This window comes from Companilactobacillus sp. FL22-1 (genome assembly GCF_043951805.1).
In the GTDB taxonomy this organism is placed as follows: domain Bacteria; phylum Bacillota; class Bacilli; order Lactobacillales; family Lactobacillaceae; genus Companilactobacillus.
Genome location: NZ_JBINJY010000014.1, coordinates 1 through 46,152, shown reverse-complemented (window position 1 = coordinate 46,152; position 46,152 = coordinate 1). Strand labels below are relative to the sequence as shown.

The window sequence follows — 46,152 nt, the reverse complement described above, 5'->3', positions numbered from 1 at the left end:
TTACTACCATTGTAAGTGGTTGCTTTGGGCTTTTTAATTTCTGTTCGGATTAATTATAGAATTTGCCTGGCGAAAACGGGATTTAATTCAATTATTGATCCGCCAAGGCTTATTTGATCACATGAATGAAATTTGGTAGCAAAAAGCAATCCCCCGTTATCAACAGTTTGCGGCTCCCTGACATGTTCAGGGCACTCCTACCCAAGTGAATTATGTGATGGCTTTTCAACTAGGTGGTTTTACCAATATTCTACGTGTCTGGTTAGGCAAGATCAGCCTGAGTCACCAGAGCAAATTAAGGATTTAATGTTATTGGCTGCTCAGCAATTAGCTAATAGTTTGAATAACAACTAAACAGATTTAGGACACAAAACCTCTAATTAAGCTTGTTTCTATCCCCACTCATCGCTTTATCCTTTTGAATATCAACCATTACTACCTAACAATTGGCCATTTACTTATTTAAATCATTTCGGTGAGACCAGAAGCTACTAGAAAGACGGACATTAGCAAACATACACAACAAAGAAAAAAGATATAAAAAACATGCTGTGCTATATTCAGTCATTGCATAGCATATCATGCTATGATATGCTTTAACTGCAAACAAGGAGGCGCCCTATGAAAATAATTACTTTTTCTGCTATTAAGGGAGGGGTTGGCAAAACAACGTTAACTTTCAATTATAGTGAATGGCTGTCTAGCAAAGGCTATAACGTTTTGCTGATTGATAGCGACCACCAATGTAGTCTGACCCAAACCTATGATATTTATAAAGACCATGGCACCTTAGCTAACATTTTTACAAAAGATAGTGAAAAAGTAGAAATTATTGAATTGCACAAAAACTTATCAATTATTCCTGCTTCTATGAATTTAGATATGGTCAACAATGATCTTCAAACGAGAGCCAACAAAGAATTACTAATGTACATGTGGTTCTCAGACAATTATGACAAACTGAAAAAATTTGACTATGTATTAATCGACACACATCCGGATTTTTCGACAATCACGCAAAATATGATTGTAATTTCAGATTTAGTATTTAGTCCGATTGAACCAAGTGAATACGGTTTTATTTCCAAAAGTAATTTGGAATTAAGAATGGAACAATTAAAGCAAGAAGTAATTAATGTTGAAAGTCGTAAAAGCTTTATCACAGCAGAATTAAAATTTATTGGAAATAGAATAAAACATAATACTAAATCTTCACATGAATTTGTGGAACAAATGAAAAAAGATCCCAGAACCATTGCCTTAATTCCTGAAAGAGAAGTATTCAATAAAACAACTCTTAATCATGAACCACTGATCAACATGGAAAAAGGCAAAAGCTCAACTCCAAAAGCAAGGGAATTTTTTGAGAAAATTGACAAAATATTTGATACGTTTACTAAGCAATAAGCATATCATGCTATGACATAGCATGATATGCTATCGAAAGGATCAACATCATGGCATTTGAAGATAAAATGGACCAATTAAAAAACAGTATGAACAGCAATCCAATAACAAATGAACCTCCTACACCTAGAGTTTCAAAGTCTTATACTTTAAAACAAAACGTTGCTAATGAATTGGCCAGACGTGCCAAAGGAAAAGAGTTAACAGCTTCCAGATATTTAGAACAGCTATTGAAAAAAGAGTTCAATCTATAATTATGATCAGCTAGAAAATGCATAAGTACAACAGCAACTACAATAAATGTTACATTTTTTGGTTAATTTAATTAAAACATCGATTGAATAATATTTGCTAGTATATTCAATCGCTTGTTGGTTCCAAACTAAGAGCTGGTAAAGTATACAAGATCAAATAATGTTGCTGGAAGATAAGCGCTATGCTAGATTAAAACTAATTTAACAACCGAATAGAAGATAAAGCTAAACAGAAAAAGTCCCTGATTCACGGGGAATCAGGGACTTTTTCTGTTTAGCAAGTAGCTATCAGACAGCTACTTAGATTCAGTCGATTTTAACTTGGCGGTGAAAATCGACTGAATATGGTTCTTAATTTGTAGGCTAATTATACCACAAACCAGTCCTAGAGGACAAGTGAAGGATAGTTAAAAACAAATCAAAGCCAATGGACTAAGTAGCTAACCGAAGCTATTTAGTCCATTTTTTGTTGTTAGAAATTAAAAAAGTTGCCGAATGGGCAACCAAGAATAGACACATGCTGGTAAATTACAAAGCCCTCACGGCTAAATGAATGCTTTGTAATTTAGTTAAAGCATATCAGATTTGTATTTTAAAGCAAATCTAATGTTTTAGCAACTCTCTTTCGAGACAGTATGTGTCAGTTGAGAAGGGAAGTTTTATAATGAATCAAACTCATTTCAATTTTATTGAGTCGGAAAAAGCTTATGCAACTCGTTTTTTCCAATTCCCACAGGTTTTAATTTATGGATCTCAATATAAGACATTAAGTGATAGTGCAAAATTAGGATATATGATTTTACGCGATAGACTAGATTATTCATTGAAAAACAACTGGGTTGATGAAGATAACCGGGTTTATTTCATTTTTACAAATCAAGAACTAACAGATCTTATGGGCTGGTCAAAAAAGAAAGTGATTAGGGTAAAAAATGAACTTGAAAACCAAGGATTATTATTTCAGAAAACCATGCACTTTAATCCCAAAACTGGTAAAAATGAACCAAATAGATTGTATTTAGCAGATTTAGAAGTTACGGCAACAGACATTTATACAAAATCTCGGCAACAAGAGCCACGAACCCTTGGTACACGCGAAAGTGTCAAAACGGAACCTTCGCGGAAGTTCGTTAAAGATACACCACAAGCCCTTGATACACGCGAAAGTGTCAAAAAGAGTCACAATCTAGACTATACTAATAATTTAGATACTAATAGATATAATATAGATACTCAAAAGTTGGACTTTTCCACAGCCCAATTCTCACCAGCAGAACTAGAAAAGCAAAACCATGATCTCGTGAAACATGCTAAGGACTTCTTAACTGATGAAGACAGTGGGTTACCAGTTTTCTTAGAACCCGAAGCTGTGCAACTACTTAGCTTTTGGTGCCGAACCCCACAACAAATGCGTCGCTTCATCGGCATTATCTTAAATGCTAAGTACCGAGTTGAGAAGGATCATCAGGATATTGGGGTCCTAATCCCACTTGATGATGAGGAGCTGAAGCCTTTAATGACCAAAGCCTTGAGACGCTACTTTAACGCTCTTAGAAGCAATGAGAAGCACATTAAGAACGTTGAAAACTACCTGTACGGCACCATGCAAAACCTATTTGGGGTTTGGTGGAATAAACAAGCGGCTAGAAAATATGCGGCCAAACACCCCGAAGAGCAAAACGCTGACAATGAGTGCTTTTAGAATTAAACAGCATATAAGCTCATCTAAGCCATTTTGAGTGTTCGACACATAATTATATTAAAACTGGTTTAAAATCGTTTAGAAGCTAAAATAGGCGTCTTAAATAGCTGAATAGGCGATAATTAATCTAGAAAGATGGGAAAGGAGTTTTTTTAATGACCAAACCAAGCAAAGAAATCGAAAAAATAGAGCAATTGTTGGCTGACCCCTGGACAGTCAATATTCAAGACATTTGGGAGCAAGCAGCTCATAATCCAGATCCTGATAAACGCAAGCTGTTTGACGCGTTACACACTTACCTCTTAGATAAGCGCCAAGAGCAAATTATCAACGAAAAGCATTTCGTGATTTAACATGGACGAGTCAATGAATCAGTGGTTGGAATGAAAAGGAGGTACAAAATATGACTAAGACACAAGCATATATGGACAAGTATCAATTTACAGTTGCAGAAAACAAACGGTTTGCTCGAACAAATTTTACCAAGCTAGTGCACACTAATGCCCGCTTTGAAGGCGTAAATACCACTTTGCCGCAAACACAAACCATTATGGACGGCATGAGTGTGGCAGGCGTTCCTGTTGAAGATATTTTGACAATTGTTAACTTAAAGCGTGGGTGGCAATATATCACTGATCAAAATGCCCCTTTAACGTTAACCATGGAAAAACAAATTAACAAGATTGTGGCCGCAGAAGACGCCTTAGTACCAGGAGAATTACGGCAAGGAAAAGGAGGAGTTGATTTAGGCAGTGAAGACTTTTTTGAACCACCCTTAATTAACGAAAAACAAGAACAATCCTTTTTACAAAAAATTTTGGCTGATCCGCAAACAACGACCACTGATAAAGCATTGACTGTTATGTATCATAATATGCGCCAACAAATCTTTTGGGACGGGAACAAAAGGACGGCGACTTTAAGTGCTAATAAAATTATGATTGACGGTGGTGCAGGCTTAATCAATGTGCCGTTAGATAAGTGGGATCAATGGAACGAACTAATTGCCAATTATTATCGAACTAATGACATGGCTAAAATTAAACGGTGGACATATGACAATGGCATTCAAGGATTACAAATTAGAGCAAACTTAGAGCTTAAATCAGTTGAAGACGAAATTGGTAAAAGAATCCAAGAACAATTAAAAGATTTTGCGGATCAAAACCCAGAAATTAAGCCAAAAAATGATCCAGAAAATAAAAACGATCGGCCTAGTTATTAGGTTGATCGTTTTTGAGTTTATTCGGTTTATGGGCATTAATGTAATCGGCAAATATCTTTAAAAGCTCTTCGGTTTGTTCGACCGAGAGATTATCAGCTTGAAAGTATTTTTCGAGCAAAGCCCCTTTTTGAATTAATCGGCGAGAACGTGCTTTGCGGTCTTGTCGGCTTTCATAGTATTTAGATTGTCGTAATTTAAAATCTTCCCGATCAATTTTTTGTTTTAAACGCGCTTGCTGCTCGACTAGTTTTTCATATTGATTAGACATGGAATTTCCCCATCTCGTATGGCTAATGATCTACGGACTTTACCTTTAAAAATTCAGAAAATTGCTTAGCTAGAAGCTTAATCTGATCGTTAGACAAATTAGCATAATCTAAATTGGCTTGACTGATGATTTGTTTACCTAGCCGTTGTTCAATCTTATTTTTTTCGTCCTTAATTTTTTGATTAAGGGCTTTTAATTTAGCTTCTTGTTTTTCTAAGTTACTTTTAGACATAACGATCCCTCCAATCATATTAGAAATAATCACCGAAACAATATCATATAGGAAACGTTAAGTCAAAGTATAAAAGTTGAAATAGCGAAGAGGAAGGCATACACTAAAAGTAAATTCAGGAGAATCAGCAGACCGAGTTAAACGAGGTCAATGCGCACTTACACATAGAATAAATTCTATGTTGTGTTAACCCCATTAAAACCTGTATTAGAAGTCGCCGTTGGCGACAACAAAGTCAAACTCATAGAATCAAAGGAAGACGGTGATTAACATGGCAATTTTTCACATGAGTTTTCAAAATATTAGTGCTGGTAAAGGACGTAGTGCCATTGCTGGATCTGCTTATAGAAGTGGTGAAAAGTTATTCGATCAAAAAGAAGGACGAAGCTATTTTTATGCGCGTTCGGTTATGCCAGAAAGCTTTATTTTAACACCAAAGAATGCACCAAAATGGGCGAGTGATCGGGAGCAGTTATGGAATGAAGTTGAAAAGAAAGATCGTAAAGCAAACTCACGGTATGCAAAAGAGTTTAACGTAGCTTTACCAATTGAGTTAAGTACAGATGAACAAAAAGAATTATTAACTAAATACGTGCAAGAGAATTTTGTCGATCAAGGTATGGTAGCTGATGTCGCAATTCATCGTGATCACCCGGATAATCCGCATGCTCATGTGATGTTAACTAATCGGCCCTTTAACCCCGATGGTACTTGGGGATTAAAGGCAAAAACGCAGTACATTAAAGATGAAAATGGAAAGCAACTTCTAACTAAAAGTGGGTTCCCAAAACAAAGAAAAATTTGGTTAGTTGATTGGGATAAAAAGGAAAAAATTAATGAGTGGCGGCATAATTGGGCAACAAGTGTTAATCAGTCTTTAGCACAAAAAAATATTCCCGATCGAATTAGCGAAAAATCATTTGTCGATCAAGGAATAGATGATACACCAACTCAACATGAGGGAATTAATAGCAAGCGGTATGAAAGAAAAGAATTTAACCAACAAGTAAAAAACTATCGCAAGGCCAAAGCCAGTTATAAAAACAACCAAGAAAAAGTAATCAATAGAGGTCATTTAGATAGTCTAAGCAAACACTTCTCGTTTAATGAAAAACGGGTGGTCAATGAGTTAAGTCATGAACTGAAAACTTATATCAGTTTGGAGAGCCTAGATGATAAACGGCGCATGCTATTTAATTGGAAAAATAGCACCTTAATTAAACATGCAGTTGGTGAAGATGTGACTAAAGAATTATTGACAATTAACCAACAAGAAAGCTCATTAAAAAAGGCAGACGAACTCTTAAATAAAGTGGTCGATCGTACTACGAAAAAACTTTATCCAGAGCTTAATTTTGAACAGACCACACAAGCTGAAAGACAAGAATTAATTAAGGAAACCGAAAGCGAGCAAACAGTTTTCAAAGGCAGTGAATTAAACGAACGTTTAATGAATATTCGTGATGATTTATCGACCCAGCAATTATTGACCTTTACCAAGCGGCCATACGTTGGTTTTAAGTTATTAATGCAACAAGAAAAAGAGGCCAAAATCGATCTGAAATATACGCTAATGATCCACTCTGATAGCTTAGAAAGCCTAAAACACGTCGATAAAGGACTACTAGAAAAGTATTCACCAGCAGAACAGCAAAAGATTACGAGAGCAGTCAAAGACCTACGGACAATCATGGCAGTTAAGCAAGTCATTCAAACGCAATACCATGAGGTATTGAAAAGAGCCTTTCCTAATGGTGATTTAGATGATCTTTCACTAGTTAGACAAGAACAGGCTTATACAGCCGTGATGTACTATGATCCAACTTTAAAGCCATTAAAAGTCGAAACAATGGCACAATGGCAAGAAAACCCACCGAGGGTTTTCAGTACCCAAGAACATCAATTAGGGTTAGCTTATTTGTCGGGGCAGTTTAGCTTAGATCAGTTAGAAAATCATAACTTACAACGAGTTTTAAAGCATGACGGAACGAAACAAATTTTTCTTGGTGAGTGTAAAGCTGATCCAACTATTAAAACCAGCCAGATTGAAAAAATCCAAAAGCAGTTAAAAGAGCAACAAGATAAGGACGACCAGTACCGAAAAGCAAATATGGGGCATTATCAACCGTTAAATTATAAGCCAGTTAGTCCAAACTACTACTTAAAAACAGCCTTTAGTGACGCAATCATGACTGTTCTATATGCTCGTGATGAAGATTACCAACGACAAAGACAGGCGCAAGGTTTAAAAGAGACTGAGTGGGAAATGGCGAAAAAGCAACGGCAACACCAAACTCGAAATCGGCATGAAGATGGGGGCATGCACTTGTAATCGGATTAAATTTGCAATCTACCTAACGATGAAACAATCATCATATTTTTTTCCAAACAAAAAAGCCGGCCATCTTAATGATGAAACCGACTTATCCTACAAGGAATAGTAATCAACCAATCCTCATATATTTATCTAATTAATTTTTCCAAACATCATTTACTTCAATTGTTTGTTCTCTATCAGGACCAACTGAAACTGTAGCATATTCAACACCCAATTGATTTTTGATGAAGTCAAGATAATCTCTAGCTTGTTGTGGTAACTCATCCAAACTCTTGGCTTGAGTCATATCTTCTGTCCAGCCTTCAAAGGTCTTATAAACAGGCTTACATTTGGCCAAAACATTTAGGTTAGCTGGGTATTCATCAATAATCTTGCCATTAAGATCATAACCTGTGCAGACCTTAATTTCTTTTAGACCTGTTAAAACGTCTAAGCAGTTAAGTGATAGATGAGTAACACCAGAAACGTTACATGAGTGCTTTAGGACAACTAGGTCTAGCCAACCAACACGACGTGGACGATGAGTAACTGTTCCATATTCATGACCTGCTTCACGCAAGAAATCACCAGTATCATTTAGTTGTTCAGTTGGGAATGGACCCGCACCAACACGTGATGTATAAGCCTTAACTACGCCAATGACATTATCGATCAATGGAGCACCAACACCGGCACCAGTAGTTACGCCACCAGCTGGATTTGAAGAGGTTACATAAGGATAAGTACCATGGTCAATATCAAGCATGATCCCTTGTGCACCTTCAAATAGAACATTTTTACCATTCTTTAATTCTTTATTCAAATATGCAGATGTGTCAATGACACGATTCTTTAGGTCTTGACCAATTTGATAATACTTTTCAAAGATATCATCAAATTTCATTGGTTCAACACCATAAATCTTTGTAAATAGTTCATTCTTTTGTTTAAGATTTTCAGTTAATAATTCTTTGAACAATTCTTTATCAAGAATATCAGCCATTCTAATACCAACACGTGAAGCTTTGTCAGTATAAGCAGGTCCAATACCACGATTAGTTGTTCCAACTTTAGAATCGCCCTTAGCGGCTTCTTGAAGTTTATCTAATTGAATGTGGTAAGGAAGAATCAACTGTGCGCGGTTAGAAATCTTCAAGTTAGTTGTATCAACACCTTGCTCGTGAAGACGTCCCAATTCTTCTTGAAGTGACTCTAGGTTCAAAACGACACCATTTCCAATAACGCTCGTCTTATCTGAATACAAAATACCTGATGGAACAGATCTTAACTTGTAAACGTGATTATCGATATTTAAAGTGTGACCGGCATTATCTCCACCTTGGTAACGTGCAATAATGTTAGCTTCACCACTGAAATAATCGGTAATCTTACCTTTACCTTCATCGCCCCATTGGGTACCTACTACAACAACTGTTGTCATATCTCTTCTACACCTACACTATTTAATTTTCTGGAATATTCGCTATCGATGAAAACTTATTATAAGATTTCACGAACAATAACTTGGCCGTTCCACGAGGACCTGAACGGTTCTTACTGATAATTACTTCAACTTCACCTACATCAGGGTCTTCTGGTTCCTCTTGTGGTTCATTATTATTGTCACCATCGCCATCGCCATCCTCATCACGATAAAGGAAAGCAACGATATCAGCATCCTGTTCAATTGAACCAGATTCACGGATATCTGACAACATTGGTCTTTTATCCTGACGAGCTTCAACACCACGGGAAAGCTGTGATAATGCTATTATTGGTACATGTAATTCTTTTGCTAATTTTTTCAAATTACGAGAGATAACAGAAACTTCCTGTTGTCTATTTTCTTGACCAGTACCTTCAATCAACTGCAAATAATCAATAATAACCAAATCAAGTTGACCACTTTCTTTAAGAAGTCGACGACACTTTGATCTAATCTCAGCCATCTTGATACCAGGAGTATCGTCAATATACACATTGGTACGTGACAAACTTCCCATTGCTACAACCAGACTGTTCCATTGATTCTCGTCCAATTTTCCGGTTCTCAGAGCGTTAGCATCAATACTACCTTCAGAACATAGCATACGGTTAACTAAAGACTCAGCACCCATTTCTAGAGAAAATATCGCTACCGTTGCATTCGACTTAGTCGCAGCATTTTGCGCTAAATTCAAAGCAAAGGCAGTTTTACCAACACCCGGACGGGCAGCCAAAATAACTAATTCATCCTTATGCAAACCAGTAGTCATGGCATCAAGATCCTTATATCCAGTTGAAAGACCAGTAACATCGCTATCTTGATCATAAAGAGTAGATTGTAAAATTAAGATTAAATACAGATAATCTAGGGAAAGGAGAATTTTTTTGAAGGCAACGTTACAGAAAATCGGGACGGCACTCAATAAACGCATGGGGATCATCAAAGCATTATTTGTATTCTCTGTCCTGTTATTTGTGATTACGGAAGTCGGCAAAATTGCGAAGGAAGTCAGTGGCGCGCAGTTGGCGAATGCGCTTGCTTCGCAAAGCTGGTGGCATCTGTTGAGCATGGTCGTGATTGGTATTATCGCAGTGACACCAATGCTGACGTATGACGTCATGATTACAAAGTTTTTACCCAACCACTATTCACTTGGCTATATCTTAAAAGCTGGATGGATCACCAATACATTTACGAATATCGGTGGTTTTGGGGGCGTGCTGGGCGCCTCACTGCGTGCTAACTTTTATAATCGCGAAGCCACTAAAAAACAAATCGTGTTTGCCATTTCCAAGATCGCTTTGTTTTTAGTTTCGGGATTGTCATTATATTGTATGATCTCACTCGTGCTAGTCTATGGCTTTGGCATTGGGAACATGTATGGCAGTTACTGGATCTGGCTCGTCGGTGGTGCACTGTATTTTCCAGCTATCTTTATTTTTACACGGATCAACGATTCGGAATTCTTCGATGGCCTTACGCTCGGCAACGTCGTTCGGTTATTGAGTGGGTCGTTTGGTGAATGGACTGGCTGTGTGCTGTTCTTCTTATTAATTGGAAACTTTATGGGATTACCCATTGATTTTGCAGCAGTCGTGCCGTTATTCGTGATTGCTTCGGTTGTCGGTGAAGTGTCAATGGTACCCGGTGGTATTGGGTCATTCGACGTTTTCATGATTTTTGGTCTCAGTGCGGTCGGAGTTTCTCGACCAGACGCCGTCGTATGGCTCTTATTTTACCGGTTATTCTACTATATTATCCCGTTTGCCATCGGGATGGTCTTACTCATCCATGACACCGGCCATCGCTTAAACGTGTGCTTAGCGGGTATTCCTAAGCAGGCATTACAACGTGTTGCTCAGATGGTACTGACGGTTTTTCTCTACTTTTCTGGTTTTCTGATGTTGTTGATGTCAACGGTCCCTACCTTTGCATATAGCAATAAACTCTTCTTACAGTTTTATCCGTACACCTTTTTCTTTATTAATCAGGCCAGCAGTATTATTATGGCCTTCTTACTGATTGGGGTGGCGTTGGGAACTGCTGGCCGGGTCAAAAAAGCTTTTTGGCCAACGGTGATTGTCCTGCTGATTGCAATTTTGAATACGATTCGCTGGCTCGTCGTTTATGATGCAATTTCGATGAAATTTGTGATTTTCTTGATTGTGATTCTAGCGCTAGTGGCTTTGTCGCGGCATGCTTATTATCGTGATCGGTTGGCTTTTTCGTGGGGGCAAACGTTGTGGGTTAGCTGCGTGTATGTGGTGACCTTTATCTTGTATACGATTGTGGGGGTCTATAACGCGCCCCAAATTCATCATCGGCATGCGGTTCCTGAAGCGCTGTTCTTCCCATCACAAAAGCTCTGGTTATTTGGGGTGATTGGGTTAGTCTTAGCGGCAATGATTTTGATTATTATGTACCGCTACTTTGCGAGTGGCTATAACGCCCGATTGCGTCAAAAGATGGATGCGGCTCGGGTCAAACAAGTGATTGAAACTTATGGCGGCAATGAAATCTCACACTTGGCTTATTTGAATGATAAGTTAGCATATTACTATCAAGTCGATGGGGTCGATCAACTGATCTTCTTATACCAGCAGAAGGCTGATAAACTGATCATTATGGGAGAGCCATTCGGTAATCAAGCGGTATTACAAGCTGCCTTGGAACAGTTATTGGATGACGCAGATAGTGACGGTTGCTCGCTAGTCTTTTACGAAATTAGTGAGATGCTGACGATGCGCCTACACGAAATGGGCTTTGACTTTATCAAAACCGGTGAAGAAGGGCACGTCAAATTGGCAGACTTTAGTTTGGCTGGTAAACGGCTACGGGGTGAGCGGGCCCTAATGAATAAGTTTACCCGGGATCACTATGAGTTTGCCATCTTGCAGCCACCGTTCAGTGCCAACGTTATGGCTGAATTACGAGCTGTTTCGGATAGTTGGTTAGCAGGTGAGACGGAAAAAGGATTCTCGCTCGGATTTTTTGATGAGCAGTATCTCAATCAGGCACCCGTAGCGGTCGTTTATGATCCTGACCACCGAATTGTCGCGTTTGCGAATATTATGCCGCAGGGAAATCATCAGACGACTTCAATTGACTTAATGCGGTCAAGCAAATCGGCGCCATCCGGCATTATGGACACGGTCTTTGTGCACCTATTTGAACAGGCGCGTGACGATGGCTATGCTTATTTCAATATGGGAATGGCACCGTTATCCGGTGTGGGGGTTTCACGCTACAGTTTTATTCAAGAAAAAATTGCTCATTTAATTTACGAATATGGCTACCAGTTATATGGTTTTCAGGGATTACGGTCGTACAAAGAGAAGTATGTGACCGAGTGGGAACCGAAGTACATTGCGTACCGAAAACGTAATTCACTAATTTTCACCATTTTACAATTGCTACAAGTCGTTAATACCCGGGTGCACAAGTCTGAGCGGCACCGGCCAGTATGGTTGTTGAAACGATTGAAATAACTGAATCATGCACGTTGTTGATAAGATCGATCTGATCTAGTTGACGACGTGTATTTGTTTTATGATAAGACTAACTCTAGTTGGTGTAGAGTAGCGGGTGTTGTTTACTAATGATTTAGGCAGATGTATTTATTTTGCCGTAAATTGCAAGAACAAGTTAGCCAGTCGTTGAGGACAATCCCAGAACAGGCCGTTATCAAATAGAAGTTGTGGCGCTAGAGAGACTACTGGGCCATGCGGCGAACGCGCCGAGCTTCGGCCTCAAAGTTTTGCTGGGGTGTGCAGTAGCCCTGTTGTTTGCGAGGCAACTGATTCAAGCGGTCTTGCGTGGCCTGCACTTGACTAGGGCTAATGTCATCTAGGGACATGCCCTTAGGGAAGTCCTGGCGGATCATCCGGTTATGTGCCTCGTTGGTGCCACGGTCGCAGGACGTGTAAGGATGGGCGTAGAAGATCTCAGTTTCCGTCCCAGCAAAAGCAGTATTTAAGGCGGTGAACTCGGGTCCGTTGTCGGCTGTGATGGTCTTGATGCAAGCTCCCCATTCGCGCTTGATTCCACGCAATGCATAGCTCACAGAGTCTGCATCTCGTCCTTCTATCAAGCGGAGAAGTTGGCAACGGGTCTTGCGCTCAATCAGAGTCAAGATGACGCTCTCCTTGCCATTGCGTTTACCGACAATGGTATCCATCTCCCAGTGACCGAACTGCCTGCGTCGTTCAACGACCTTAGGCCGTTCCTCGATACTGCGGCCAGCCAGGCGCTTATCCTTGGTGTGGTGCTGGTGAGAGGTCTTCCGCTTAGTCTTCTCCAACAGGTCGATATTTCGAATCTCTAGGCGTTGGTCGTCAATGTACTGATACAAAGTCGAGGCACAAACAAGCTCTTCAGGAGTAAACAGCTTGTGTCGCTTGGCATAGCCGATTGAAGCATCCGGCGACCATTTGTCCTGCTTAGCTCGCTGTACGTACCAGGCTAAGAAGACCTGTACGCTGGCGAACTTGTCAGGACGATGGCAGCTCAAGCGTGCAGTCTCGTAACGTGCCTGAGCAGCCTCTGGTAGGTATTGTCGATGGTAGACGCGCTTGCCATTACTCTTCTTGACCTGATCTACTGTACCTCGCTTGATTTCATTATTAATGGTCTGCGGGCAGACGCCAATTTCAGCAGCAATCCAACGATTGGACTTCCCAGCTTGGCGGAATCCGGCCACTTTTCCGTGCTCGAGTGATGTTAAGTGCTGACCTTTTTGGCGGTGTGTGCTATCCTGTTTCTGCATCAAGACAATATCCTCTTCCATTGTTTGTGTAGGAACTTCAATGATACAGGATATCTGTTCTTGATGTTTTTTATTGTCCAAAAAATTTTGAGACAGTGGCTAACTTGATTCTAAAATGCGCGAAAACATTTGAATATTTATACGCTCTCTTAAAAGTTGTCTCAGGAATCAGCTTACATCCAACAAAAGATCAGCTCCTAAAAGATGGGTTTGTGGTAAACACCATTTTAAAGGAAGCTGATCTTTTTTGTCCGAACAGCGTTCGGATTAATTTTACAATCTACCATACCAACTTTAAAGTTCATGTAGTTTCTGAAAGTAAGCTCCAATTGTTCAAAGAAGCAATATATAAACTTGCTGATGGAATATGCCAGGAATCATTGAACTACTGGAGTGCTGAAAATCTCCAAAATTTATTTTGTGACACAAAACTATTAAAGCATTCGTTCATTTCCACCTACACAGTACCTGCCAAAAAAAATAATGATATAAGAAAGCTTTTATGTATGATTAGCCACTAGGGTATACCCTAATAGTCATTTGCGTTTTTATACTATACTAGGAGCTGTAGACGTGCATTAGGACTGTCAAAAAGGAAAACGTTGAGACTTGCTAAAATTGGTTACGCTCGTTTGAGTTCCCAAGAGCGACGGTTAGATTGGCAGTGAAATTCTTCGATAAACTGTTATGGATAGGTTAATAAACATAAGTTGGAAATATACTTATGAATGACAGTGGTTTAATTGTGTAGGCAGCAATCATTATCATAATAGTATAGAGCTAATAAAAGGTAGGAAAGAATGGCGTGTAATTCTCTCCTACCTTTTTTATTGTTGCTAGTCTGATTAACCATTGATTTGCTATCGGTCAAAATTTCTATTATGAGATTAGACAAATTAAATATATGCTTTTAACAAAATGTTAACATGAGATTTTAAATATTAACACCATTTTAACACCTTTTCATATATCATATCTTTGGTTGATTTGAATATGTTTTGGAGATGTTCAAAATGATTGATAATTATTATTACAAAGATTATTCGGACCAGTATAGTCGAGAAAAAGTAATTTGTTTAATTGATAATGATATTAAAAAAAAGATGGGGGGGCTACATTCAAAGTACTTCAGGAGACCTTTTCATAGCAGATGTTACAATTTTTCATTTTTTCGATACTGCTCAGCATCTTAAATTTGACTACGGATTCTCAGACAAAGTTCCTATTAGTGTTAGAAAATTTTGGGAACAACGCATTAACGTGTTGGAGCACCCTTGATTAAATAAAAAAAATAATTGGAAGTGAGACAAATGGTTTTGGTCTTAGGAACGATCTTAACAATCTTTTTATTAGCTTATCTAATTTATGTTCTAGTGAAAGGAGAATCATAGTATGCCAACATGGGCTCAATATTTACCATATATCATTGTTCCATTATTATTAGCCATTCCATTAGGCAAGTACATCAGCCATATTATTAATGATCAGAACAATTTTATGAGCAGAATTATCCGACCAATTGAAAACAAAATATATAAATTTTTTCGTGTGTCTAATCGCGAGATGAGTTGGAAAACTTATTTAATAAGTATTTTAATGTTTTCTTTAGTTAGTTTTTTAGTTTTGTTTAGTATTTTGAGATTCCAAAATTATTTACCTGGGAATCCAGAACATTTTTCGGGGCTTTCTTGGTCATTAGCGTTTAATACTGCTGTTAGTTTTGTAACCAACACTAATTGGCAATCATATTCTGGGGAAATGGCTCTTTCTAATTTTTCTCAGACGATTGGTTTAACTGTTCAAAACTTTTCCTCTGCGGCTGTTGGAATTGCGGTTCTTTTTGCATTAATTAGAGGTATCCAACGTACAGAAGCAAAAGCAATTGGAAACTTTTGGCGAGACTTGACCAGGATCTTTCTATATCTTTTAATCCCGCTTAGTTTGTTTATGTCTATTATGCTCATGGCAGGTGGTGTTCCTCAAACAACTGGTGGTTATAAAACTGCTACCTTGGTACAACCTGTTGCCGTTGATAAACATAACCAGGCGATTTATGGGGCTGAAATTAACGTCAAAAAAAATACAGTTAGGATTAAAAATCATAAAATTGATGGGGCAAAAATTATAACTAAAGAAACCTTACCGTTATTCCCACAAGCTTCCCAGGTATCAATTAAGTTATTGGGGACTAATGGTGGGGGGGTCTTAGGTGCTAACTCTGCCCATCCATATGAAAATCCAACACCTTTTACAAACCTTATTGAAACAACGGCAATGCTTCTTCTGCCCATGGCGCTATGTTTTAGCTTTGGTGAATCTTTAAAGCGGCGTAAGGAAGGTTGGGCAATCTTCTCAGCTATGGCAATTATGTTTGTAGTTGCGTTAATATTTGAAGGAATTGTTGAACAACATGGGACCACTTTAGCTCATATTGGTAATTTGGCTATGGAAGGCAAAGAAACTAGAATTGGTATTCCTGGATCAGCTGTCTGGAGTATTGCTACTACTGCAACATCTACAGGCGCAACGAATGCAACATTAGATAGTTTTAGTTCTCTGGGCGGATTAATGCCCATGGCTTTAATGCAATTAGGCGAGGTTGTTTTTGGTGGTGTAGGATCTGGATTGTACGGCATGCTTGGATTTATCATCCTAACAGTTTTTATTGCTGGGCTAATGGTAGGACGTACACCAGAATATTTAGGTAAAAAAATTGGGCCTTACGAAATGCGTATGGCTGTTATCGCTTGCCTATCAACGCCAATTGCAATTTTAACTTGCAGCGCTATTCCAGCAATGTTAAAGAGTACTTTAACTAGTCTTAGCAATAGTGGAGCACATGGATTCTCTGAATTTTTATATGCTTTTTCATCAGCAGGGGCAAATAATGGTTCCAGCTTTGGAGGGTTCAATGGTAATACCATTATTTTCAATGTTTTATTAGCTGTTGCGATGATCATTTCTCGTTTTCTTCCTATTATCGCTATAATGGCGATTGCTGGTAAAATGGGACAGCATAAAATTGTTGCTAGTAGTTCGGGAACATTATCAACTACAAGTCCAACCTTTGTTTTTATGTTAATAATCGTTGTATTAATCATTGGCGTGCTTAGTTTCTTTCCAGCACTATCATTAGGACCAATAGCGGACTTTTTGACACATTAATATGATTTTACATTATGCGTTTCTAAAATTAGTAAGGTGGGTCTGACTATGAACGAAAAAATAGAGAAAAATCAAATGTTTAACCGAAAAATGTTAGGAGAGGCACTTAAAGAAACTTTTCTTAAGTTAAAGCCTAACCTACAAATTAAAAATCCAGTGATGTTTCTAGTTTATGTATCAGCAATTGCAACAACTATCTTATTTATTTTATCGCTTTTTGGCATCTCAGACAGAATTGTAAGTAGTGGTTTTATCTTTACAGTAGCTGTAATTCTTTGGATTACTTGCCTGTTTGCGAACTTTTCAGAGGCTGTCGCTGAAGGGCGCGGTAAAGCTCAAGCGGCAGAGTTGAGAAAATCAAAACGTTCAGTAATGGCAAAAAGGTTAAATAAAGTTGGCGATTTATCAAATATTGAAAAAGTTAGTGGAGAAAACTTAAATAAAGGTGATCTATTCCTTGCTGAAGCTGGGGACACCATTGCAGCAGATGGTGAAGTTGTCGAAGGAGCTGCTTCTGTTGACGAGAGTGCAATTACCGGTGAATCTGCGCCGGTAATACGAGAAGCTGGCGGAGATCGCTCTGCTGTTACCGGTGGTACTACTGTTTTATCAGATCATTTGGTCATCAAGGTAACACAAGAACAAGGTGCTAGTTTTTTGGACAAAATGATTGGAATGGTAGAAGGTGCTAACCGTAAAAAAACGCCTAATGAAATTGCACTAGAAATTTTTTTAGTTGCATTGTCTATCATATTTGTGTTGGTAGTGGCGGCATTATACACGTATTCTCAGTTATCATCTCAGATACTTGATATGAGAAATCCAATGTCTATTGTATGGTTAATTGCATTACTGGTTTGTTTAGCCCCGACAACCATTGGAGCACTTCTTTCAGCTATCGGTATTGCTGGCATGAGTAGATTGAATCAAGCTAATGTTTTAGCAACGAGTGGTCGGGCCATTGAGGCTGCTGGCGATACCGATGTATTACTCCTGGACAAAACTGGGACAATAACATTAGGCAATCGACGTGCCTCAGCATTTATTCCAGTCGATGGCCATTCAGAAAAAGAATTAGCAATTGCGGCACAGCTTTCATCCTTAGCTGATGAGACGCCGGAAGGAAGATCAATTGTTGTATTAGCAAAAGAAAAGTATGGCCTTAGAGAACAGAACTTAGAAGCAAATCAGGCTAAGTTTATTCCATTTTCAGCACAAACTAAAATGAGTGGTGTTAATTTTGCTGGAGATGAAATTCGTAAAGGTGCTGCGGAGAATATCAAACAATATGTCCTGACAAAAAAAAATAAATACAGCGAAGAATGCCAAATAGCAGTTAAGAGAATTGCTGAACAGGGAGGGACACCTTTAGTAGTATGCAAGAATGGTGTTATACTTGGTGTTATCTACTTGAAAGATATCATAAAACCCGGCGTTAAGGAAAAATTTGCTGATCTAAGGAAGATGGGCATAAAGACAATCATGATTACTGGCGATAATCCAGTAACCGCTGCTGCCATTGCTGCTGAAGCTGGGGTTGATAGTTTTCTATCTCAGGCTACTCCAGAAAGTAAAATGAAAACCATTCGTGAATATCAAAATAAGGGACATTTAGTTGCCATGACTGGCGATGGAACTAATGACGCTCCTGCCTTGGCTCAAGCCGACGTTGCTGTAGCTATGAACACGGGTACACAGGCTGCAAAAGAGGCTGGTAATATGGTTGATCTAGATTCTTCACCAACTAAATTAATTAAAATTGTCCAAATTGGTAAACAATTATTAATGACTCGAGGAAGCTTAACCACTTTTTCAATTGCAAACGACATTGCTAAGTATTTTGCTATCATTCCGGCTATGTTTGTAGGATTATATCCCAAGTTAAATGTGCTTAACATTATGCATTTGTATAGCCCAACAAGTGCAATCCTGTCAGCATTGATTTTTAACGCACTAATTATTGTCGCCTTAATTCCCCTGGCACTCAAGGGAGTACGTTACCGAGAAGTTCCAGCTAGTCAGTTACTGCGGCATAATTTGCTAGTTTATGGGCTTGGTGGGATAGTTGCTCCATTCATTGGAATTAAGTTGATCGACTTGATCATTGCACTCATACTACAGATTCTATGAGAAGGGAGAAAGACAATAATGGTAGTTAAGACATTAGGTAAGTCAATTTTGGCAGTAATTGTCATAACGATTATTTGTGGTATCTATACCTTAATTGTTAGTGCAATTGGGCAAACCTTTTTTACCTCACAAGCAAATGGCAGTTTAGTTAGATCTGGTCAAACAGTAAAGGGATCAGCACTAATTGCACAACCATTCACAAGCAAAAAATACCTGTGGGGTAGACAGATGGATATTACTGTTGGCGATATAACTGGACAAAAAAACAATAAAAATATTATGTACTCTGTGGCCTCACAAATGAGCCCTAACGATAAAAGTTATCAAAAGGAGATTATTGATAAAGAAAAGACAATAAAAAGATTGAATCCTAATGCCACTTATCGACATGTTCCCATTGACCTAGTAACTAATTCAGGAAGTGGCTTAGATCCAGAAATATCACCAACTGCTGCTAAATATCAGGTTAAGAGAATTGCTAAGGCTCGGCATGTCAGTGTTCAAAAAATTCAACGAGTGATTGACCAAAATACCAAAACTCGCACTCTGGGAATTCTTGGTGAACCTCGGGTTAACGTGCTAGAAACTAATCTGGCCTTGGATAAACTATCAAAATAACTTTTGAAGCTTAGCTGAGATAAGTCGCGGGTTAAGCCCCTAAATGATTACCATATGTGATAATCATTTAGGGTTTTTTTGTCATATGTAATAGAGCCTATAAAGATCTTGATTTGAAGATTATAAAAGATAAGACTTTATTTTTGGGTAAATTTAGTTAGAACGATAGTATACTTACCAAGGATATTCTTGTATTCTATTTGGAGGGATAACTAGATGAATCAAAATGAACGTGCAAGTAGGTACTTAAAAGATGCAAATCTTGAAACTTCAGGCCGGGGGAAATTAAAGATTTTCTTTGGTTATGCCGCTGGTGTTGGCAAAACTTATTCTATGCTAGCAGAAGCACAGAACTTGAAGCAGGAGGGCCAGGATGTCATTATTGGATACCTTGAGGATCATGGCAGGGCAGATACACGCAATCTTGCTAGGGGGTTAGAATCAATCCCTGTAAAAAAAGAATCCTATAAGGGAATGTATCTTCAAGAATTCAATCTCGATGGTGCACTGGAACGACATCCACAGACAATTTTAGTTGATGAGTTAGCACATACAAATACGAAAAAAAGTCGCCATTTGAAACGTTATCAAGACATTCAGGAATTACTTACTGCTGGTATCAATGTTTATACAACGCTAAATGTTCAACATCTAGAAAGCCTGCACGATATAATTTTTGAACAATTAAACGTTGATATTCAAGAACGAGTACCAGATTATATATTTGATATGGCAAATCAGGTCAAGTTAATTGATATCGAACCCAATGATCTGATCAATAGACTTAAAATTGGAAAAATATATTCTAGAAATCATATAAAACAAGCATTAGCTAATTTTTTTAAATCTGAAAATCTTACTACGTTAAGAGAACTTGCATTGAGGAAAATGACTTTAAGATTGGCTACTCACTCAAAGGTAGATACTGATCGGCTACTAGTCTGTTTATCCGGATCTAAGAGTAATGAACGTGTCATTCGTTCTGCTGCACAAATGGCTCAAGCTTTTAATAGTGACTTCATTGCGGTTTATGTTAAGAACAATCAGTTTAATAAATGGGAGGAAAACTTAAATAATAACATTAGCCTTGCCCATCAACTAGGTGCAAAGATTATTAAATTGCAGGGTGAGAACCCAGCTCTGCAAATTACAGAGTATGCCAAAGAAAGCGGCGTAACCAAAATTGTACTTGGGGCTAGTCCTTATAAAAAAATATGGCAAACACGATCTACACTTGTGGATCAAATAGGATATCTGTTACCAGAAGTTGATGAGTATGTAATTAATAGTGCTAAAACTAATTTGAATCAAGTCCAACATTTAAATGGTACATTTTTAACCCATTTTAAAGGTTCACTTAGTAAGTCTGGCTCTAAGCGCATGGCTAAAAATATGCTAATGATTTCAAGTATTATTTTGGGAAGCACAGTGGTTGGAGAACTATTAATATTTGCACAAGTACCATTGGTAAATGTCGTTTTGGTTTATATGTTAGGGATCATGCTCTGCGCAATTAACCTAAAAGATCAAGTATATGGATTCTTATCAGCTTTTTTAGCAGTAATTAGTTTCAATTTATTTTTTACCAAACCCTATTTTTCTCTTAGTAGTAGTCCAGTTTACTTGTTGACATTTTTTTTAATGCTACTAGTTTCAATAATCAGTAATTATTGGACACTAAAATTGAAGCACCAAGTTCAATATAACTCTAACCGTGTCTACCAAACAGAGGTGCTGTTGGAAACTATTCGTAAATTGCAACAAGCCAAATTATCAACCGATATTATTGACACGACTGTTCAACAACTACAAAAAATTTATAGTGCTACAATGGTCTTTTATGAATGCCAGGATTCTAAGTTACTGCAACCTAAAATTTATCTGTTAAACCAAAGCCAGAGCTCTTTTTATGAGTTTTCCAGTGATAACGAGAAAGCCATTGCAACCTGGGTATTCAAGAATGGTCAAGAAGCTGGATTAACTACTAATACTTTACCACAAGCAAAGTGTTTGTATTTACCTATTTTTGGAAATTCCCCTTCATCAGTTGTTGCGGTTATAGGCTTAGCAATAAATTCAAAACGATCTTTGGAAATATTTGATCGTAATTTAATTATTTCGATATTAGATGAATGTGGTCAAGCCTTATCAAGGATGAGAATCCTAAATGAAAAAAGAAAAGCTGAAATTAAATCGCATCAGGAAAAACTCAGGGCTAACTTGCTACGAGGAATCTCCCATGATTTACGAACACCGTTAACAAATATTTCTGGTAGTGCAGATATATTGAAACGAGAAGGAAATAAGCTTAGTGATGTTGAGAAGTATACATTATATGAATCAATATTTAATGACTCTTCATGGTTAATTAGTCTAGTGGAGAATCTATTGGCAATGACTCGTTTAGAGAGTAGTCTTCAAATACGTCATTCTCCAGAGTTAGTTGATGATATTATTCAAGAATCTTTGCAACATCTTAGCCCAGGATTTGAAGATCATAAGATTACCGTTAACTTGTCTGATCCATTATTAATGGTCATGGCTGACGCACACTTAATTACCCAAGTCATTATTAATATAGTTAACAATGCTATTCAACACACACCGGAAAAAACCAAAATTTCGATTAGAATTTTTCAAAAGAATACCAATCAAGTCCAATTTGAGATTTCAAATAACGGACCAAAATTAACTAATGGTGATCTGGCTCACCTATTTGAACTGTTTTACACTGGCAAACAAAAGCAACCATTAAGGACTCAAAGAGGGCTTGGAATTGGCTTATCATTGTGTAAATCTATTATTGAAGCTTATAATGGTAATATTTGGGCTAAAAATTTAAATAACGGCGTATGTTTTTACTTTACTTTACCTATTTGGAGCAAAAAAAATGAAAAATAGAATTTTGATTGTCGAAGATGATCCAGAAGTAGCTCGATTAATACAAATGACATTAAGATCCGCAGATTATAAGTATGGCATAGCTAGAAATGGCAATAAAGCGCTCCAATTTATTCCAATTTTTCAACCAGATGTACTTTTACTTGATCTAATGTTACCCGATATGGATGGGATGGACATTATTAAGCAAATACGAGCTGCCAACAATAATATACCTATTATTGTTATTTCAGCACGTGATGAGGACGCCGACAAAGTGCAGGCTCTAGATTTGGGTGCTGATGATTATTTAACAAAACCCTTTTCTATTGATGAATTACTGGCTAGAATTCGTGTTTCCTTGAGAAGGACTAACATAATATATAACAACGGAAAAACCAATATTAATAATTATTGTAATGGAGAATTGACTATCAACTTTGATTCACAAACGGTCAAAGTAAACCAAAATGAAATCCATTTAACACCAATCGAATATAAGGTTTTGAGTATTCTTGCTGAAAACACTTCCCGCGTGTTGACACACCACTATCTGTTGAAAGAGGTCTGGGGGACAGAATCGGTTGAAGATACATCTTCTCTTCGAGTGACCATTGCAACTTTGCGAAAAAAGATTGAAGTTAATACTCAGAATCAGTATATTAAAACACACATTGGAGTCGGTTATCAGATGGTTCAATTAGATAGTTAAGAATAGAAGACCCATAATTTATGGTTTCAATCAGTATATCGTAAATTATGAACTTCTTTAAAGTGATTTCATTATGATGTATATGGCATAGTTGCTTTTTATCTAATAAAAGATCGTCCGCAACCGGCCAAAGTAAAGTGCTCCATAATTGTTAGACAAGAAATCTAACAGTTATGGAGCACTTTACCACTGCCTTTAAAGCGGCTCGCTTTTTTATTTACATTCATATTTTACCATCAGTGATTACCCATAGCATAGCAAATTATGAAACGCCTATTTGATAACTGATCATCTAATTGAGTTAATACTTTTCAACTTCACGTGAATCTATTATTCGCAAGGTACTCACATACATTATTTCACCGTATATGAGACTTGGTCTGTAATATCACAAATTTCAGAAATCCTGGTAACAATGGCTAGAATAACCGAAGCGGAGAAATTTGTTTCGATTACGGTACCATTTTCAAGCGTGGCCGGTGCGGTGTGAGGCCTAAAGAGCCTTCGACTTATCTGATCGTTTTCTTTAATCCGATCATAATTAAGACTATCCCTATTCCAAAGATCATTGAGGAAGATTTTCAACATTTGTTGGTAGATTGCAAATTTAAACATTAAGATTATTTTTGCCTGTAATAATTATCTGAATAAGGGACATTTTTACCAAAACACTTGGTAGCTGGAATGTTAGAAAAGCACTGCCCTGCGGCGATGTGTACCATCTATTTAGGCATGCTATTAAAAAAATGGCAAAGCTTAAAGATTAAGGGCGATTGGACGATGAACTTGGCGTATAAAGTCATGATGAACCAGCAGCGAAGCTATACGTTACGGCAGTACGCGGTGATTTGTATTGGGACCAACGCGCTGGATGATTACGAAGAGCAAACCATGAAGATCATTCATGAATTGGAGCCGGGGCACAAGTTGATTCTGATGACACCTTATAATGCCCGGGCCGACGCTGACTGAAATTCATCAAAGTTGGCCGTTTTGGAACGGCGTCTGCCAGCTAAGTATAAGTTCATTACGATTGCCGACTGGGGCAAGATTGCGGCGCAACATCCAGAAGTCTTCAAAGGGATAGATGGCGTACACTTCGGTGGCATTCGGACTGGTGATATTTTATACGCCAAGGTAATCAATCAGGCACTACAAGTGGCTAAGCATTCCCCTGTTAAAGAGGATTAGATAAAAATATTTCTTGACGTTTTTGATATATAATGATTAAAGTGTTTAGATAGAGTAAAGCGGGGCCATAACTTAACAGTTGTGGCCTCTTTTTTGATGCTGTATAATTAAAGGGTTAGAACCGTGTCATTACTTAATGACATAAATAAGGAGATAAAAAGATGAAATATGGCTATGCGCGGGTCAGTACCACTGATCAAAAATTAGCAAATCAAATTGAGTTACTAAAATTGGCAGGAGCAGAAAAAATCTTTCAGGAAAAGTTTACCGGCACAACTACTGAACGACCGGAGTTTCAAAAACTGTTGCGCGTTCTAAAAACAGGCGATACTTTGATTGTCACTAAGTTGGATCGGTTTGCACGGAACACGCGCGAGGCATTAGCCATTATCCAAGAGTTGTTTAAAGAAAATGTCAAAGTTAATATTTTGAACATGGGCTTAATTGATAATACGCCGACTGGCCAATTAGTCTTTACAATATTTAGCGCCTTTGCGCAGTTTGAACGCGACATGATTGTCACGCGCACACAAGAAGGTAAATTGTATGCCAAGCAACATGATCCGTTGTTTCGGGAAGGACGACCGAAAACGTATTCTGATGAACAAATCAGATTTGCTTATGAGCTGCGAAAACAAGGCATGACCTACAAGATGATTGAACGAAAGACGGGGATTAGTAAACGCACGCAGCAGCGACGGTTTAAGTTAATTGAGAAACCAAGTGATACTTCTAAAATCTAAGACAGGTGAAAGATCATGAAAAGGATATTTTAAATTATTTCCTATTTTGACTGATTTTTAATAATCGTGTGATGCCCCTAATAGTTTGATGTTTACCGTGTATTGTAAAGTGTTTATATACTATAATTTAAAAAGTGTTCTGGACGATTAATATTCGTATTTGGTCACCAGATAGCTGGCGTTTTTGCTTGAATCTAAAACAATTTATCAGGGATAGTCGAATTAGCTTATGATCATAATATTGTTTTTAATCCGATAACGTTGTTAGGAATCAATAAAAGCATCATCATCACTTAGAAAACGTTAACTGTCCTTGGAACTTTGACAGCACGCTTGATCGATATGATAGTTCTTTCTAGTTAGTCATTCTATGGTAAGATGATCATCGATTTTTAATAACTTAATTTACAAACGAAAAGTCATAACAATGAGTATAAAAATAAAAGTCATCTGTCAAAAGGGAAGAAAAAATATTATGTCAAACAGAATAAATAAATACAAGACTGTTGCTTCAATTACAACAGAATTGATTAACCTGGAATCTATTTTGAAATTACCCAAGCCAACCGAGGCCTTTATGAGTGATATTCATGGCGAATTTAATGCATTTCAACAGACAAGACAATCTGTCTATGGATTTGTTGTGGTATATGTGGGCTGGCCCCAACTCCCCATTATTTGGCAAACAAAATATGACTAAATTTGAGCGTTACTTTATCGCTGATAAGGCTACACACAATGAAAACCCAAATCCATACTATCAATTGCGACATAATGAGAAGTTTGTAAGAAAGTTATTGGGGGCATTCGGGCTTGACCCGGATACTAGTCATGTCGTAAATGGTCATACACCGGTAAAAAAGGGAACTTCGCCTATCATGGCAAATAAGAAGATGGTGGTCATTGATGGTGGCTTTTCACGACCATATCAGAAGGTGACCGGCATTGGTGGGTATACGTTGCTCGATAATTCATTTGGTATGCAGTTGGTCACACACGAGCCATTTATTTCTAAAGTAGCAGCAATACGCGATTTAACTGATATTGTGTCGACTAAACGAGTCGTAGAGACTGAAGATAGGCGGCGTACCGTGGCAGAAACTGATATAGGTCGCGAAATACAAGTACAAATTGAGGAGTTAAAACAGCGACTTCAAGAACTGAAGAAATAATGGCCCTGAGGCCAATTATGTATAATGGCTGTTCGTCAAATCAAGTTGATGGCGGTTCAAGTTAACAGTTAGACCATAAATGGTCTAGCTGTTTTTTTATTTGGCTGATGAGCTTGCTCGAAGCCAAAACATTTGAATATTTATACGTTCAGTAAAGTTGTTCCAACTACGATATCCATAGGCACTACTTTTTATCTTTTTTATTCTTCCAATGATTCCCTCTAAAAATCCGTTGGAATATTTAAGCTTCAGTGCATTTAATACTTGTTTACGATATTTTCTTAATGATGGGCAAATTACAAGTTTAATCAATGACCATTAAAAATACATCATCAACAGACTGCCATTGAAAGATTCCGGGCTTGTTCGGATTAAACTTGTAATTTGCCATGTTAAAAAATAAATCTCTTTAACAATAATTGTTTCAACTTGATATTGAATAAATTTCAAAATGCACAAATACCCATCATCTATTAATTTAGGTGGTGGGTATTTTTTGCTGTTTTTAATGGAATATAGAAATAAAAAACAAAATTTTTCTTATAAAATAGTGTCCTTTAGAGTTGAATATCTACGCCTGTCCTCTGAAGATAGATATTTTTTATAATTGTCTACAAGTAGTTGTATAGTCTCATAATCAAATTTTATTTTTTGTATCATTTTAATTGTGTCAAGGTCTGCTTTAATGTCTTTATTAATTTTAATAGATACTTTTTGATTAGCAAAACCCTTTTTATTGTGGGCTTTTCTAGTTTCAACGAAGTCTATATCTCCATCTATATGATATTTAGTCATTGCTTTCGTCCCTAAGCTTGTTATTATTTTTTATTGCTTCAACGTTATTTCTAACTAGCTTTTTACTTTGTGATGGTAGCTCTTGTATGTATTGTTCCATAACATCATTTACTACTTCATACATTTTTTTATTTTGAATACTTGCAATCGTTGAAATAGCAGAGTGTGTATCTAAAGGAAGTCTAATCGATTTAGGTAAATCTTTTGACGTTAATCTTCGATTAGGATGAGTAAGTATTTTTTTATTAGGCATACTTCTTTTCTCTTCTACAGAGTTTTCTGGAGAAATAGTAATAGGCCGTTTAGTTTTATTTTTTCGAAATGCCTCTAATCCAATTTTATCTGTCATTATTCTTTTCCTTCCATTTCAATCAAATTCATGCGTTCAATTAACTCATTGACTACCTTTTTGTAAACGTCGTGAACCCGTCTATCATTAATATCTTTAACATTATCAGTTATTCCAGTTCTATCAAATCTCTTTAACCGCGCCATTTGTTTAATTCTACTTTTAAATATATTCTGTTCACCAAAACTATTTATTGCATCAGTAATTATATCTAAATCTAAGTCTGAACCATTTTGTTGAAGTACTGGAAGTACGCCTAATAAATCTAGGTCTAGATTATAATCATCTTGAAGTTGTAAAAGATGTTCAATATATTTTTCAGCACCCTTTAAGGCTCTTTCTTGAGTTTGCAAAATTACTACCACATAGTTGCTACTTACTAGTGCACTATCTGTAAATTTATTTAGCTGAGGTGGAACATCCATAATAATATAGTCATAATCTTTTTTTATTGGTTCTAACAAAGTATTGAAATAATGGTCTTGAGAATAGTCATCTTCAAAGTTTGAATAAAGAAATTTTTCATAACCCTGTAAGTCTTCATAGGAAGGAAGCAAATCTAAATTATCTTTTATACTAATTAGAGCACCTGATAATTTTTTGCTCTTTATAGATTCAAAGAGTGTTTCCTTAAATACTGGCTTCTGTTGGTACACGCTGCTCATTGTATTTAGAAGTAAGTCTGTTGCATTAGCCTGTGGATCCAAATCCACGATGAGGACACGCTTTCCCATTTTTGATAGAGTGTAGCTAAACATTACGGCATTGGTCGTTTTACCTACACCGCCCTTAAAATTACCTGTTGTTATAACTTTTGTCATAATTAATCTCCAAGTATAAAATTATAATTTTATAAATTTCCAAAATTATATTTTTATAAAGTTATAATTTTCCATTTTTATAAACTTATAAAAATATAACTTTATAAAAATATAATACAACTTTTTGTGCTGATTAATCAAGTCTATATAGTTAATTTTATTTTTAGTATAAAAGTATAAAAGTATAAATTTCCAAATTTATAAATTTATAAACCTATAATTTTATAAATTTATAATTTTATAAAATTGGAAATTTATAAAATTATATCTTGACATTTTTATAAAAATAAAAAGTTTTATTGACTGATGTAACAAAGATGCGTTATATTTAAGACAACAAAAAAAGGAGCTCCGATTTCTCGAAACTCCCTTATAAAAGAAAAATCGCCACCAACGCCAATTGGTGACAACCTGAATAGCAACATTAATATGTAGGTTCATTGTATAATCGTTTTCCTCGATTGTCAATGCGATTGATTCTAAAAACGTGGAAGCCAAACCACGAGGAATAATGTGAACCCAGCTTCTGGTGAATTGAAGCCAGTGACAGTCGTTGAGGGAAGCGTGAAAACAAATAGACAGGGGAGCCATCTACTCGCCACCGCAAAAAGAAAAATAGGTCCTCACGTGAATAACTGTATCACTCGCAGGCGTGGGGCAGCATGGTGCTAGCTGGTAGACTCGAAGCTACTATATAATAGCACAGGGCGGTAAAACGGTTGAAACCACTGATCATAAGGTGGTGGAGACGGTATTACTCAATAGTTATAATCAAACAAATATAAATAAAGATTATGACGCCAATAAGGGCGTTTTTTTATTGGTCTGAAACGCAGTTTCAATATTAAGTAATGTGTTGGACACAACACGCAAATGAGTGACAAAGTGAGACTCGTGAGAACTGACGAGCTATAATTGATTTGTATCCTATCCTTAAATTTAAGGGTACAAATCTGCGTTCAACAGCGATCAAACCTCTAAGCTAACGTGGGTAAAGCAACAAATAAACAAAAAAATATATGATTGGAGATCTATTTATTATGGAAGATGAAAGAGAACAAGCTTTGGAAAGAAGAAATAAATATTTAATTGAAGAGAAAGGTTATGTCAAATGTGCGGCTTGTGGAGATTTAATAAAACAAGGAACCTACGGATATGATATAGAAATGTGTGGGAATTGTCAGGAATATCAAATGAGAGAAAGATAGTCGTTTTTCACAAAGAAAGGGAAAGACTGAATCCCATTAAATCAACATTCCTGACCTATACCAATTATTCTTCACAAACTTTCAAAAATGAAATGCTGATGTACCAGTAGTTAGAGGCCTAACTTCGCTTTATGTACATTATGTGAAGTAGAAATTGGTATAGCTAGTTGATGAGGTGATCATACGATTAATTGGGTTAATATTGCAGTTTTAATTCCATTCTTAATTTTAATTGGTGTTATTTGTCTAATTGTGGGATTCTGGCATGATTTTAAGGACTTAACCGTTATTCAAAAGACCGTTATTATCTTGTGTGTCATTGGCTACGTCGTTCCTGTTGTGTTAAATCAGGTAATGAGAATTAAGAGCGTAAAATATCTTGTGTAAATGCATAAAAGATTTCTGAATTGTATAGAAATAGGGAATGCCTTCCCTTATGATATTTAGTAACCACAGAAAACATCACAGGAGGCATTCCCCATGAATGAACTTACCACAGAAATTATCGCTGCACTAGCCCAAAAGCAAGATTTGGACGAAGTTTTTCGTCACCACCTCGAAATTGCGATTAACCAGCTGCTTCAAACCGAATTGGCAGAGTTTTTGGGTTACGAACGCTACTCATACGCTGGGATGAACACTGGTAATAACCGCAACGGCAGTTATGAGCGCTCGTTTGATACGAAGTACGGCCAACTTAACTTAACCATTCCTCGAGATCGCAATGGCCGGTTTGAAAATCATACCTTGCCAGCCTACGGTCGGCACAGTGATAATTTAGAAACAACGGTCATTCAGTTGTATACCAAGGGAATTACCACTGCTGAAATTGCCGAACTCATTGAGAAAATGTACGGTGCTCACTACTCCAAAGCCACGGTTTCCAACATGACTAAAGCCGTCAATGAACAGGTTCAAGCTTTCCAGCAACGTCGACTGGCTTCACAATATGCGGCCATCTTCTTAGATGCCACTTACTTGCCGTTAAAGCGGGATACCGTTCAAAAAGAAGCCGTTCATATTGCGATTGGCATTCGTCCAGATGGTACGAAAGAAGTGCTGAACTACCAAGTGGCGCCAACGGAATCGACTGGAATCTGGACTGAACTGCTGGGAACCTTGATCAAGCAGGGCGTTAAAGATGTGCTGTTGTTTGTGGCCGATGGGTTAGTTGGTTTGGATGAAGGCTTGAATCGGCATTTCCCTAAAGCCAAACGACAACGTTGCCTGGTTCATGTTGGGCGGAATCTGATGAACAAAGTTCGCGTAAAAGACCGCAAGGCCGTGATCAGTGACTTTAAACAAGTTCATCGGGCCGCCAACCGTGAAGCAGCTGAACTGAAACTGAATGAGTTCGCCAACAACTGGCATCAGACCTATCCCAAATTAATCAAAGATCTGCTTAAAATGCCGAATTTACTCACTTTCATGGACTTTCCACCAGCTATCCGGCAATCACTATACTCCACTAACCTGATTGAGAACTTTAATAAGCATCTCAAGCGCACCACCCACCACAAAGAACAATTTCCAACGGAAGATTCACTGGATCGCTTCCTGGTTTCTCAGTTTAATGTTTATAACGAGAAGTCTCTGAAGCGGATCCACCGAGGGTTCAAAGGACTCCAGGACACCTTGGAAGCATCATTTATTTAAGTTAGATACATATTATATGTACGAAGGCATTTCATTTACACAAGATTCTTGACGCTACCTGAATAAGCCCTTAGTCACTCATTGAGCTATTTATTCTCTCTGTTTTAACTTCACATTATAAAGGACTGATACGATTGATAATGGATAAACTAAATGATGTGACAAATTCCTATAAAAAAAATTCAACTTTCTATATATTGAGTTTATTTTTTCAAGAACATATTCATGAGATTCCTTATATTACAATGGATGAGGTTGCTATTAGAACGTTTGTATCAAAAAGTCAAATTTCTAAATATGTCAGATATTTAGACTATAAAACGTACATTGACTTTAAAGACGCCTGCTTAGAATACCTTGAATCCTTAGAGAGACGCCGTCACGATTTTAAAGTATATGATAATATGAAAGATAATATTTTAAATTTTACAAATACTATGATTTATTTTCTTAACTCTCTAACAAATTCTTTAGATTATAATCGCCTGGAGTTATTAATTAAACAGCTTACCTCAGCAAATACTATATATGTGTTTGCTCAAGGTGATGCTCGTTACCTCTGCCATCAGATCCAAACAGAACTACAAGTGATCAACAAGAATGTTATTATTTGCGATGTTGATTTTAATCATTCCTACGATATTAACGACAATGATTTATTATTAGTACTCAGTATAGACGGCAATACTTTCAAGTACAACAAACGCGTAGTGAAGAGAATTGAGGAAACAAATGGAACAAAATGGCTCATAAGTTGTCAAAGTAATATAAGATTCAAAGGGAAACAGTTACATGTTCCCATACAATATGAAAAATTCAATGCCTACTTTTTTAAATATGTTATTGACTTATTAATCCTCAATTTAAAGCAAACCTATTAAACTTGTTCGTCAAGGAAGTTTCCATTAAAGAAACTTCCTTTTTGATTAGCAATATACCCCTTATACTTAGTGATAAGAACAAGGAGGAATATATATGTCATTTCCAAACAATTTTTTATGGGGCGGAGCAACTGCTGCGAATCAAACAGAAGGAGCTTACAACATTGATGGACGAGGCCTTTCAAATTTAGATTATATGCCTTACGGGGAATTACGTTTCCAAATAGGTACAGGAAATTTGGATCCTAAATCTCTACCAGAGGATACTTTTTTCCCATCAAGAGTCGCCATTGACCATTATCACCATTACAAAGAGGATATTGCACTGATGGCCCAAATGGGATTCAAAGTCTATCGTTTATCACTCTCTTGGTCAAGAATTTATCCTAAGGGAAATGAATCCAAACCTAACCAGTTAGGCCTGAATCACTATCTGAATGTCTTTAAAGAGTGTCGAAAATATAATATTGAACCCTTAGTAACCATCAATCATTTTGATATCCCTATGTATTTGGTTGACGAATATGGTGGATGGAAGAATCGTAAAACTATTGATTTTTATTTAAAATTCACTGAAACAGTGTTTCATCAGTATAAAGATTATGTCAAATATTGGCTTACTTTTAATGAAATCAATATGGTCTCACATTTCCCTTTTGTAGCAACAGGCTTAACTTTTAAACCAGAGTATAATAGAGAGCAGATTACAACTGATGTGATCCATCATCAATTAGTCGCCAGCGCTAAAGCAACTCAGCTTGCTAAAAAAATAAACCCTGATTTTCAAATTGGATGTATGTTGGCTGCTGGAAGTTATTATGCTCAGACGCCGCGTCCAGAAGATGTATGGAAATCTATCCAAGATTCACGTGAAAGCTATATGTTTTCAGATGTCCAAGTAAGAGGAAGCTACCCTAATTATTATTTAAAACAAATCGAACAACAAAACCTCACTCTTCCTATTAAAGACGGTGATATCGAAGTTTTAAGAGACCACACTGTAGATTTTATTAGCTTTTCTTACTATTCTTCAAGAGTAAGCAGCGCCCAACCTGATGCTGCGAATCAAACCGAAAGCAATATTTTCGCTTCAGAAATCAATCCTTATTTAGAAACTAGCGAATGGGGTTGGCAAATTGATCCATTAGGATTTCGAATTACAATCAATGAAATTTATGATCGTTACAACAAACCTATGTTTGTTGTAGAGAATGGTTTAGGGGCTGTCGATAATTTGACAGAAACTGGTGAGATTCATGATGATTATAGAATTGAATACCATAAAGAACATATCAAAGCCATGTCTGACGCAATCACTCTGGATGGTGTCGAATTAATCGGCTATACATCATGGGCATGTATTGATTCTATTTCTAATGGAACTGGTGAAATGGCTAAGCGCTATGGTTTTATTTATGTTGACCGAGATAATTTCGGTAAGGGAACATTCAGACGTATTCCGAAAAAATCTTTTTATTGGTATCAAGAAGTAATTAAAAGTAACGGTGAAAATTTAAATGAAAAATAAATTTAAACTAACCTCATTATTTCGTTTCTTTCTTCTTTTATTCGGATCTTTAGTCATGGGCTTTGGAGTTTCATTATCCATATCAACAGGTTATGGGAGCGATTCTCTTTCTTGGGTCTGGCAAGGGATTTCACTTCATACTAATTTAACTTTAAATCAATCCAATATGATCATCACTTTACTAATGCTGATTTCACCTTTACTTTATGACCGCGCTCAATTAGGTATTGGGAGTATTCTCCAACCGTATATTGTTGGAGCAACTGCCGAATATACATTAAACCGAGGACTCAGTAATCCGGGCAACTTTCTTTTCTTAATTATGGGTATTTTATTACTTGGGATTGGAGCCGGTATATATACTAGTGCAAATCTAGGGAAAGTGCCTTATGATGCATGTGTTTTTTGGATTAGTAAGGTCACTAAGAAATCAATTGGGTTGATTAGAAGTTTAGGAGATCTGTGTCTCTTTATTATTGCTTGGTTGCTTAATCAGCATCTTATTATTGGTCCTTTAATCTCCGTATTTCTGATTGGTTACATTCTAAACACTACGTATAATTTAATTAATGGTAGATTGCAAATTTAATCCGAATTTTTGGACAAATTTGTCAGCATAACCTGATACGGTGTTTGCCAGTCGAGTATTTTAAGCGGTCGCTGGTTAATTTGGAGTAACGTCGTCGTTAAATCTTGAGCACTAATGTGCTCAAAACGAGTCCCTTTAGGATAAAAATAACGTAAATTCCGATTAAAGCGTTCATTACTACCACGTTCAGCTGGAGTATAAGCATGGCAGTAATAGGTCTTAATACCATATTGTGATTCAAGTGATACTAGCCCACTAAACTCAGTGCCACGGTCCACAGTAAAGCTGTGCACCGGACCATTAAAAGTGGTTAGGAACTTAGTTAGTGCTTCATTAACAGTCGCTGTCGTCCGATCTTTTAACCGGTATGCCCAAAGGAACCGTGATTTGCGATCGATTAAAGTTAATAAAACTGCCTTACTATGCCCACGAGGACCAACGACTGTATCTAGTTCAAAATCGCCGATGCGATTACGTTGATTAATCATCATGGGACGCTGTTCAATTGATCGCCCCAAAGATTGATTATATTTGGATCGTTGGTCAACGTTACGCCGTTGGCGTACGCCATGTTCAGGTAGATCATTCAAGGAGAAACCAATTCTCCCCTGATTTAGCCAATTATAAATAGATTTAGTAGCTAGTTTAAATTCGTGAGCAATCATTCCTGGTGACCAGCTTAGACGTAAATGGTTGAGAATTTTTTGCTTTAACTCATCGCTCAGCTTAGTTTTCCGACCACATCGTGATCGCTTGTATTCGGCATCTGTTTGTGCTAATTCAGCCTGATAAGGTTGACATCGAGATAATTCATAAGAAATTGTTGACGGTGATTGGTTCAGCCGAACGCCCATTTGGATATTGGACAGCCCTAGTTCACAAAAGGTTTCGATTTTAATTCGTTCGGAATAGGTTATACTAGACAAAAGATCAGCTCCTAAAAGATGGGTTTGTGGTAAACACCATTTTAAAGGAAGCTGATCTTTTTTGTCCGAACAGCGTTCGGATTAATTTTACAATCTACCGAAAAGGTAAACGCGGTTCTGAATGTCTCTTAAAACCTGTCTCAAATATTGACTTCAATCCAACTTCATTCGTTGGCCTTATTGTGATCCTGGGATTAGATTTAGTTATGTAATGGCCGCAAATGATTAATTATACTCAAAAGCAGATTTCAACTTTTCATGCCATTCCTGGTTACTCACTGAAATCTGCTTTTTGGTTATCATTTTAAAATTAATCAACTAACCTGGCATTTTCAGGCTTTGCTAGTCATTAAGACTCACCAACGACACACCACCGTCTCCCGTCTCAAAAACCGAATAACAGCCCGCTTTAAAATCCACCGACCAAAAGTCGCCGCCGGTCCAATAACGGTACAGCGTTCGCAACACCCCCTGATGCGCAACCACTAACAATGTACTGTTTGACGGCAGCGTTTCCCGATAATGGTCGAGGGCGGTCGTCACCCGTTTTTCAAATACTCGGTATGGTTCGGCGCCAGCGGGGGTGACATCAAACGGCGCCTGCAGCCAAGCCGCCCAGGTTGTTGGATCCCGAGCTTCTACCTGGTCAGCGTTCAAACCTTCCCAGATTCCAAAAGGCATTTCGTCAATGTCCTTTTCGATAATCTGTTTGGTTTGCGGATGATATTGCATGATTGCGTCCATGGTTTGCTGAGTCCGTTTTAAATCACTGCGGATTGCGTAATCGATCGTTGTGGCCTTCAGCTTATCGGCAAGCTCTCTCGCCTGCCTGAGTCCCAAGCCATCCAATTCAATATCCGTACGTCCATAATATTTCTTTTCTTTGTTATATCGCGTCTCACCGTGGCGAGTCATTAATAATTTCATCCAAAAGCCCTCACTAACGATGTTACTACCAATAAAAACGCGACTTGAGCCAGCTCACCATACGCACCAATTGTGTCACCGGTAAAACCGCCCAGTTTATGCGTGATGTAGTGCCGGTACCAAAGAGCTCCCAGGACCACTGCGAGATAACCGCAGAGGCCGAAAGTCCCTAACAGACCACCAAATACCAAAATCGAAAAAAGCTGAGCGATCATGATTTGCCAGGTGGCAACACCAGTCCAGAGATTACCAAGCCCCTTCGTTTTGCCAGCATAAACCATTTTGTAAAATAACAGCGCCATGCCGGTCTTGGCCACCATGGTCGTACAGGCCACCAATGAAACGAATTGCCAGGCCGCCAAATACTGACTGCAGACAACCCCGGCACCCATGACAATTGCATAGAAATAGATCAGGGCCAGACTTCCCATGGTGCCAATCCGGCTGTCCTTCATAATTTCTTTGATCCGGTCCACCGTCCGCGATGAATAAAGACCGTCGGCAGTGTCGGCCAAGGAATCCAAGTGAAAGCCGCCGGTTAGAACCCCATCGGCCACCCAGAATAAGATCCAAGCAAACCAGCTGGGAAATACCAAGGTCATCAGCCAGAAAAAGAGGGCCTCGAGGCAGCCAATCAAAAATCCAAACAGGGTAAAATACCGGATGCTCTTCTTGAACTTTGCCGCTGCATCCGGTATTTCATACGGAATGGGAATCCTGGTGAAAAATTGGGTTAACAATATCAATGAACCAAACATAGAATCAATGCCGTCCTTAATCTGAGTTTTGGTGAAGCTGAGCAATTTCGGTCAGCTCGGGAAATTGCCTTTCAAATAATTGACGTTTATCGGCCACCACGGCAACTAGTAACACGGTCGCCGGTCCGGCAGATTGTGTAAATTCAGCATCCGCCAGGTCAACCACGGCGGAAATTTTTGCGGTATGGGTGGCGGCCATCTGGGCCAGTTCGTTGGCAATTCCCTTTGAGCCCACCGGCAGCATATCCACCACTGCTGGGGTGGCGCGAATGGTTCGAACCTGATCGTAAGAAAAAATCGTTGCCAAATGGGCTTTGACCGCCTCCCCAACGTAGGGTGTTCCAAGCTGATAAACGATCAGAGAGTCATCGATCGATGTCGTGGGAATATCTTTCCGATTAATTTGGCCAATCACGGTCACCCCAATCGCCGTTGTCCGGGTCGGCATATTATCTTCGGTACTACCATTCAATGGAATATCGTAAAATCCAGCCTTGGTTAATTCACGCTTAAGTCCCTGAATCACCCGACGGCCAGTTGGGACCATTTCGTTGCCAACCGTGTCAACGACGGCAATTGGCCGAGCCCCAAAGCACAGCAGCTCCAATAGCGGTACCCGCAGTGAATACGCCGCGGTAATTGCCGAATCAATTTGAACGGCGTCCAAGGGCTTCTCACCAATCCCCGCACTGCTGTCACAGGCAATCACCAGCGCTGTTGTGGGACTCGTTGGCACCACCGATAAATCACGAAATCGTGGGTTCATTTGGTTCATTTAATCGGCTCCCCCTATTTCTGCGGCGTCAGAAACGGCGCATCCTTCACTCGATGGGGCAGTGCCGCATAAATCACTTCACAAACAATTAAGTTTAGAATCGTTGCGATGGTCAGTGGAACAAAGAACGCCCAAACCGCCTGCTTCATAAGCGGATAAAGAAGCACCAACTCGATTGGCACATTGATCGCGTAGCCCAGCACGTCAGAAGTCAGCACGCCCTTCAGCGTATCCTTGCCCAACCATTTACGAACCAGACCAAATATCAGCATGCAAATCCCCATGGCAACGCCAATAATTAAATGAATCGGCAACGTCAGAGGAAACCCCGCCAACGCGGCGGACACCAGGTGCCCGAATAATCCCAACGTTGCGCCAAACCACGGGCCTAGCAACACTGCTCCTAAGAATGCCGGGGCTGAATCAAAGGCCACTGAGCCCATGATTTTGACGTTTGCGCCAATCACGCAGAGCGCCAAGAGCATGGCGGCTAGGGTGAGGAGCTTCAGTCGATCTGATTGTGTCATAATTGCAAAATCCTCCTCATAATAATCAATCTTAGTTCCTTTTCAATTGTATCAGAGATGGGTGGGGATATTTAGCTTTATTTCAAAATATCCTTCCCCCTAAAGTTCCAGCATAGTGTAAGCACCACACAAACACAAAAACTGAACCAGAAAGGGATCTAGACAAGTTCTTACACAATTATTAGCGTATTTAGTTAAGATAATAAAGCTTCAACAACAATTTATTTTGATTCTAATGACCCAACTGGCAAATATTTATCTTCATTCCAAAACGCCACGGCTAGAAAGCCCGACCTATCGACGTTTCAACCAATTCAAAGCTGATGATAAGCTGCCGCTTCTCCAGGCAAATATCCACAAAAACCAACTGAATTACCAGGAATTATTAGTAGCTTATCAAGCTTCTCTCTACTAAGTAGTAGAGCGCTACTGTCGACCAGGGAGATAGTAATATTCTTATAAAATTTACCAAAGCAAAGCCCCGACACGGATGACTTTTTCCGCCTCGAGATGTTGCTTGAAGGATGTTGCAGCTTTTGCTTTCAATGATTTTCAGAAAGTTATTTACGTGTTAACCACCTCGCTTGTTCGGATGAACCCGTATAAATGACAGCTTAGCAGGTCACGGTAAATTTAGTGTAAAAATGGTGTAAAAAGGCTGTACATAATATCCAAAAGGTGATAAATCAGTTCGCAAATTTCACCATTTAAAAACGCCTCAAAATAATACTAGCCACCACACAAGATATGCCGTTTACCACCCTTGGCAACGATGATATACTGTCGGAAGGGCTTACTAAACCTTAGAAAGTCGGGATTTTCCATGACACACACACCAATAAAGATGACGTTTTTTTCGCAGCTTCATCCAGTAGCGCTCACACTGTACTTTACTGAGCTGATCGTCTGCCTCCTGCTGTTTAATCACGTGGCGGTCGCGGTGGCTGAGTTCATCGCGCTCACGATCACAGCCACCTACTACCTTGGTGGCCGAAAGACGGCGCGCCAACTGAAATACGCCGTTTCATTTCTATTAATGATTCTATTTTTCAATACGCTCCTCAATCAAAAGTTTCCGCCGATTCTTTGGCATTTCAAATGGGGCATTCTGACGTTCAAATTTTCGTATCCGGCATTTCTGTACGGCATTGCGATGGCAATTGTCCTGATCGCAATGCTGTTTGTTTTTTCAGTCCTAAACGCGGTTCTGACCCCCAGCAAGCTGATCTACGTATTCTCGCCGATTGCGCCCCGGCTGGCAGTACTGGTCACCATTTCGTTTACGCTGGTCACCAGCTTCACCGATAGGCTCAAACGGATTTTGCGCCTGCAAAAAACCCGCAACGTCGACGTGGTTAATGGATCATTGAAGACCCGCACCCAAAAGACGCTCCACATCTTCGAAATTCTTCTGCAGGACGCCCTGTCTTCTGCGATGGAAACCGCCAATTTAATGGACGCCCGCGGATTTGGCGCTGCCAAGCGGACCCACTACCGCTCGTATCACTGGCAGTTTAGTGACCTGCTGTTCATCACGATTGCCACCGTCATGCTAGTTGCAACTATCGGCGTCCGGATTCTTTCAATGGGCACCAGTCGTTCAGTCACCAATTTCACCACCATTTTTACGCCGGGCGATACTTGGCCCATCGTCGTCACGGCACTCCTATTCTTACTACCATTAATCTCAGAGGGGGTCTATCGTTCATGCAAAAATTAGCTACCGTGACCCATCTCACGTTCACCTATCCCGATCAATCAACCCCCGTTCTGGACGACGTCAACTTCACCATTGACCCCGGCGATTTTATTGTGATTGCCGGTAATACCGGCAGTGGCAAGACGACCCTGCTTAACCATTTGAAAAAGGAGCTCATGCCCAAAGGAGCCCGAACTGGTGACGTTCAAATTGACGAAACACCGGTTGCTGACATGCCGAAGTTGGTGAGTGCCCAAACCGTCGGCTATGTGGCCCAAGATCCACAAACCCAGCCGGTGATGGCAACGGTGATCGAAGAACTGGCCTTCCCATTAGAAAATATTGGCTGTCCCAGCAATGAAATCGAACGCCGGATTACCGAACTGGCAAATTTCTTAGGTTTGGATCAAAACCTCGATCGCCAAATACATCAATTATCCGGCGGCCAGCTTCAGTTGGTAAACCTGGCTTCGGTTCTCATCTTGCGCCCAAAATTAATTTTACTGGACGAACCCACGTCCCAGTTGGATCCGCTGACCGCTCAGCATTTTCTCACCGTTTTAGGGCGGATTAATCAAGAATTAGGGATTACAATTATGTTGACTGAACACCGGCTGAGCACGGTAGCAGCCATGGCCAACCGGATGATTCTCCTGCAGGATCACCACCTGACCTTTGACGGTGATCCCCACAGCGGCTTGGCAAAAATGGCCACTGATGCCCACTTGACCTATTTCGTACCGTCAATTCCCAAGCTCTTCTTAGATCAACAGATTCGAACCTCCCAATTGCCGATTTCAGTAGCCGATGCCCAGTCGGCGATTCGGACTCACCATCTTCAATTTCAATCAGGGACGACCGGTGGCAAGGTTGCGCAATTACCCCCAGCCGAAAAACCAATTCTAACCGTCAATAACATTTCCTTTAGCTTCGACGGCCAACATAACGTCCTCCATCACCTGAACCTGGCGATTAATCCCGGTACGTGGTTGGCAATTATCGGCAAAAACGGCTCCGGCAAATCAACCCTGTTAACGCTGATTTGTGGACTAATGACGCCGCAGCACGGCAAAATTCGTTTCGTCCACCAGTTAGTTTGGAAAATGGCCATTAACCAGCGAATGGCCAAACTGGCATTTCTGTCGCAAACTCCCCGTCTCCAATTTACAGCCGATACCGTTCGTGAGGAGCTGGAAGTTCAGGCGACTGAATTACGGTTGCCAGACGCTAAGGCCCAAGTTGACCATATGATTAATCAATTTCATTTGAACCGTATTGAGAAACAAAATCCATTTGACATTAGTGGCGGCCAACAACAGCTGGTTGGATTAGCAATCGCACTGATGGCGACCCCTGATCTGTTGGTTCTGGACGAGCCAACCAAGGGACTGGATCCCTACACCAAAATTCAGGTGGGCAACCTGCTGAAACAGTACCAACAAGCCGGTATGACCATTGTGATTGCCAGCCACGACATGGAATTCTGTGCTAAATTTGCCGACAAATGCACGTTTATGTTTGATGGCTATCTCAACACGCTGCTTGCCACGCAATCATTTTTTGCCGATAACTTTTTCTTCACCACGCCAATTAACCGGATTGCCCGTGATCAGGTTAAGGACGCCCTACTGCCAGTCGATCTGAAGCTGGCGAACCATCCAGAAAGGGGGTGAGTGTTACTTGAAACAATCTTCGTTACTCAACCGGTATCGGTTATTAATTGCGTTACTGTTAATGTTTATTTTTCTTCTATTCATTGTCTTATTGAAGGGAAAGCACTACCTATTATTTAGCTTTATGTGCCTAATCTGTAGCCTTTTACCCGCGTACTGGCGCTTCGAACACGATCCAATCAGCACCCAAACGTTGATGTTTGTCGCCGTTTTGATTGCGTTGGCGGTTGCCACCCGGGTCCCACTGGGAGCCATTCCTGGTGTGCAGGGAGCCAGCTTCGTCGTAATTCTAAGCGGTGTCAGTCTCGGCCCGGAACTGGGCTTTATCACAGGATCTACCACGGCACTGGTTTCCAACATGTTTATGGGTCAAGGACCATGGACGCCTTGGCAGATGGTCGCCTGGGGCTTAATGGGGTTAACCGCTGGCCTCTTCATGAAGGCCCGATTGTCCCATAGTCTGATTTTTATGATCGTGTTTGCCTGCGTCTGGGGCTATTTGTTTGGCTGGATCATGGACCTCTGGTACGCCCTGGCCTACGTATCACCGCTGACCATCAAGAGTTTTATCTTGGCTTTTGCGGCCAGTTTCTTTCCATTTGACACGTTCCACGCAGCATCCAATGCCTTTCTCATCGCGCTATTTTACAAACCATGGGAGAAGCTGTTTCACCGCTTAGTCACCAAATACAATATTTTACCGGATAAAAACCAATAGAAAAAGGATGGATTAATCAATGAAATTAACATCAAAGCTACTCATGATCTCTGCTTCAACCCTATTAGGATTTGGCAGTATCGCACCAGCCTTCACCGCCAATGCAGCCAGCTTTTGCTACCACCAGCCCCACTTCCACGACCCAAACATCACCGATCACAACTATTGCCACTCAAGACCAAGCAGAGGACAATAACAGCGGCACCCTTGACGGAGGTGTCACTTGGCAAATTGCGAACGATACCTTGACGATTAGTGGTGGAACCATTGGGTCTAGAATTTTTGGTGTTGGAAAGTATTTCCATTCCAAAAGTACTAGGCCCTTTTTGATAACAAAAAAAGGCATCTAAGCCTCCCTAGTGCTATGCTTTAAGCGACGAAACTCAAGATAAGCGGGGTAGGAATAGATGTCTCAACTAGATAATACACTTAAATTACTGGGAATTACAGACACAAACATTCAGGTGCTCGGTACTCGTGATGAATTTCATGGTCGGGGCTCGGGTCGCAAAAAGTATTTGGTCATCCAGGCAGAGCTTACCTATACACTCAGGCGCTGTCCCAGCTGTAGATACAATACGTTGCACCCTAACGGACACAAGCTCACTCATGTCCACATTGCAGGACCCATGGACCGGCCCGTAATTCTAGAGCTAAACAAGCAACGCTGGCGTTGTAGTAACTGCCATAGCACTTGTACGGCCACCACTCCAGTGGCATCAACCAACCACGCCATCGGTAACGGACTAGCGACTCATGTGCTGAAGCTAGCCAGTAAATCACTCCCGGCTAAGACTATCGCCAGTCTCACCGGTATTTCGACAAACTCAGTTCAGCGTATTTTGACGGCTAATATTCATCCACACGCGAGCCGCCGGTTACCGATTAATCTATGCTTTGATGAATTCCGTTCCACGCACGGCTCCATGTCGTTTATTTGCATTGACGCCGACACTCACAAATCAGTTAAAGTACTTAGCGACCGCCTTAATAGAACCATCAAACAGTTCTCTCTTAGTCAGTACAGCACCGCAGAACGGGCCGCGATTCAACGCGTCATCATGGACATGAACGCCTCCTATCAGGCATTCGTGCACGAACTATTCCCTAACGCCGAACTCATTATTGATCGGTTCCACATTATTCAATTAATGGGCCGGACGATGGATACCATTCGCACTCAATGTTTAAAGCAACTCGACAAGCATTTGCGGGAATATAAAGTACTGAAATCACTATGGCGCCTATTCCACAAGGCCAACCCTGACGCACAAAAGAGCCGCTACCTCTTCGGCCTGAATGAGTACTCGACCGAACAGAACGCTATTGATATTGGAACCAATACGTTTCCGGCCTTCAAAACAGCTTATGAAACCTACATCGATCTCCACGATGCTTTGATGGGGCGTCACGCTGATGAACTCAAGAATATCATCACTAACTATCAGCCTAACGGCACGCCCCTAGATACGGCCATGCATACCCTACGAAAGAATCTTAATGGAGTAATTAACGCCGCCAAATCGTCCTACTCTAATGGACCGATAGAGGGCATCAACCGTAAGATCAAGGAGCTCAAACGTGCTTGTTATGGCTCCTCCAATCAGGCCAATATGTTCACACGCGTCTACCAGCTGATTGCCTAGATTATCTACTACAATAACGTCACGATGGTAGGCTTATTTGTTATGCCTTCAAGTACGATATTCAGACAACACACCAGATTAAACGCCGCAACTAATAAAACAACAAAAAAGATCTCCCACACGAGGAGATCTCCAAAGGATAGAAACTATCCTTCAACACCATTTGACAAACTTCCATAAAATGGTCTGATCTCAGTAAAGTACTGAGATCAGACCATTAATTAAAACTAAATATAATTTTTCTAACTTAGTTGTTGCACTTAAACTACTGCATACTCATTTTTCAGTCTTACTTAATCTGCCTCGATGATAAATTTTCTTTTGGATTAAGTATTGATCCTGATCTTGATTAATAAATAACGGAGAACTTTCTTCTATTACATTGCTAAACTCCAAACCATACCATGAAATAGGTGAGGCCGTAATTTTCTGCAAATAGATGCGCCCGCCAATCAATCTTCTATCTAACGAGCTTAACTTATCATTGACAATTAAATCTGCTGGTTGTTCCTTTATAATAACAAACTTAAAGTCGCCGACTTTCCGTTGTCGCTCTGTTGAATACGTGGGTATTTGTGGTTCTAAAATACCTTTTTCCACTAGATCATTTACAACTTGATGTAAATAGACACTAACGGATTGAGATTTCCTAAACCCTAAGTAAAATTGAACGTTAACAACATTATGCGTCTCAAGTAAATCAACTGTATAATTACTTTCATAAGGCGCATTGGTTCCATTGACTGTAACAAACCAATAAACTTTAGCTCTTTTAGGTTGTCTGTCGAGAATAGAATACATGGTACTACGCTTAATTTGGTAATCACCCTTAATTTTAGTCATATACACTAAGTTAGTCGTGAACAAAGGTACTGTATTGTCTTCGCTTAATTTAGAGAGTTGATCACGATAGTCAAGAAGTGAAACATACTCGCTTTCTTTCTCATAATGGTCTCTTCGTTTATTTCCAAAGTACCAAAGCCACATAATATAAAGAATGCCCAACATGATTGTTAACGTAACATAACCGCCATGAATAAACTTAACCAAACTTGAAATTAGAAAGATTAACTCAATAAAACCAAAAAACAAGGCAATTATAAGTGCTGCTCCCTTAGCCAGGTGTTTCTTTAAGAATTCATGCAAAAGCACAGTAGTCATAAGCATGGTAATAGTGATTGCTAAACCATACGCGGCCTCCATTTTTTGTGAACTACCAAAGAACCAGACTACACTAATTGTTATTATACATAGTATCCAGTTAACAGTTGCAATATAAATTTGATTTTTTATATTACTTGGATGTCTAATAACCATTCTAGGTAAAAATTTTAAGCCAATTGCTTCATCGACTAAAGTGTAAGAACCCGTAATCAACGCTTGAGAGGCAATAATTGCAGCGAGTGTGGCTAGCAAAATGCCAACTAGGCGCCAAGTTCCGGGGAGCATTTCATAAAAGGGATTTAAGTTCGATAAGTTCCTGTAAGCAGTATCACCTGCATGTCTAATTATCCAAGCACCCTGACCTAAGTAATTTAAAAATAGGGTACTATATACTAGTGGCCATGTTACATAAATATTCTGCTTGCCAACGTGACCCATATCGGAATATAAAGCCTCTGCTCCTGTGGTTGCCAAAAAGATACTTCCAAGTATAAAGATTCCCACTTTGTTAACTGGACTGAAGAGTACCTTAATTGCATAATAGGGAGAAATAGCCTTCAATATCATTGGATAATTGATTAGATTAACGATTCCAAAGACAGCCAAAAAGCCAAACCATAAAATCATCACTGGTCCAAAGGATTTCCCAATCACACCTGTTCCAAAACGTTGAATCATAAATAATACGAGTAAAACAACTGTTGTGATAATCAAGACGTTATGTTGAGAATTACTAAACACCACAGGGCCAAGGTGTTGTTTTTTTAATCCCTCAATGGCTGAAGTCACAGTTACTGCAGGAGTTAATGTTCCATCGGCCAAAATAGCCGCCCCACCAATCAAAGCTGGCCAAATTAACCATTTTGCATTTTTTCGAACTAAGGCATATAAAGCAAAAATACCGCCTTCATGCTTGTTGTCGGCTTGCATTGCAATTACAACATACTTCAACGTTGTAATAATCATTAATGTCCAAAAAATCAACGAGATCGATCCAATCACGTAATCGGGAGAAATATTTCCCATTTTACCGGCGTCACCAATCAATGCATTCATAACATACAATGGTGAAGTGCCAATATCACCGTACACAATTCCTAAAGTAACAAGTGCCCCCGCAAAAGAAACACGTTCTAGTTGCTTATTCATATTTGCTTGCCTCCAACGCTAATTATTGAAATATAGCATGCAAAATACTAATCCTAAATACGAAGAAAAGCAACTGTGTTTTGCAGATTATAAATT

General features: G+C 39.1%; 40 protein-coding genes and 3 pseudogenes. 27 read left to right on the top strand and 16 right to left on the bottom strand.

Features of this window, described 5'->3' with window-relative positions; all coding sequences use genetic code 11:
• Nucleotides 1-82: 82 nt before the first annotated feature.
• From ACG72T_RS11530 to ACG72T_RS11505, 6 genes and pseudogenes are all read left to right on the top strand, one after another.
• Nucleotides 83-354: pseudogene (locus tag ACG72T_RS11530) on the top strand (TetR/AcrR family transcriptional regulator); the annotation flags it as partial.
• 267 nt (nucleotides 355-621) lie between these two features.
• A complete protein-coding gene (locus ACG72T_RS11525; protein WP_015474752.1) occupies nucleotides 622-1,407 on the top strand; it encodes a ParA family protein in 786 nt (261 codons plus the stop codon).
• A 50-nt stretch (nucleotides 1,408-1,457) separates the two neighbouring features.
• Nucleotides 1,458-1,661, top strand: coding sequence for a hypothetical protein (locus ACG72T_RS11520; RefSeq protein WP_015474751.1), 204 nt, complete (start codon nucleotides 1,458-1,460; stop codon nucleotides 1,659-1,661).
• Between the two features lie 664 nt (nucleotides 1,662-2,325).
• Complete coding sequence (locus ACG72T_RS11515) at nucleotides 2,326-3,363, top strand: replication initiator protein A (protein WP_395266302.1); 1,038 nt, start codon at nucleotides 2,326-2,328, stop codon at nucleotides 3,361-3,363.
• Between the two features lie 155 nt (nucleotides 3,364-3,518).
• Nucleotides 3,519-3,716 (top strand): hypothetical protein, encoded by a 198-nt coding sequence (locus ACG72T_RS11510; RefSeq protein WP_395266301.1) that lies wholly within the window; start codon nucleotides 3,519-3,521, stop codon nucleotides 3,714-3,716.
• 50 nt (nucleotides 3,717-3,766) lie between these two features.
• A complete protein-coding gene (locus ACG72T_RS11505; protein ID WP_064618883.1) occupies nucleotides 3,767-4,588 on the top strand; it encodes a Fic family protein in 822 nt (273 codons plus the stop codon).
• Here ACG72T_RS11505 and ACG72T_RS11500 read toward each other — a convergent pair.
• Both ACG72T_RS11500 and ACG72T_RS11495 read right to left on the bottom strand, forming a co-directional pair.
• Nucleotides 4,578-4,856: a hypothetical protein gene (locus ACG72T_RS11500; protein WP_395266300.1), complete on the bottom strand. Its 279-nt coding sequence runs from the start codon at nucleotides 4,854-4,856 to the stop codon at nucleotides 4,578-4,580. The genes ACG72T_RS11505 and ACG72T_RS11500 overlap by 11 nt on opposite strands.
• Before the next feature lie 22 nt (nucleotides 4,857-4,878).
• Complete coding sequence (locus ACG72T_RS11495; RefSeq protein WP_071665499.1) at nucleotides 4,879-5,106, bottom strand: hypothetical protein; 228 nt, start codon at nucleotides 5,104-5,106, stop codon at nucleotides 4,879-4,881.
• Between the two features lie 253 nt (nucleotides 5,107-5,359).
• On the opposite strand from ACG72T_RS11495, the gene mobQ reads away from it, so the two are divergent.
• The gene (gene mobQ / locus ACG72T_RS11490) at nucleotides 5,360-7,420 is read left to right on the top strand and encodes a MobQ family relaxase (protein ID WP_395266299.1); all 2,061 of its coding nucleotides are present in this window, start codon (nucleotides 5,360-5,362) and stop codon (nucleotides 7,418-7,420) included.
• Between the two features lie 139 nt (nucleotides 7,421-7,559).
• Here mobQ and ACG72T_RS11485 read toward each other — a convergent pair whose 3' ends face one another.
• Together ACG72T_RS11485 and dnaB are read right to left on the bottom strand one after the other, a co-directional pair.
• The gene (locus tag ACG72T_RS11485) at nucleotides 7,560-8,846 is read right to left on the bottom strand and encodes an adenylosuccinate synthase (protein ID WP_119327510.1); all 1,287 of its coding nucleotides are present in this window, start codon (nucleotides 8,844-8,846) and stop codon (nucleotides 7,560-7,562) included.
• A 22-nt stretch (nucleotides 8,847-8,868) separates the two neighbouring features.
• A pseudogene (gene dnaB, locus ACG72T_RS11480) lies at nucleotides 8,869-9,720 on the bottom strand (replicative DNA helicase); the annotation flags it as partial.
• Nucleotides 9,721-9,775: 55 nt separating this feature from the next.
• On the opposite strand from dnaB, the gene mprF reads away from it, so the two are divergent.
• Nucleotides 9,776-12,379: a bifunctional lysylphosphatidylglycerol flippase/synthetase MprF gene (gene mprF / locus ACG72T_RS11475; RefSeq protein WP_395266298.1), complete on the top strand. Its 2,604-nt coding sequence runs from the start codon at nucleotides 9,776-9,778 to the stop codon at nucleotides 12,377-12,379.
• Nucleotides 12,380-12,603: 224 nt separating this feature from the next.
• Here the strand turns inward: mprF and ACG72T_RS11470 are convergent, their stop codons facing one another.
• Complete coding sequence (locus tag ACG72T_RS11470; protein WP_395266303.1) at nucleotides 12,604-13,656, bottom strand: IS30 family transposase; 1,053 nt, start codon at nucleotides 13,654-13,656, stop codon at nucleotides 12,604-12,606.
• Nucleotides 13,657-15,048: 1,392 nt separating this feature from the next.
• Here ACG72T_RS11470 and kdpA point away from each other — a divergent pair.
• From kdpA to ACG72T_RS11420, 10 genes and pseudogenes are all read left to right on the top strand, one after another.
• Nucleotides 15,049-16,821, top strand: coding sequence for a potassium-transporting ATPase subunit KdpA (kdpA, locus tag ACG72T_RS11465; RefSeq protein ID WP_395266297.1), 1,773 nt, complete (start codon nucleotides 15,049-15,051; stop codon nucleotides 16,819-16,821).
• A 48-nt stretch (nucleotides 16,822-16,869) separates the two neighbouring features.
• Nucleotides 16,870-18,951: a potassium-transporting ATPase subunit KdpB gene (kdpB, locus tag ACG72T_RS11460; RefSeq protein WP_395266296.1), complete on the top strand. Its 2,082-nt coding sequence runs from the start codon at nucleotides 16,870-16,872 to the stop codon at nucleotides 18,949-18,951.
• A gap of 18 nt (nucleotides 18,952-18,969) precedes the next feature.
• Nucleotides 18,970-19,569 carry a potassium-transporting ATPase subunit KdpC gene (kdpC, locus tag ACG72T_RS11455; protein WP_395266295.1) on the top strand — a complete coding sequence of 200 codons (600 nt, stop codon included), beginning with the start codon at nucleotides 18,970-18,972 and terminating at the stop codon, nucleotides 19,567-19,569.
• Between the two features lie 216 nt (nucleotides 19,570-19,785).
• Nucleotides 19,786-22,470, top strand: coding sequence for an ATP-binding protein (locus ACG72T_RS11450; RefSeq protein WP_395266293.1), 2,685 nt, complete (start codon nucleotides 19,786-19,788; stop codon nucleotides 22,468-22,470).
• Nucleotides 22,460-23,161, top strand: coding sequence for a response regulator transcription factor (locus ACG72T_RS11445; protein WP_395266292.1), 702 nt, complete (start codon nucleotides 22,460-22,462; stop codon nucleotides 23,159-23,161). Before ACG72T_RS11450 ends, ACG72T_RS11445 begins: the two co-directional genes overlap by 11 nt.
• A gap of 684 nt (nucleotides 23,162-23,845) precedes the next feature.
• Nucleotides 23,846-24,133: a hypothetical protein gene (locus ACG72T_RS11440; protein ID WP_395266291.1), complete on the top strand. Its 288-nt coding sequence runs from the start codon at nucleotides 23,846-23,848 to the stop codon at nucleotides 24,131-24,133.
• Between the two features lie 21 nt (nucleotides 24,134-24,154).
• Nucleotides 24,155-24,352 carry a hypothetical protein gene (locus tag ACG72T_RS11435; protein ID WP_395266290.1) on the top strand — a complete coding sequence of 66 codons (198 nt, stop codon included), beginning with the start codon at nucleotides 24,155-24,157 and terminating at the stop codon, nucleotides 24,350-24,352.
• Nucleotides 24,353-24,513: 161 nt separating this feature from the next.
• Complete coding sequence (locus ACG72T_RS11430; protein ID WP_003636336.1) at nucleotides 24,514-25,095, top strand: recombinase family protein; 582 nt, start codon at nucleotides 24,514-24,516, stop codon at nucleotides 25,093-25,095.
• Between the two features lie 427 nt (nucleotides 25,096-25,522).
• On the top strand, nucleotides 25,523-25,795 hold the full coding sequence (locus tag ACG72T_RS11425) for a fructose-bisphosphatase class III (RefSeq protein WP_395266288.1): 273 nt from the start codon (nucleotides 25,523-25,525) through the stop codon (nucleotides 25,793-25,795).
• Nucleotides 25,719-26,267: pseudogene (locus ACG72T_RS11420) on the top strand (fructose-bisphosphatase class III); the annotation flags it as partial. The gene ACG72T_RS11425 and the pseudogene ACG72T_RS11420, both read left to right, overlap by 77 nt.
• Before the next feature lie 96 nt (nucleotides 26,268-26,363).
• On the opposite strand, the gene ACG72T_RS11415 reads toward ACG72T_RS11420, so the two are convergent.
• The 4 genes from ACG72T_RS11415 to ACG72T_RS11400 all read right to left on the bottom strand — a co-directional run bounded on the left by ACG72T_RS11415 (nucleotide 26,364) and on the right by ACG72T_RS11400 (nucleotide 28,232).
• Nucleotides 26,364-26,579 (bottom strand): transposase, encoded by a 216-nt coding sequence (locus ACG72T_RS11415; RefSeq protein WP_225423017.1) that lies wholly within the window; start codon nucleotides 26,577-26,579, stop codon nucleotides 26,364-26,366.
• A 228-nt stretch (nucleotides 26,580-26,807) separates the two neighbouring features.
• Nucleotides 26,808-27,062, bottom strand: coding sequence for a hypothetical protein (locus ACG72T_RS11410; RefSeq protein ID WP_053085050.1), 255 nt, complete (start codon nucleotides 27,060-27,062; stop codon nucleotides 26,808-26,810).
• Nucleotides 27,055-27,411 carry a hypothetical protein gene (locus ACG72T_RS11405; RefSeq protein WP_041501693.1) on the bottom strand — a complete coding sequence of 119 codons (357 nt, stop codon included), beginning with the start codon at nucleotides 27,409-27,411 and terminating at the stop codon, nucleotides 27,055-27,057. Before ACG72T_RS11405 ends, ACG72T_RS11410 begins: the two co-directional genes overlap by 8 nt.
• Nucleotides 27,411-28,232, bottom strand: coding sequence for a ParA family protein (locus ACG72T_RS11400; RefSeq protein WP_041501694.1), 822 nt, complete (start codon nucleotides 28,230-28,232; stop codon nucleotides 27,411-27,413). Before ACG72T_RS11400 ends, ACG72T_RS11405 begins: the two co-directional genes overlap by 1 nt.
• Nucleotides 28,233-29,272: 1,040 nt before the next feature.
• On the opposite strand from ACG72T_RS11400, the gene ACG72T_RS11395 reads away from it, so the two are divergent.
• The 5 genes from ACG72T_RS11395 to ACG72T_RS11375 all read left to right on the top strand — a co-directional run bounded on the left by ACG72T_RS11395 (nucleotide 29,273) and on the right by ACG72T_RS11375 (nucleotide 34,094).
• Complete coding sequence (locus tag ACG72T_RS11395; protein WP_164509456.1) at nucleotides 29,273-29,440, top strand: hypothetical protein; 168 nt, start codon at nucleotides 29,273-29,275, stop codon at nucleotides 29,438-29,440.
• Between the two features lie 480 nt (nucleotides 29,441-29,920).
• Nucleotides 29,921-31,096, top strand: coding sequence for an IS256 family transposase (locus ACG72T_RS11390; RefSeq protein ID WP_395266284.1), 1,176 nt, complete (start codon nucleotides 29,921-29,923; stop codon nucleotides 31,094-31,096).
• Nucleotides 31,097-31,236: 140 nt separating this feature from the next.
• Nucleotides 31,237-31,977, top strand: a complete 741-nt coding sequence (locus tag ACG72T_RS11385; protein WP_235708403.1) for a MurR/RpiR family transcriptional regulator — start codon at nucleotides 31,237-31,239, stop codon at nucleotides 31,975-31,977.
• 94 nt (nucleotides 31,978-32,071) lie between these two features.
• Nucleotides 32,072-33,505: a 6-phospho-beta-glucosidase gene (locus ACG72T_RS11380; RefSeq protein WP_395266282.1), complete on the top strand. Its 1,434-nt coding sequence runs from the start codon at nucleotides 32,072-32,074 to the stop codon at nucleotides 33,503-33,505.
• Nucleotides 33,495-34,094, top strand: a complete 600-nt coding sequence (locus ACG72T_RS11375) for a YitT family protein (RefSeq protein WP_395266280.1) — start codon at nucleotides 33,495-33,497, stop codon at nucleotides 34,092-34,094. The genes ACG72T_RS11380 and ACG72T_RS11375 overlap by 11 nt, the downstream gene beginning before the upstream one ends.
• Here ACG72T_RS11375 and ACG72T_RS11370 read toward each other — a convergent pair.
• The 5 genes from ACG72T_RS11370 to ACG72T_RS11350 form a co-directional block, all read right to left on the bottom strand.
• Nucleotides 34,091-35,020, bottom strand: coding sequence for an IS30-like element ISLpl1 family transposase (locus ACG72T_RS11370; RefSeq protein WP_395266278.1), 930 nt, complete (start codon nucleotides 35,018-35,020; stop codon nucleotides 34,091-34,093). The two genes, ACG72T_RS11375 and ACG72T_RS11370, sit on opposite strands and share 4 nt — an antisense overlap.
• Nucleotides 35,021-35,362: 342 nt before the next feature.
• Nucleotides 35,363-35,947: a histidine phosphatase family protein gene (locus ACG72T_RS11365; RefSeq protein ID WP_395266276.1), complete on the bottom strand. Its 585-nt coding sequence runs from the start codon at nucleotides 35,945-35,947 to the stop codon at nucleotides 35,363-35,365.
• Nucleotides 35,944-36,705: an adenosylcobinamide-GDP ribazoletransferase gene (locus ACG72T_RS11360; RefSeq protein ID WP_395266274.1), complete on the bottom strand. Its 762-nt coding sequence runs from the start codon at nucleotides 36,703-36,705 to the stop codon at nucleotides 35,944-35,946. Before ACG72T_RS11360 ends, ACG72T_RS11365 begins: the two co-directional genes overlap by 4 nt.
• Before the next feature lie 16 nt (nucleotides 36,706-36,721).
• On the bottom strand, nucleotides 36,722-37,480 hold the full coding sequence (locus ACG72T_RS11355) for a hypothetical protein (RefSeq protein WP_080952785.1): 759 nt from the start codon (nucleotides 37,478-37,480) through the stop codon (nucleotides 36,722-36,724).
• 14 nt (nucleotides 37,481-37,494) lie between these two features.
• A complete protein-coding gene (locus ACG72T_RS11350; RefSeq protein ID WP_125591217.1) occupies nucleotides 37,495-38,007 on the bottom strand; it encodes an ECF transporter S component in 513 nt (170 codons plus the stop codon).
• Between the two features lie 823 nt (nucleotides 38,008-38,830).
• On the opposite strand from ACG72T_RS11350, the gene ACG72T_RS11345 reads away from it, so the two are divergent.
• Genes ACG72T_RS11345 through ACG72T_RS11335 form a run of 3 tightly spaced genes read left to right on the top strand, consistent with a single transcriptional unit; the run spans nucleotide 38,831 to nucleotide 42,097 of the window.
• Nucleotides 38,831-39,727: an energy-coupling factor transporter transmembrane component T gene (locus ACG72T_RS11345; RefSeq protein ID WP_125591218.1), complete on the top strand. Its 897-nt coding sequence runs from the start codon at nucleotides 38,831-38,833 to the stop codon at nucleotides 39,725-39,727.
• Nucleotides 39,715-41,379 carry an ABC transporter ATP-binding protein gene (locus tag ACG72T_RS11340; protein WP_395266271.1) on the top strand — a complete coding sequence of 555 codons (1,665 nt, stop codon included), beginning with the start codon at nucleotides 39,715-39,717 and terminating at the stop codon, nucleotides 41,377-41,379. Before ACG72T_RS11345 ends, ACG72T_RS11340 begins: the two co-directional genes overlap by 13 nt.
• A 7-nt stretch (nucleotides 41,380-41,386) precedes the next feature.
• Nucleotides 41,387-42,097 carry an ECF transporter S component gene (locus ACG72T_RS11335; RefSeq protein WP_003636323.1) on the top strand — a complete coding sequence of 237 codons (711 nt, stop codon included), beginning with the start codon at nucleotides 41,387-41,389 and terminating at the stop codon, nucleotides 42,095-42,097.
• A gap of 149 nt (nucleotides 42,098-42,246) precedes the next feature.
• Here ACG72T_RS11335 and ACG72T_RS11330 read toward each other — a convergent pair whose 3' ends face one another.
• A complete protein-coding gene (locus ACG72T_RS11330) occupies nucleotides 42,247-42,402 on the bottom strand; it encodes a hypothetical protein (RefSeq protein ID WP_395266268.1) in 156 nt (51 codons plus the stop codon).
• Between the two features lie 102 nt (nucleotides 42,403-42,504).
• Here ACG72T_RS11330 and ACG72T_RS11325 point away from each other — a divergent pair, with 102 nt between their 5' ends.
• Nucleotides 42,505-43,743: an ISL3 family transposase gene (locus ACG72T_RS11325; RefSeq protein WP_395266266.1), complete on the top strand. Its 1,239-nt coding sequence runs from the start codon at nucleotides 42,505-42,507 to the stop codon at nucleotides 43,741-43,743.
• A 276-nt stretch (nucleotides 43,744-44,019) separates the two neighbouring features.
• On the opposite strand, the gene ACG72T_RS11320 is transcribed toward ACG72T_RS11325, so the two are convergent.
• On the bottom strand, nucleotides 44,020-46,056 hold the full coding sequence (locus ACG72T_RS11320) for a KUP/HAK/KT family potassium transporter (protein WP_395266264.1): 2,037 nt from the start codon (nucleotides 46,054-46,056) through the stop codon (nucleotides 44,020-44,022).
• Between the last annotated feature and the right edge of the window lie 96 nt (nucleotides 46,057-46,152).

What these genes read in the sequence shown, in the direction of transcription:
- ACG72T_RS11525 (WP_015474752.1), top strand. Translation starts at nt 622, where the DNA reads ATGAAAATAATTACTTTTTCTGCTATTAAGGGAGGGGTTGGCAAAACA.
- ACG72T_RS11520 (WP_015474751.1), top strand. Translation starts at nt 1,458, where the DNA reads ATGGCATTTGAAGATAAAATGGACCAATTAAAAAACAGTATGAACAGC.
- ACG72T_RS11515 (WP_395266302.1), top strand. Translation starts at nt 2,326, where the DNA reads ATGAATCAAACTCATTTCAATTTTATTGAGTCGGAAAAAGCTTATGCA.
- ACG72T_RS11510 (WP_395266301.1), top strand. Translation starts at nt 3,519, where the DNA reads ATGACCAAACCAAGCAAAGAAATCGAAAAAATAGAGCAATTGTTGGCT.
- ACG72T_RS11505 (WP_064618883.1), top strand. Translation starts at nt 3,767, where the DNA reads ATGACTAAGACACAAGCATATATGGACAAGTATCAATTTACAGTTGCA.
- ACG72T_RS11500 (WP_395266300.1), bottom strand. Translation starts at nt 4,856, where the DNA reads ATGTCTAATCAATATGAAAAACTAGTCGAGCAGCAAGCGCGTTTAAAA.
- ACG72T_RS11495 (WP_071665499.1), bottom strand. Translation starts at nt 5,106, where the DNA reads ATGATTGGAGGGATCGTTATGTCTAAAAGTAACTTAGAAAAACAAGAA.
- mobQ (WP_395266299.1), top strand. Translation starts at nt 5,360, where the DNA reads ATGGCAATTTTTCACATGAGTTTTCAAAATATTAGTGCTGGTAAAGGA.
- ACG72T_RS11485 (WP_119327510.1), bottom strand. Translation starts at nt 8,846, where the DNA reads ATGACAACAGTTGTTGTAGTAGGTACCCAATGGGGCGATGAAGGTAAA.
- ACG72T_RS11470 (WP_395266303.1), bottom strand. Translation starts at nt 13,656, where the DNA reads ATGCAGAAACAGGATAGCACACACCGCCAAAAAGGTCAGCACTTAACA.
- kdpA (WP_395266297.1), top strand. Translation starts at nt 15,049, where the DNA reads ATGCCAACATGGGCTCAATATTTACCATATATCATTGTTCCATTATTA.
- kdpB (WP_395266296.1), top strand. Translation starts at nt 16,870, where the DNA reads ATGAACGAAAAAATAGAGAAAAATCAAATGTTTAACCGAAAAATGTTA.
- kdpC (WP_395266295.1), top strand. Translation starts at nt 18,970, where the DNA reads ATGGTAGTTAAGACATTAGGTAAGTCAATTTTGGCAGTAATTGTCATA.
- ACG72T_RS11450 (WP_395266293.1), top strand. Translation starts at nt 19,786, where the DNA reads ATGAATCAAAATGAACGTGCAAGTAGGTACTTAAAAGATGCAAATCTT.
- ACG72T_RS11445 (WP_395266292.1), top strand. Translation starts at nt 22,460, where the DNA reads ATGAAAAATAGAATTTTGATTGTCGAAGATGATCCAGAAGTAGCTCGA.
- ACG72T_RS11440 (WP_395266291.1), top strand. Translation starts at nt 23,846, where the DNA reads ATGTTAGAAAAGCACTGCCCTGCGGCGATGTGTACCATCTATTTAGGC.
- ACG72T_RS11430 (WP_003636336.1), top strand. Translation starts at nt 24,514, where the DNA reads ATGAAATATGGCTATGCGCGGGTCAGTACCACTGATCAAAAATTAGCA.
- ACG72T_RS11425 (WP_395266288.1), top strand. Translation starts at nt 25,523, where the DNA reads ATGAGTATAAAAATAAAAGTCATCTGTCAAAAGGGAAGAAAAAATATT.
- ACG72T_RS11410 (WP_053085050.1), bottom strand. Translation starts at nt 27,062, where the DNA reads ATGACTAAATATCATATAGATGGAGATATAGACTTCGTTGAAACTAGA.
- ACG72T_RS11405 (WP_041501693.1), bottom strand. Translation starts at nt 27,411, where the DNA reads ATGACAGATAAAATTGGATTAGAGGCATTTCGAAAAAATAAAACTAAA.
- ACG72T_RS11400 (WP_041501694.1), bottom strand. Translation starts at nt 28,232, where the DNA reads ATGACAAAAGTTATAACAACAGGTAATTTTAAGGGCGGTGTAGGTAAA.
- ACG72T_RS11395 (WP_164509456.1), top strand. Translation starts at nt 29,273, where the DNA reads ATGGAAGATGAAAGAGAACAAGCTTTGGAAAGAAGAAATAAATATTTA.
- ACG72T_RS11390 (WP_395266284.1), top strand. Translation starts at nt 29,921, where the DNA reads ATGAATGAACTTACCACAGAAATTATCGCTGCACTAGCCCAAAAGCAA.
- ACG72T_RS11385 (WP_235708403.1), top strand. Translation starts at nt 31,237, where the DNA reads ATGGATAAACTAAATGATGTGACAAATTCCTATAAAAAAAATTCAACT.
- ACG72T_RS11380 (WP_395266282.1), top strand. Translation starts at nt 32,072, where the DNA reads ATGTCATTTCCAAACAATTTTTTATGGGGCGGAGCAACTGCTGCGAAT.
- ACG72T_RS11375 (WP_395266280.1), top strand. Translation starts at nt 33,495, where the DNA reads ATGAAAAATAAATTTAAACTAACCTCATTATTTCGTTTCTTTCTTCTT.
- ACG72T_RS11365 (WP_395266276.1), bottom strand. Translation starts at nt 35,947, where the DNA reads ATGAAATTATTAATGACTCGCCACGGTGAGACGCGATATAACAAAGAA.
- ACG72T_RS11360 (WP_395266274.1), bottom strand. Translation starts at nt 36,705, where the DNA reads ATGTTTGGTTCATTGATATTGTTAACCCAATTTTTCACCAGGATTCCC.
- ACG72T_RS11355 (WP_080952785.1), bottom strand. Translation starts at nt 37,480, where the DNA reads ATGAACCAAATGAACCCACGATTTCGTGATTTATCGGTGGTGCCAACG.
- ACG72T_RS11350 (WP_125591217.1), bottom strand. Translation starts at nt 38,007, where the DNA reads ATGACACAATCAGATCGACTGAAGCTCCTCACCCTAGCCGCCATGCTC.
- ACG72T_RS11345 (WP_125591218.1), top strand. Translation starts at nt 38,831, where the DNA reads ATGACACACACACCAATAAAGATGACGTTTTTTTCGCAGCTTCATCCA.
- ACG72T_RS11340 (WP_395266271.1), top strand. Translation starts at nt 39,715, where the DNA reads ATGCAAAAATTAGCTACCGTGACCCATCTCACGTTCACCTATCCCGAT.
- ACG72T_RS11330 (WP_395266268.1), bottom strand. Translation starts at nt 42,402, where the DNA reads ATGGAAATACTTTCCAACACCAAAAATTCTAGACCCAATGGTTCCACC.
- ACG72T_RS11325 (WP_395266266.1), top strand. Translation starts at nt 42,505, where the DNA reads ATGTCTCAACTAGATAATACACTTAAATTACTGGGAATTACAGACACA.
- ACG72T_RS11320 (WP_395266264.1), bottom strand. Translation starts at nt 46,056, where the DNA reads ATGAATAAGCAACTAGAACGTGTTTCTTTTGCGGGGGCACTTGTTACT.